60 protein-coding genes, 1 pseudogene and 3 riboswitches (2 of these 64 cut by a window edge) are annotated in these 57671 nt (G+C 42.6%); of the genes and pseudogenes, 13 read left to right on the top strand and 48 right to left on the bottom strand.

Annotated features, from left to right (window positions below; translation table 11 throughout):
• The 10 genes from ACXAFV_RS20635 to ACXAFV_RS20590 all read left to right on the top strand — a co-directional run.
• Window positions 1-499, top strand: the 3' portion of a protein-coding gene (locus tag ACXAFV_RS20635; RefSeq protein ID WP_475129237.1) for an ABC transporter ATP-binding protein. Its footprint begins 479 nt before the window's first position; only the last 499 of its 978 coding nucleotides appear in the window; its start codon lies beyond the left edge, outside the window; the stop codon is at window positions 497-499.
• On the top strand, window positions 496-1155 hold the full coding sequence (locus ACXAFV_RS20630; protein ID WP_475129236.1) for an ABC transporter permease: 660 nt from the start codon (window positions 496-498) through the stop codon (window positions 1153-1155). The genes ACXAFV_RS20635 and ACXAFV_RS20630 overlap by 4 nt, the downstream gene beginning before the upstream one ends.
• 23 nt (window positions 1156-1178) lie before the next feature.
• Window positions 1179-2078 carry a glycine betaine ABC transporter substrate-binding protein gene (locus tag ACXAFV_RS20625; protein ID WP_475129235.1) on the top strand — a complete coding sequence of 300 codons (900 nt, stop codon included), beginning with the start codon at window positions 1179-1181 and terminating at the stop codon, window positions 2076-2078.
• A gap of 153 nt (window positions 2079-2231) precedes the next feature.
• Window positions 2232-2642 (top strand): CoA-binding protein, encoded by a 411-nt coding sequence (locus tag ACXAFV_RS20620; RefSeq protein WP_475129233.1) that lies wholly within the window; start codon window positions 2232-2234, stop codon window positions 2640-2642.
• 317 nt (window positions 2643-2959) lie between these two features.
• On the top strand, window positions 2960-4909 hold the full coding sequence (gene parE / locus ACXAFV_RS20615; protein WP_475129256.1) for a DNA topoisomerase IV subunit B: 1950 nt from the start codon (window positions 2960-2962) through the stop codon (window positions 4907-4909).
• A 3-nt stretch (window positions 4910-4912) separates the two neighbouring features.
• The gene (gene parC, locus ACXAFV_RS20610) at window positions 4913-7345 is read left to right on the top strand and encodes a DNA topoisomerase IV subunit A (RefSeq protein ID WP_475129232.1); all 2433 of its coding nucleotides are present in this window, start codon (window positions 4913-4915) and stop codon (window positions 7343-7345) included.
• A 315-nt stretch (window positions 7346-7660) separates the two neighbouring features.
• The gene (locus ACXAFV_RS20605) at window positions 7661-9088 is read left to right on the top strand and encodes an alanine/glycine:cation symporter family protein (protein ID WP_475129231.1); all 1428 of its coding nucleotides are present in this window, start codon (window positions 7661-7663) and stop codon (window positions 9086-9088) included.
• Between the two features lie 99 nt (window positions 9089-9187).
• On the top strand, window positions 9188-9973 hold the full coding sequence (locus ACXAFV_RS20600; RefSeq protein WP_475129229.1) for a hypothetical protein: 786 nt from the start codon (window positions 9188-9190) through the stop codon (window positions 9971-9973).
• A gap of 48 nt (window positions 9974-10021) precedes the next feature.
• The gene (locus tag ACXAFV_RS20595; protein WP_475129228.1) at window positions 10022-10480 is read left to right on the top strand and encodes a staygreen family protein; all 459 of its coding nucleotides are present in this window, start codon (window positions 10022-10024) and stop codon (window positions 10478-10480) included.
• 95 nt (window positions 10481-10575) lie between these two features.
• Entirely contained in the window at window positions 10576-11028 is a 453-nt protein-coding gene (locus tag ACXAFV_RS20590; protein WP_475129227.1) for a PH domain-containing protein, read from the top strand.
• Between the two features lie 393 nt (window positions 11029-11421).
• Here the strand turns inward: ACXAFV_RS20590 and ACXAFV_RS20585 are convergent, their stop codons facing one another.
• Window positions 11422-12189 carry an LAGLIDADG family homing endonuclease gene (locus tag ACXAFV_RS20585; RefSeq protein ID WP_475129225.1) on the bottom strand — a complete coding sequence of 256 codons (768 nt, stop codon included), beginning with the start codon at window positions 12187-12189 and terminating at the stop codon, window positions 11422-11424.
• 195 nt (window positions 12190-12384) lie between these two features.
• On the opposite strand from ACXAFV_RS20585, the gene ACXAFV_RS20580 reads away from it, so the two are divergent.
• The gene (locus ACXAFV_RS20580; protein ID WP_475129223.1) at window positions 12385-12567 is read left to right on the top strand and encodes a CsbD family protein; all 183 of its coding nucleotides are present in this window, start codon (window positions 12385-12387) and stop codon (window positions 12565-12567) included.
• A gap of 147 nt (window positions 12568-12714) precedes the next feature.
• On the opposite strand, the gene ACXAFV_RS20575 is transcribed toward ACXAFV_RS20580, so the two are convergent.
• The 37 genes and pseudogenes from ACXAFV_RS20575 to ACXAFV_RS20395 all read right to left on the bottom strand — a co-directional run bounded on the left by ACXAFV_RS20575 (window position 12715) and on the right by ACXAFV_RS20395 (window position 46913).
• Window positions 12715-13518 (bottom strand): serine hydrolase, encoded by an 804-nt coding sequence (locus tag ACXAFV_RS20575; RefSeq protein ID WP_475129222.1) that lies wholly within the window; start codon window positions 13516-13518, stop codon window positions 12715-12717.
• On the bottom strand, window positions 13518-14522 hold the full coding sequence (locus ACXAFV_RS20570) for an ABC transporter ATP-binding protein (protein ID WP_475129220.1): 1005 nt from the start codon (window positions 14520-14522) through the stop codon (window positions 13518-13520). The genes ACXAFV_RS20575 and ACXAFV_RS20570 overlap by 1 nt, the downstream gene beginning before the upstream one ends.
• Entirely contained in the window at window positions 14519-15445 is a 927-nt protein-coding gene (locus ACXAFV_RS20565) for a C40 family peptidase (protein ID WP_475129219.1), read from the bottom strand. The genes ACXAFV_RS20570 and ACXAFV_RS20565 overlap by 4 nt, the downstream gene beginning before the upstream one ends.
• A gap of 19 nt (window positions 15446-15464) precedes the next feature.
• Window positions 15465-16547 (bottom strand): dipeptide epimerase, encoded by a 1083-nt coding sequence (locus tag ACXAFV_RS20560; protein ID WP_475129218.1) that lies wholly within the window; start codon window positions 16545-16547, stop codon window positions 15465-15467.
• Window positions 16544-17488, bottom strand: coding sequence for a S66 peptidase family protein (locus ACXAFV_RS20555; protein WP_475129216.1), 945 nt, complete (start codon window positions 17486-17488; stop codon window positions 16544-16546). The genes ACXAFV_RS20560 and ACXAFV_RS20555 overlap by 4 nt, the downstream gene beginning before the upstream one ends.
• A 74-nt stretch (window positions 17489-17562) precedes the next feature.
• Complete coding sequence (locus ACXAFV_RS20550; RefSeq protein WP_475129215.1) at window positions 17563-19185, bottom strand: ABC transporter substrate-binding protein; 1623 nt, start codon at window positions 19183-19185, stop codon at window positions 17563-17565.
• Between the two features lie 34 nt (window positions 19186-19219).
• Window positions 19220-20233, bottom strand: coding sequence for an ABC transporter ATP-binding protein (locus ACXAFV_RS20545; protein ID WP_475129214.1), 1014 nt, complete (start codon window positions 20231-20233; stop codon window positions 19220-19222).
• A gap of 6 nt (window positions 20234-20239) precedes the next feature.
• Window positions 20240-21193 (bottom strand): ABC transporter permease, encoded by a 954-nt coding sequence (locus tag ACXAFV_RS20540; RefSeq protein WP_475129212.1) that lies wholly within the window; start codon window positions 21191-21193, stop codon window positions 20240-20242.
• Window positions 21193-22125, bottom strand: a complete 933-nt coding sequence (locus ACXAFV_RS20535) for an ABC transporter permease (RefSeq protein WP_475129211.1) — start codon at window positions 22123-22125, stop codon at window positions 21193-21195. The genes ACXAFV_RS20540 and ACXAFV_RS20535 overlap by 1 nt, the downstream gene beginning before the upstream one ends.
• A gap of 15 nt (window positions 22126-22140) precedes the next feature.
• Window positions 22141-22965 carry a M55 family metallopeptidase gene (locus ACXAFV_RS20530; RefSeq protein ID WP_475129209.1) on the bottom strand — a complete coding sequence of 275 codons (825 nt, stop codon included), beginning with the start codon at window positions 22963-22965 and terminating at the stop codon, window positions 22141-22143.
• Between the two features lie 357 nt (window positions 22966-23322).
• Window positions 23323-24612, bottom strand: coding sequence for a nucleobase:cation symporter-2 family protein (locus ACXAFV_RS20525; protein WP_475129208.1), 1290 nt, complete (start codon window positions 24610-24612; stop codon window positions 23323-23325).
• A complete protein-coding gene (locus ACXAFV_RS20520; RefSeq protein WP_475129206.1) occupies window positions 24609-25208 on the bottom strand; it encodes a xanthine phosphoribosyltransferase in 600 nt (199 codons plus the stop codon). Before ACXAFV_RS20520 ends, ACXAFV_RS20525 begins: the two co-directional genes overlap by 4 nt.
• 139 nt (window positions 25209-25347) lie before the next feature.
• A riboswitch (purine riboswitch) is annotated at window positions 25348-25448 on the bottom strand.
• A 101-nt stretch (window positions 25449-25549) separates the two neighbouring features.
• Window positions 25550-26680 (bottom strand): annotated as a pseudogene (locus ACXAFV_RS20515) (MBL fold metallo-hydrolase).
• Window positions 26681-26881: 201 nt separating this feature from the next.
• Window positions 26882-27433, bottom strand: coding sequence for a precorrin-2 dehydrogenase/sirohydrochlorin ferrochelatase family protein (locus tag ACXAFV_RS20510; RefSeq protein WP_475129205.1), 552 nt, complete (start codon window positions 27431-27433; stop codon window positions 26882-26884).
• Window positions 27414-28163: a sirohydrochlorin chelatase gene (locus ACXAFV_RS20505; protein WP_475129203.1), complete on the bottom strand. Its 750-nt coding sequence runs from the start codon at window positions 28161-28163 to the stop codon at window positions 27414-27416. The genes ACXAFV_RS20510 and ACXAFV_RS20505 overlap by 20 nt, the downstream gene beginning before the upstream one ends.
• Window positions 28164-28937 (bottom strand): uroporphyrinogen-III C-methyltransferase, encoded by a 774-nt coding sequence (gene cobA / locus ACXAFV_RS20500; RefSeq protein ID WP_475129254.1) that lies wholly within the window; start codon window positions 28935-28937, stop codon window positions 28164-28166.
• Entirely contained in the window at window positions 28937-29176 is a 240-nt protein-coding gene (locus ACXAFV_RS20495; protein WP_475129202.1) for a DUF3906 family protein, read from the bottom strand. Before ACXAFV_RS20495 ends, cobA begins: the two co-directional genes overlap by 1 nt.
• A gap of 14 nt (window positions 29177-29190) precedes the next feature.
• Window positions 29191-30801, bottom strand: coding sequence for a nitrite/sulfite reductase (locus ACXAFV_RS20490; RefSeq protein ID WP_475129201.1), 1611 nt, complete (start codon window positions 30799-30801; stop codon window positions 29191-29193).
• A 12-nt stretch (window positions 30802-30813) separates the two neighbouring features.
• Window positions 30814-31416 carry an adenylyl-sulfate kinase gene (gene cysC, locus ACXAFV_RS20485; RefSeq protein WP_475129200.1) on the bottom strand — a complete coding sequence of 201 codons (603 nt, stop codon included), beginning with the start codon at window positions 31414-31416 and terminating at the stop codon, window positions 30814-30816.
• Between the two features lie 19 nt (window positions 31417-31435).
• Entirely contained in the window at window positions 31436-32566 is a 1131-nt protein-coding gene (gene sat, locus ACXAFV_RS20480; protein WP_475129198.1) for a sulfate adenylyltransferase, read from the bottom strand.
• 41 nt (window positions 32567-32607) lie between these two features.
• Entirely contained in the window at window positions 32608-33630 is a 1023-nt protein-coding gene (locus ACXAFV_RS20475) for an inorganic phosphate transporter (protein WP_475129253.1), read from the bottom strand.
• 57 nt (window positions 33631-33687) lie between these two features.
• Window positions 33688-34386, bottom strand: a complete 699-nt coding sequence (locus ACXAFV_RS20470; RefSeq protein ID WP_475129196.1) for a phosphoadenylyl-sulfate reductase — start codon at window positions 34384-34386, stop codon at window positions 33688-33690.
• Window positions 34387-34494: 108 nt separating this feature from the next.
• Window positions 34495-34647 (bottom strand): YezD family protein, encoded by a 153-nt coding sequence (locus ACXAFV_RS20465; protein ID WP_475129194.1) that lies wholly within the window; start codon window positions 34645-34647, stop codon window positions 34495-34497.
• 86 nt (window positions 34648-34733) lie between these two features.
• Window positions 34734-34843, bottom strand: a riboswitch (SAM riboswitch).
• Between the two features lie 162 nt (window positions 34844-35005).
• Entirely contained in the window at window positions 35006-36388 is a 1383-nt protein-coding gene (locus tag ACXAFV_RS20460; RefSeq protein WP_475129192.1) for an L-cystine transporter, read from the bottom strand.
• Between the two features lie 142 nt (window positions 36389-36530).
• The gene (locus ACXAFV_RS20455) at window positions 36531-37550 is read right to left on the bottom strand and encodes a MoeB/ThiF family adenylyltransferase (RefSeq protein WP_475129191.1); all 1020 of its coding nucleotides are present in this window, start codon (window positions 37548-37550) and stop codon (window positions 36531-36533) included.
• Window positions 37550-38314 (bottom strand): thiazole synthase, encoded by a 765-nt coding sequence (locus ACXAFV_RS20450; RefSeq protein ID WP_475129189.1) that lies wholly within the window; start codon window positions 38312-38314, stop codon window positions 37550-37552. The genes ACXAFV_RS20455 and ACXAFV_RS20450 overlap by 1 nt, the downstream gene beginning before the upstream one ends.
• Window position 38315: 1 nt before the next feature.
• Window positions 38316-38519, bottom strand: coding sequence for a sulfur carrier protein ThiS (gene thiS / locus ACXAFV_RS20445; protein WP_475129187.1), 204 nt, complete (start codon window positions 38517-38519; stop codon window positions 38316-38318).
• On the bottom strand, window positions 38503-39624 hold the full coding sequence (gene thiO / locus ACXAFV_RS20440; protein ID WP_475129186.1) for a glycine oxidase ThiO: 1122 nt from the start codon (window positions 39622-39624) through the stop codon (window positions 38503-38505). Before thiO ends, thiS begins: the two co-directional genes overlap by 17 nt.
• Complete coding sequence (locus ACXAFV_RS20435; protein ID WP_475129184.1) at window positions 39608-40234, bottom strand: thiamine phosphate synthase; 627 nt, start codon at window positions 40232-40234, stop codon at window positions 39608-39610. The genes thiO and ACXAFV_RS20435 overlap by 17 nt, the downstream gene beginning before the upstream one ends.
• 11 nt (window positions 40235-40245) lie before the next feature.
• Complete coding sequence (locus ACXAFV_RS20430) at window positions 40246-41049, bottom strand: energy-coupling factor transporter transmembrane component T family protein (RefSeq protein ID WP_475129182.1); 804 nt, start codon at window positions 41047-41049, stop codon at window positions 40246-40248.
• Window positions 41046-42491: an ABC transporter ATP-binding protein gene (locus ACXAFV_RS20425; RefSeq protein ID WP_475129181.1), complete on the bottom strand. Its 1446-nt coding sequence runs from the start codon at window positions 42489-42491 to the stop codon at window positions 41046-41048. Before ACXAFV_RS20425 ends, ACXAFV_RS20430 begins: the two co-directional genes overlap by 4 nt.
• 6 nt (window positions 42492-42497) lie before the next feature.
• The gene (locus tag ACXAFV_RS20420; protein WP_475129179.1) at window positions 42498-43076 is read right to left on the bottom strand and encodes an ECF transporter S component; all 579 of its coding nucleotides are present in this window, start codon (window positions 43074-43076) and stop codon (window positions 42498-42500) included.
• Complete coding sequence (tenA, locus tag ACXAFV_RS20415; RefSeq protein ID WP_475129177.1) at window positions 43076-43777, bottom strand: thiaminase II; 702 nt, start codon at window positions 43775-43777, stop codon at window positions 43076-43078. Before tenA ends, ACXAFV_RS20420 begins: the two co-directional genes overlap by 1 nt.
• A gap of 117 nt (window positions 43778-43894) precedes the next feature.
• Window positions 43895-44003: riboswitch (TPP riboswitch) on the bottom strand.
• A 163-nt stretch (window positions 44004-44166) separates the two neighbouring features.
• A complete protein-coding gene (locus ACXAFV_RS20410) occupies window positions 44167-44766 on the bottom strand; it encodes a response regulator (RefSeq protein WP_475129175.1) in 600 nt (199 codons plus the stop codon).
• A 1-nt stretch (window position 44767) separates the two neighbouring features.
• Window positions 44768-45901, bottom strand: a complete 1134-nt coding sequence (locus ACXAFV_RS20405) for a sensor histidine kinase (protein ID WP_475129173.1) — start codon at window positions 45899-45901, stop codon at window positions 44768-44770.
• Between the two features lie 127 nt (window positions 45902-46028).
• Entirely contained in the window at window positions 46029-46226 is a 198-nt protein-coding gene (locus ACXAFV_RS20400) for a hypothetical protein (protein ID WP_475129171.1), read from the bottom strand.
• A 402-nt stretch (window positions 46227-46628) separates the two neighbouring features.
• Window positions 46629-46913, bottom strand: coding sequence for a DUF6509 family protein (locus tag ACXAFV_RS20395; protein ID WP_475129169.1), 285 nt, complete (start codon window positions 46911-46913; stop codon window positions 46629-46631).
• A 155-nt stretch (window positions 46914-47068) separates the two neighbouring features.
• Between ACXAFV_RS20395 and ACXAFV_RS20390 the strand changes: the two genes are divergently transcribed.
• Window positions 47069-47368, top strand: a complete 300-nt coding sequence (locus ACXAFV_RS20390) for a hypothetical protein (protein ID WP_475129168.1) — start codon at window positions 47069-47071, stop codon at window positions 47366-47368.
• 45 nt (window positions 47369-47413) lie between these two features.
• Here ACXAFV_RS20390 and ACXAFV_RS20385 read toward each other — a convergent pair whose 3' ends face one another.
• The 8 genes from ACXAFV_RS20385 to speD form a co-directional block, all read right to left on the bottom strand.
• Window positions 47414-47878 carry a branched-chain amino acid aminotransferase gene (locus ACXAFV_RS20385; RefSeq protein WP_475129166.1) on the bottom strand — a complete coding sequence of 155 codons (465 nt, stop codon included), beginning with the start codon at window positions 47876-47878 and terminating at the stop codon, window positions 47414-47416.
• A gap of 16 nt (window positions 47879-47894) precedes the next feature.
• On the bottom strand, window positions 47895-48665 hold the full coding sequence (locus ACXAFV_RS20380; protein WP_475129163.1) for an exodeoxyribonuclease III: 771 nt from the start codon (window positions 48663-48665) through the stop codon (window positions 47895-47897).
• 181 nt (window positions 48666-48846) lie between these two features.
• On the bottom strand, window positions 48847-50244 hold the full coding sequence (locus ACXAFV_RS20375; RefSeq protein ID WP_475129161.1) for a DEAD/DEAH box helicase: 1398 nt from the start codon (window positions 50242-50244) through the stop codon (window positions 48847-48849).
• Between the two features lie 430 nt (window positions 50245-50674).
• Window positions 50675-51070: a DsrE/DsrF/DrsH-like family protein gene (locus ACXAFV_RS20370; RefSeq protein WP_475129160.1), complete on the bottom strand. Its 396-nt coding sequence runs from the start codon at window positions 51068-51070 to the stop codon at window positions 50675-50677.
• A gap of 182 nt (window positions 51071-51252) precedes the next feature.
• Window positions 51253-51546 carry a rhodanese-like domain-containing protein gene (locus ACXAFV_RS20365; protein WP_475129158.1) on the bottom strand — a complete coding sequence of 98 codons (294 nt, stop codon included), beginning with the start codon at window positions 51544-51546 and terminating at the stop codon, window positions 51253-51255.
• Window positions 51547-51674: 128 nt separating this feature from the next.
• Entirely contained in the window at window positions 51675-52772 is a 1098-nt protein-coding gene (locus ACXAFV_RS20360; protein WP_475129157.1) for a PRK06851 family protein, read from the bottom strand.
• Window positions 52773-53322: 550 nt separating this feature from the next.
• Window positions 53323-54120, bottom strand: a complete 798-nt coding sequence (locus tag ACXAFV_RS20355) for a TIGR00266 family protein (RefSeq protein WP_475129155.1) — start codon at window positions 54118-54120, stop codon at window positions 53323-53325.
• A 121-nt stretch (window positions 54121-54241) separates the two neighbouring features.
• The gene (gene speD, locus ACXAFV_RS20350; protein WP_475129154.1) at window positions 54242-55057 is read right to left on the bottom strand and encodes an adenosylmethionine decarboxylase; all 816 of its coding nucleotides are present in this window, start codon (window positions 55055-55057) and stop codon (window positions 54242-54244) included.
• A 196-nt stretch (window positions 55058-55253) separates the two neighbouring features.
• On the opposite strand from speD, the gene ACXAFV_RS20345 reads away from it, so the two are divergent.
• The gene (locus ACXAFV_RS20345) at window positions 55254-56384 is read left to right on the top strand and encodes a CAP domain-containing protein (protein WP_475129153.1); all 1131 of its coding nucleotides are present in this window, start codon (window positions 55254-55256) and stop codon (window positions 56382-56384) included.
• A gap of 52 nt (window positions 56385-56436) precedes the next feature.
• Here ACXAFV_RS20345 and ACXAFV_RS20340 read toward each other — a convergent pair whose 3' ends face one another.
• Window positions 56437-57153, bottom strand: a complete 717-nt coding sequence (locus tag ACXAFV_RS20340) for a DsbA family oxidoreductase (protein ID WP_475129151.1) — start codon at window positions 57151-57153, stop codon at window positions 56437-56439.
• Between the two features lie 75 nt (window positions 57154-57228).
• Window positions 57229-57671: the 3' portion of a DEAD/DEAH box helicase gene (locus ACXAFV_RS20335; RefSeq protein WP_475129150.1), read on the bottom strand. Its footprint extends 2137 nt past the window's final position; only the last 443 of its 2580 coding nucleotides appear in the window; the start codon falls outside the window, past its right edge — the gene reads right to left on this strand; it ends in the stop codon at window positions 57229-57231.

Below are 57671 nucleotides of genomic sequence, written 5' to 3'. Positions count from 1 at the left end.
GGATGAACCATTCAGTGCCCTGGACCCCATCAGCAGGGAGCAGCTGCAGGATGAACTGAAGAATATTCAAAATTCAATACATAAAACAATCGTCTTTGTCACTCATGATATAGACGAAGCGTTAAAAATCGCTGATGAAATTGCCGTCATGAGGGACGGAAGAATTGAACAAATCGCAACACCCCAGGAATTGATTTCTTCACCCGCCAATGACTTTGTACGTTCATTTATCGGAGAGCATCGATTGGATGAAGGCAAAAAGGGAGTATTGGTGGGGGATATCCTCGATGAAAATCCGATTTTCCTCGAGTATGAAGAATCTGAATATGAAACGATTCCCCACGACGCGTCACTTTCAGAAGCCGCCGGTATATTTGTTACCAAAGAGCCTCATACACTGATCGTCACCAAAGACGGAAAGCGCATAGGAAGTGTATCCAGAAGTGATATCCTGAAAGCTGTCGCATCAGAACATAGAAGGGAGGATCCGTCACAATGATGCATACCCTTTCGCTATCATTTATTAATACGCTCACGACCCGTTCTGATGATATCATGACCGGACTGGTTGAACATCTTTATCTATCCTTCATCTCGATATTCATTGCGATTGTAATTTCCTTACCTCTTGGAATCTATATATCCAGGAAGAAGCAGATAGCAGAATTCTATATCGGGATAACTGCGGTCTTTCAAACGATACCCAGCCTGGCTTTATTCGGATTTTTGATCCCTCTGCTAGGTACGGGAAGTACAACGGCGATCATTGCGCTGACTGTCTATGCGCTGCTTCCGATTCTCAGGAACACATTTACCGGGATTGCGGGAGTGGATGAAGGTGTCATAGAAGCGGGAAAAGGAATGGGAATGACCAATTCACAGCTCTTATTCAAGATTGAGCTGCCGCTGGCCCTGCCTTTCATCATGGCGGGGATACGCACGGCCACAGTTTTAACGGTCGGTGTTGCCACGCTTGCGACATTCGTGGGAGCAGGGGGACTCGGTGATTTGATTTACCGGGGTCTATCTACTTGGAATAATTCACTTGTCCTTGCCGGGGCAATCCCGGCTGCACTCTTGGCATTATTCTTTGATTTTCTGTTAAGACTTTTGGAAAAGGCAACAACACCTAAAGGGTTGAAAGCCCGAAAATAATCCAAACAAAAAGGAGCATACATATGAAAAAGTTACTTACCCCTTTCATTATCCTGCTGGCAGCCTCGATCATCATTGCAGGCTGCGGCAATAACGGAGGGAAGGATACGATTACGGTATCCGGGAAAATGTGGACAGAACAATTTATCCTGACTCATATCATGGCTGAGTTACTTAAGGAAAAGACAGACCTTGATGTGAAGGTTGAAGAAGGTTTAGGGGAGGTATCGATCCTGACTCCGGCTCTTGAAAAAGGGGATATCGATGTATATGTTGAGTATACAGGTACCGGACTGGAAGCAGTACTTAAAGAACAGGCAGCGGAAGGAGCTTCCGGTGACGAAATACTGGATCAGGTTCGAAAAGGATATGAAGAAAAATTCAATGTAACATGGCTTAAGCCTCTTGGTTTTGAAAATACGTACACTCTTGCGTACACAGAGGATCAGGATTTTGATGCGAAAACATTTTCTGACTTAGTACCTCTTTCAAAGGACCTGAGCTTCGGTGCCCCGCACCAGTTCTATGAACGCGAGGGAGACGGCTACGATGCTTTTTCAATAGAATACGGCTTCGAATTCAAGAAAAAAGAGAGCTATGATCCAAATATTATGTATGAGGCTGTGAAAAATGGCGATGTAGATATCATCCCGGCCTTTACGACCGATGGAAGAATCGAACGATATAATCTAAAGTCAACGAAGGATGATAAAGGCTTCTTCCCGCCATATGATGCAGCACCGATCATCCGTCAGGAAGTACTGAAAGAGCATCCTGAGGTGGAAGATGCATTAAATGAATTAGCAGGTCAGATTTCTGAAAAAGAAATGAGTGAAATGAATGCAAAAGTGGATATCGATAAAAAAGAACCAAAAGATGTAGCACGTGAATTCCTCATTTCAAAAGGATTAATAAAAGAATAAGCAAAGATAGAGTGAATCCTTTTCTCCAGGGTTCACTTTATCTTTCGGAGAGCATATTCATAAAATTTTGAAAAATAAAGGAAATTATGCTATAAAAATAGAATAGGACTTTAGAACGTATACAACAGATATTCAAAAGGACGGTGCATTCTCATGATCGAAAATCCAACCCGTGAAGAAATGGGTCAACTATTGAAAAACTCCAAGCGTATTGCAGTCGTTGGGTTAAGTGACAATCCGGAACGTACATCTCATTCAGTGTCTAAGGCGATGCAGGATCAAGGCTATGAAATTATCCCGGTAAACCCTACCATCGATTCAGCCCTTGGGATAAAAGCGGTTTCTTCATTGGAGGAAATCGAAGGAACCGTAGATATTGTCAATGTTTTCAGGCGTTCGGAATTCCTTCCCGATATTGCAAAAGAATTTGATAAAATAGATGCTAAGGTATTCTGGGCCCAGCTCGGTGTCATGAATGATGAAGCTTACTCTTTCCTCAAAGAACGCGGGTATACAGTGATTATGGATCGGTGTATTAAGGTTGAACATGCTTTAACCAAATAGTTCTCACTAGGTGCAAGCGGCGTCTACCGCTTGTTTTTTTTCGGATAATTGATTTAATCGCTTTCACAGCGGATGATTGAAGCTTTAAAACAGGGGGATACCCCCCTGGAGTCCCGCAGTAATCAGAAAATTAATTTGCGAAAATGAAATAAAACGCTACAATATAGCATAGTGGTTTACTTAAAATGAGGAAAAACAGGTAAACGAACAAATGTTCTTATGTTATAGTAATTGTAGAACATAGAATCCGTATTGAAGTTCAGATACGGGCAGTGAAGTTTGAAAGGGGAATGTTCGTGGCCGACAAGAAACAGTCCATGGCTTATAATGATGATGCAATTCAGGTTTTAGAAGGCTTGGAAGCCGTTCGAAAAAGACCTGGTATGTACATTGGCTCTACTGACTCCAGAGGGCTGCATCATTTAGTATATGAAATTGTAGATAATGCAGTAGATGAAGCACTAGCAGGCTTCGGTAATGAAATCAACGTCACCATACATAAAGATAACAGTATTTCCGTACAGGATAGAGGGCGAGGGATGCCAACAGGGATGCATAAAATGGGGAAACCGACCCCTGAGATCATCCTGACCGTCCTTCATGCCGGCGGGAAGTTCGGTCAGGGCGGCTACAAGACAAGCGGCGGTCTACATGGAGTCGGGGCTTCAGTCGTTAATGCGCTGTCGGAATGGCTCGTCGTTACAATCGAGAGAGACGGCATCAAGTATGAACAGCGCTTTGAAAAAGGCGGAAAACCCGAAACAACTTTAGAAAAAATCGGTAAAACCAAAAAGTCGGGTACGCTTATACATTTTAAACCCGATCCTGAAATTTTCAGTTCAACAACATATAATTACGACACACTATGTGAACGTTTAAGAGAATCCGCCTTCCTTTTGAAAGGCTTGAAAATTGAAATTATAGATGAACGTCATGATCAAAAAGAAGTGTTTCACTATGAAAGCGGCATTCAGGCCTTCGTCCAATACTTAAACGAAGAAAAAGACAGCCTTCACAATGTTGCGTTCTTTGAAGGCGCGAATCATAACATTGAAGTGGAATTTGCGTTTCAGTTCAATGACGGATTTTCTGAAAATATCCTGTCCTTCGTCAACAACGTACGTACAAAAGACGGCGGCACTCATGAAGCAGGTGCCAAGACTGCCATGACAAGGGTGTTCAATGAGTATGCACGTAAAGCAGGAATCCTTAAAGACCGTGATAAGAATCTGGAAGGGACGGATATCAGGGAAGGCCTTGCAGCGATTGTATCTGTCCGCATCCCGGAAGAACTCCTGCAATTCGAAGGACAGACAAAAGGAAAGCTAGGTACAAGTGAAGCCCGCTCAGCGGTGGATTCCGTCGTTTCAGAGCACCTGCTGTATTTTCTGGAAGAGAACCCGGATACAAGCTCGCTCTTGATCAAAAAATCGATCAAAGCGGCTCAAGCGCGTGAAGCTGCACGAAAAGCCCGTGAAGATGCACGTAACGGAAAAAAACGAAAACGTTCTGAAACGGTGCTGTCAGGAAAGCTGACGCCTGCCCAATCGAGAAATCCGCAGCGGAATGAACTGTACCTGGTAGAGGGTGATTCTGCAGGAGGTTCTGCAAAACAAGGGCGTGACCGGAAGTTTCAGGCGATCCTGCCTCTCCGTGGTAAAGTCATCAACACAGAAAAGGCTAAATTACAGGATATTTTCAAAAATGAAGAAATCAATACCATCATCCACGCCATCGGCGGAGGAGTAGGACCTGAATTCAACGTCGAAGACATCAACTACGATAAGATTGTGATCATGACCGATGCCGATACGGATGGGGCACATATCCAGGTATTACTGCTTACCTTCTTCTACCGCTACATGAAACCGCTGGTTGAAGCCGGGAAAATTTACATCGCCCTGCCTCCGCTTTATAAAGTGAGCAAAGGAACAGGAAAGAAAGAAAAAATTGAATATGCTTGGACAGATGAAGAGCTTCAAGGTGCGATGAAAAAAATCGGTAAAGGGTATATGATCCAACGATATAAGGGTCTTGGTGAAATGAATGCAGATCAACTATGGGAAACGACCATGGATCCGGAGACAAGAGCACTGATCAGAGTAAGAATCGATGATGCTGCACGTGCTGAACGCCGTGTCACGACGCTGATGGGCGACAAAGTCGAACCACGCCGTAAATGGATCGAAAGCAACGTAGCATTTGGCTTGGAAGAAGACGGAAGCATCTTGGAAAATGAAAACATCACGGTCGCAGAGGAGGGGTAATACATGACAACAGTAGAAAGATATCAAGATTTGCCTCTTGAAGAGGTACTTGGCGACCGATTCGGACGATACAGTAAATATATTATTCAAGAACGTGCACTACCCGATGCACGTGACGGACTAAAACCCGTTCAGCGACGGATTCTTTATGCCATGTATGTTGACGGTAATACCCAGGAAAAAGGCTTCCGTAAATCAGCGAAAACCGTCGGTAACGTTATCGGTAATTATCACCCTCATGGTGATACTTCCGTATACGATGCCATGGTACGGATGAGTCAAACCTGGAAAGTACGGAACTACCTTGTAGAAATGCATGGTAATAACGGAAGCATAGATGGCGATCCCCCAGCCGCAATGCGTTATACAGAAGCAAGACTTTCTGCCATCTCAATGGAATTATTGCGTGATATCGATAAGAGTACAGTAGAGTTCATTCCAAACTTCGATGATACGTCAAGTGAACCTACCGTACTTCCTTCCAGATTTCCCAACCTGTTAGTGAATGGATCGACGGGAATATCTGCAGGTTATGCAACGGACATCCCGCCTCACCATTTAGGTGAAGTGATTGATGCCACAATCATGCGCATGGAAAAGCCAGCGAGTTCGGTCGATGATTTAATGACTGTCATCAAGGGGCCGGATTTCCCTACCGGAGGAATCATCCAAGGCGTTGACGGCATCAAAAAAGCCTATGAAACCGGGAAAGGAAAAGTCGTTGTCCGTGGAAAAGCTGAAGTTGAAAATATCCGCGGAAGTAAGCAGCAAATCGTCATCACAGAAATTCCATACGAAGTGAACAAGGCGAATCTCGTGAAAAAGATGGATGAATTCAGAGTGGACCGCAAAGTAGAAGGCATCGCAGAGGTCCGGGATGAGACAGACCGTGAAGGATTGCGCATTGTTATCGAACTGAAAAAAGATGCAGATGCAAACGGCGTGCTGAATTACTTATACAAGAATAGCGATCTTCAGATTTCATATAACTTTAATATGGTGGCCATACATAATAGACGTCCTAAGCTCATGGGTCTGAAAGGCTTGCTGGACGCCTATATCGAACACCAAAAAGAAGTGGTCACGAATCGTACCAAGCATGATTTAAAGAAAGCAAGCGACCGTCAGCACATCGTTGAAGGTTTAATGAAAGCATTATCCATCCTTGACGAAGTGATTGCTACGATCCGTGCATCGAAAGATAAAAAAGATGCGAAGAATAACCTGATTGATCAGTATCAATTCACTGAAGCTCAATCCGAAGCAATCGTCAGCCTTCAATTATACCGTCTGACGAACACAGACATCACTGCACTGCGTAATGAAGCAGAAGAACTTCAGAAACTGATTGCGGAATTAACCGCGATCCTCGAAAGTGAGAGTAAGTTATATAGTGTCATCAAGAAAGAATTAAAAGCGATCAAGAAGCAATTTGCAGATGCAAGAAGAACACAAATTGAAGATAAAATTGAAGAAATCAAGATCAACCTTGAAGTATTGATTGCAAGTGAGGACGTTATGGTGACAGTCACCCGTGACGGGTACATTAAACGCACGAGTCTTCGTTCATACGGAGCATCAAATGGGCAGGATCTTGCTATGAAAGAAACGGACAGGCTGCTTGCTCAGTATGAAATGAATACCACTGATGTACTCCTGGTGTTCACCAATAAAGGCAACTACATATACTGCCCGGTCCATGAGCTGCCTGACATCCGCTGGAAGGACCTCGGCCAGCATGTAGGTAACATCGTTCCGATCGATCGCGATGAACAGGTATTAAAGGCGATGCCTATTAAAGAGTTCAAAGAGGACCAATACCTTCTGTTCATTACGAGGAACGGTATGACGAAGAAATCTGAGCTTTCTCAATATAAAGCTCAACGATATTCGCGGCCTCTTGTCGCCATCAACCTTAAGGGTGATGATTCATTAGTTGACGTTCATCTGACGGATGGAAAACAGGATCTGTTCCTGGCCACTAACCTAAGCTACGGTTTATGGTTTGCAGAAGAAGATGTAAGTATCGTCGGCCCGAGGGCTGCAGGTGTAAAAGGAATCAATCTGAAAGAAGACGACTTTGTCGTTTCAGGTAGTGTCATCACTGACCCTCTTAAAGAGTATGTATTCCTGGTCACTCATCGCGGAGCAGTGAAAAAGATGAAGCTCTCAGAGTTCGAAAAGACAACCCGTGCCAAACGAGGTGTCATCATGCTCCGGGAATTGAAATCGAATCCCCATCGAGTAGTTCGAATCGAAGTTGTCAAAGATACAGATACGGTTGAACTAATTACGAAAAAAGGCAAGTGTGAAAATGTAAAAATAACGGATCTTCGGGCAAATGATCGATACTCCAATGGATCATTCGTCATTGATGAAGCTGAAAGCGGTCCGGTTGTAGATACTTGGGTGAAACCAGACGAAAATAATGAATAAACAAAAAAACGGCTAAGGATTCCTTAGTCGTTTTTTTGTGGTTTGATTTACTGAATGGATATAAACGCCGAATTGCTGTACAGATACAACACGTGTAGGTATGGGTGATGCTGTGCAAAACGCTGTAGATATCGCAACTTATCACACAAAGAAACTGAAAGAGCTATCATAAAAACATAAAATATTTTTGCAACAGTATATAAATAACATTGATTGAAAAACTTTTATTTGATAGATTAAGGAAGTGTCACTAAGGGTATACATACATAGGTTCGCACATTTTACATTATATTACATCAGGGAGGGAATACATGTATGGAATTATTCAATACCATACTCGGTACGTTAAATGAGTTTATGTGGTCCTATATTCTCATTGCAGCTCTTGTAGGACTGGGACTTTATTTCTCACTGCGTTCAAAGTTTGTTCAGTTTCGCTACATTGCTGAAATGGGTCGGCTGCTGACAGATAAAACAACGATCTCAGCAGAAGGAAAAAGAGGTATCTCTTCTTTCCAGGCCTTCACAATCAGTACAGCATCCCGTGTGGGTACGGGTAATCTGGCAGGTGTAGCCACAGCCATTGCAGGGGGTGGACCCGGAGCGGTATTCTGGATGTGGTTGATTGCACTGCTCGGAGGGGCTACCAGCTTCATTGAGAGTACGCTGGCTCAGATTTATAAAGTGAAAGATGGAAAAGATGGATTCCGAGGCGGTCCAGCATATTATATGGAAAAAGGGCTGAACGCCCGCTGGATGGGGATTCTTTTTGCTGTCATTATCACTTTCTGTTTTGGATTAGTGTTTAATTCAGTACAATCCAATACCATTTCGCTGGCAATGGAGGGTGCATATTCCTTTGACCGTTTAACCACTGGGATTATTCTATCCGTATTGACAGCTGTCGTTATCTTTGGGGGGATCAAGCGGATCGCTCACGTGACCCAGATACTGGTCCCTGTAATGGCCATACTTTATATTATTCTTGCACTATATATTTTAATCACCAATATCACACTGCTTCCCGATATGTTCGTCATTATCTTTGAAAGTGCATTCGGCTTCAGGGAAGTTGTGAGCGGTGGAGTTGGAGCAGCGATCATGATGGGGATCAAGCGAGGGCTGTTCTCCAATGAAGCCGGTATGGGTAGTGCTCCGAATGCCGCTGCAACTGCCGGGGTCACACACCCTGTAAAACAAGGATTGATACAGACTCTCGGTGTATTTATGGATACATTGATCATTTGTACCGCGACCGCCTTCATGATCATCCTGTCAGATCAATATACAGCGGGTATCGACGGTATTCAATTAACACAAGCTGCATTGAGTTTCCATGTCGGTGAATGGGCAAATACATTTGTAGCGGTTGCCATCTTCCTATTTGCCTTCAGTTCTGTTATCGGTAACTACTATTATGGTGAAACGAATATCGAATTCATCAAGTACAGTCCTGCTGCTCTGTTCATCTACAGACTTGCAGTGATCGGTATGGTTATCTTCGGTGCAGTCGTGAAGCTTGATGTCGTCTGGGGGCTCGCAGACTTATTCATGGGTCTCATGGCCATCATCAACCTCATTGCCATCACCTTGCTGACCAGGATTGCTCTTGCAGCTCTAAAAGACTACCGTGCACAGAAAAAACAAGGGAAAGATCCTGTATTCTACTCCAACTCCATTGAAGGGTTAAAGGGAATTGAATGCTGGGATGAAAAACCGGGAACTAAATCCCAGAATCATTGATTATGAAAAACCAACTCATGAATTGAGTTGGTTTTTTTACATACTTTTTCCTTAATTGGTGATGATAATAGAGAATTATCTTACCGAGGAGAGGACACTATGCGTAAAGAGTTATTGTTTGCTTTTGGTGCTTTTTTCATTTTATCTCTACATGCAATTGCCGGGAATTTTACGGATGTAACGAATGAACAAACTAAGGTCGATCAAATGACACTCAAGTCTTACTCTAAAGATGTCACAGGAGATGGGAAAAAGGATAAAATCGACCTGAAGGCCATTCCGTTTTCACCTGATGCATTATTTTTAAAAGAGGTATGGGCAGAGATCACAACATCCAAAGGCAGTGAAATCCGAATCGATTATGAAGGTGGTTATGAGCCTAAGATAGAGTTTGTAGATTTAAATCATGACAAGATAAAGGATATGCTGTATTCTGCTGCAACAGGAGGGAGCGGCGGACTATATAACATGGATCTGCACACACTCGCAGATAATAAATTACTTGATCTGGGGCTGCCTGAAGGACTGACAATCCAGGCTCAGTTTCAGGACGACTATAAAGCTGTTATTTCATTCACTGACACAAACCAATCCTATACGGTTGATTTAAGCGACCGGAAAGATGAATATGAACGACTTGGTATCTTTACCGACGGGAAATTGAATGAGCCGATGGAATTGATGGTTCTTCATACTGCCTTTTACGAACCTGCAAAGATAAAAGGAAAGCCCGGGAATGGGTTAAAAGGATACCAGCAGATCAGCGGTGCATATAAAGCTGATGGAATCGGCACAGCTGTTTCTTATTGGTACTACGAAAAAGGTAAATGGAACTTGATTGAAATAAATTGGCAGGAGGACTCGAGGCAGAAGCACAGAAGATAGGCGATTGACATACACTATTATAAGCCCAATTCTGAAGGAGGCTTATAGATGAGTGATTTCAATCCTGAAAAGTTATCTGTTACGTATTTGCCGCCTGCATCAATCTTTAATCCGATTGATAACAGAAAGTACACACTGACTCACTCTGATGCAACCGGGGATTTATTCTTAAGTGTCGGCTGTCATTATGATCTGAAGAAAATAAACACACAAATGAGAGATGAAGTTCTCGGGGAGTGGCGCCGCGAACAAGGACAATACACATTGTGCGGGAAGGTATATGTGAGTGGAGGAGAATTTGATGCTAAGCTATCCGAAGTCCGGTTCATGATATTCAAAAAGGAGCTTCCACTTGCATTGGCAGCAATCGTAAATGGGGATCAGGGATTTTTCACGTATTATCCGTGGCTTCTTGATGCTCCTGTTTACATTTATTTTGAATCGGTATTTGATGAATTTAATCAGGTAATTTTTTTCGGCACTCCGAGACAGTACTTAAAAAAGTGAATCATGCATAGAGAGCGGTGGCTCTTTATGCTTTTTTAATGAATGAAACCATTTCAGGACCATATACGTATTAAGAGTTGATAGGAGGGACTTATATGCGGTTTTATTCTAAAAAGGGGACAGTGCTGTTCCCCATACTTATACTTGTATTGATACTAATGGCAGGTTCATCACTGGCTTCATTCCTGGAATGGGATTTCATTCAGCGTATTCCCGGGATGGATGAATCCGAACCTATTTCTTTGTTTGTTACTGTACCTTTAATGGCCTTGATCATATGGTTGATTACGGCAACTTATTACGAAATAAATGGGGAAGTGCTTAAAGTCGCAGCGGGACCGATCCGATTCAACATTCATATTCATACAATCTGTGCTATTGAAGCGTCAAACAATCCGTTATCAAGCCCGGCGTTATCATTGGACCGTCTTAAAATCACATACAACCAGCGCAATACTGTGCTGATTTCACCGAAACATAAGCAGGAGTTTATAAATGAGCTATTGAAAATTAATCCGAATATCAGGATTGATTTGAAGAAGCAGTAAACGAACGGTAATTATGTAAACTAGAATCAATATGGATGAGAAGCTGGAATTAAGGAATCCAGTGAAATCGTTCAAATTGATTTTTAATTGGAACAATAAAACGATGATGAAATAATTATGAAATAAATTAAAATAAAATGAAAATAACTAACTTAAATTGGATTGATGAAAAATTTATGGAGTGATGATCAAATTTTTATCGGATGAATCGATAAATGCCAAACAATAGATTAAACGAATTTTTTTATTTTGTCTCAATATTAATAGTATACTTATGATACGAGACGAGATTATTCATTATTGTTTAGGTTCCTAGAATATATATTATGTAAAGTAGAAAAATAATATATAATTACATCTCCTCTTTTTACCTAATTAAAAAACAGGCTTTCATTAACTCTTTAAAGCCTGTTTCTCTAAGAATCTTTTATATTTTTCAACCAGATACAGATCTTTGTATTGATATATCCAATTAGCAAATAAAGAAATATTATCAAGACCTGTAATATAAATTCGGTAATACGTTTCAAAATCTTTTAACCAAGGTTTTAGATTATGTGACTTAAATATTTCATACAAAGATATACTAAAATCTCTAGATCCACTCACTATACAAACACAGTTCCGGCTTTTATAAATGCTTCCATCTCCATCAAAATAACCTCTTATGAAGTGGCTTAAGTAAGGTTCTGGTATTGTTGGGAGTTGAATACTCAATGATTTATTCGGTTGAATTCCATGGAGTATCATAAGATCCTCTTTAAGTATTTTGCTATGAATTCCTAAGGTGTATACTCCTGTATTAGGGTTTTGAACAAATGGATGGTTAGACTGCAGTTCTATCTTTATTTGTTCAAGTATCTCTATGTTTTTTTGAGAAAAGCTAATTGATGAAAAATCTTTATTAACACATCCATCTGCAGCAAAAAAACCCAAGATATAAGCCATATTATTCGACCATGTCTTAAAATAATGCTCATTCACTTCATATTTACGCTTCCAGCTTCCTTTGGGTCTTCTCTTTACATTGTTTTTACGCAATACCCGGTTTACATAACGCACCGAAACGTTTGCAATCTCTGCAATTTCCACTGTCCTCGTGCCTTCTTCGTATAATTTGACCATTTGTTCCGCTTCTAAGGTGCATTTCTTCTTTGCCATAATCAGCACCACCTTATTTATCATTAATTCCATTATACGAACATTTGTTCTTAACTGCAATTTTAAGCACTTTCAGTGAAAATTTTTACGATTTAACATAAATTGCTATCACTCTTTTCACGGCTTTAAGTTTATTCATTATGCTGTCTGGTTATTGATTAATGAACATCATTTTATAGAAATGAGGGATTTAATATGCGGGAAAATAAAGATCAAATAAAAGGAAAACGTAAGCAAACCGAGGGAGATTTAAAGAAAACTTGGGGCAAACTTACGATGGATGATCAAAAAGTCGGGGAAGGCGAACGCGACAAGGATAAAGGTAAAGTTCAAGAAAAGTTCGGCGATGTGAAGGAATCCATCAAGAAAAGTTGGTAGCTGCAGTATGGTGCTTGACCTTATAAGCGTGGAAGCAACACCTCACATACTCTAAAAAGGAGGATTCACCTGTTTACAAAAAAACAGGTGAATCCTCCTTTTGATAATTTCATTTATTAATTTATGGAGCTTTTTAAGATCTCAGACCTACCCAGTAAACCCTTCCATCAGGTATTCATACAAATACTCCCCTATCCTCGCCAGCACTTCACTCCCTCTTCCATTATTCTTCAGTCCATCAATCAAAACCGCAGCATAGATCGTATGTTCCTTATGCCGTAAAATCGCGCAGTCATGCTCAATGCCCGGCAACTCACCGGTTTTATTAGCTACATAGATATGATCACGGTTAATCTTTGCCGGTAGCTTTTGATTAAATTGCTGGTTATGAAGCATCTTCAGCATCGATTCACGGCTGTTTGCGTGAAACATTTCATCTTGATCAATAGCCTTTAAGCAGGTAAGCGCATCGAAAGCAGACATACGATTATCAATCCCTGACTGCATAGCATCAAAATCCATCAGTTTACGATTTAATTGTGTTTCTTTCAGTCCGATTCGTTTACTCATTTCATTGACTGCAGTCATCCCTATACGGTCGATTAAAAGATTGGTTGCCGTGTTATCAGAAACAATGATCATCAACGTGAGCAAATCGTGAATCGTCACTTTCGAATGCTGTGATAAATGGCTAAGAACCCCTGCTCCTCCCACTTTATCCGCTTGGGTAACAGGAAGGATCTCATATGGATGAAGTTTACCATCCTGAATCTGACGGAACCCTTCAAGTAAAATCGGAAGTTTGATTAAGCTGGCTGCTGAATATTGTACTTCACCATTATGCTTTATGGAGTATTCCGGAAGTTCGATGGCCAAGCTCAGGCGGCCTTGTCCTTCATCAATCACTCTTTGAATCTTTTCCTCCAATACTTTAGCTTTGATAGCATTCATTATTTCGTTGCAGCCACTTCATCATGATCTTTTCGTATCGCTTTGTCATACAGATGGCATGCTACATAGTGATTTTCCTCCACCTCATGCCATTTCGGCACAACCGACTCACAGGCTACCATTGCAGCAGGACACCGGGTGCGGAACACACAGCCGCTCGGGGGATTTATGGCACTTGGGATCTCTCCCTTCAGGATCATTCTTTCCCTTTGATCCTCTACATCCGGATCTGGAATCGGAATCGCTGAAAGCAAGGCTTGCGAATAAGGATGAAGAGGCTTTTTATATAATTCATTGCTGTCAGTCAACTCGACGATATGACCGAGATACATAACGCCTATCCTGTCGCTGATATGCTTAACCATGGAGAGGTCATGAGCGATGAAAAGGAAAGTCAATCCCTTTTCATCCTGAAGCTTTTTCAACAAATTGACGATTTGTGCCTGTACGGATACGTCGAGTGCTGAAATCGGTTCATCTGCAATGATGAATTCCGGGTCCAGAGCAAGAGCACGGGCAATCCCTATCCGCTGTCTCTGTCCGCCGCTGAACTCATGAGGATACCGGTTCGCATGATCACGATTCAGTCCCACATCTTCAAGAAGCTGATAGATTCTCTCCATCCGTTCTTTTTTATCCTTGTATAACCCATGGGCTTCCATTGGTTCCGCGATGATTTCACGTACAGTCGACCGGGGATTCAGTGAAGCGTAAGGATCTTGAAAGATCATCTGCATCTTGCTGTAAAAAGAACGCTTTTCCTTTTCCGTCAAAGTGTGGACATTCTTCCCGCTATACGATACTTCTCCCTCTGTTGTGTTATAGAGTCCGATGATCGTCCGGCCTGTAGTGGACTTTCCGCACCCTGATTCCCCGACCAGCCCAAATGTTTCACCTCTATAAATTTCAAATGAAACGTTGTCCACTGCCTTTAGCACTTTCCCTTTCTCAAGGGTGAAATACTTCTTCAGATTTTTGACTTCCAAAAGTTTTTGATTTTTCACGATGCATCCCCCGTCTCCTGCCAGTAACGTCTTGCTGCACATAGTTCTTTTTCATAATAGGTGCCTTCGAGTGTGATGATTTCAATCGTCTTACCTGTATTAGGTGAATGGATCATCATTCCGTCACCGTAATAAATGCCAACATGGTGAATGCTTCCTTTTCCTTCTTCATAAGCAAAAAATAGGAGGTCACCTGGATTTAAATCATCCAGTGGAACTTTTATCCCTTTCTTTGCCTGGTCGCCAGCATCCCGGGGGATGACATATCCATTGGCTTTACACATTGAATAACTGAAGCCTGAGCAATCAAACCCATAACTGCTCATGCCTCCCCACAAGTAAGGCAGGTCAAGGAATGCTTCTCCTGATTTCACGATATCGAATCCATCCCCTTTTCGATCTTTGACAGCTTCAGTTGAAATATAAACATTCTCCCGCTTTACATATTTTATTCCCGATGGAGTGCGTACCGCTAGCAAGTCACCATCTTCCCTTTCAATAGATAAAGAAGTTAGAAAACTTAACTCTAGTTCTTTTTCGCCTTCTTCTGTTAATAAATCAGCGAATTCACTTGTTATAATGGCAAACAGACCCGATTCCGATTGAGCAGCAGGCTTGCTCAGCTGCACGGAAGGAACCCAGCCCGGGTAGCCCCGCTCGTCTTTTGAGGAGGGCTGGTCTAGGACTATCACAAGTGACCAGTCTTCTTTTTCTTCGAGTACCAATACCTCTTGACCAAATAATGCTTGCGACTGGATACGGTTCTCATCACAGAGGGCAAGTCTTGTTTCGTGTGTTAACGAGTCGAGCCATTCCTTGATGTTTACAGGATTGGATACTGCGGATGCATCAAGTGCGCGTGCTGAATCAGGTGAAGTCCAAACCGTTGCTACCGGTACATTGACTGCGGCTTTTTTACTCATATGTATTCCTCCATTTACTTTAATGAATTTGTACTGACTTGACCCCGAGGCCAGGAGAGTCGGGGAAGGTGATCGTTCTGCCGTTATATTGAATACCGCCTGCTACGATGTCGTCAGAAAGCATCAATGGTGCATCGAAGTCAAACCTTGTGATGTTCTTCTTGCTTGCTGCAAAATGGGCTGCAGCCGTTATACCAAGGCGGGTTTCGATCATACTGCCAACCATGCATTCCACTCCGCAAACCTCAGCAAGATCGTTGATTTTCTGCGCCTGATAAATACCGCCAGCCTTCATCAGCTTTATGTTGATGAGGTCGGCACTTCGCGTTTTCAAGACCTGAAATGCCTGCTGCGGTGAAAACACACTTTCATCAGCCATGATGAGCGTATCGACATTGTCCGTTACTTTCTTCAAGCCTTCCAGGTCATGTGCTGGGACAGGCTGCTCCACCAACTCGATATTCAGGTCCATGTCTTCCATTTTTCGAATCGCTCTCACAGCCGCTTTTGCTTCCCACCCCTGGTTTGCATCGAGACGGATCTGTATCGAGTCTCCGATAACCTGTCGGATTGCCTGGATGCGTTTGATGTCAGTTTGGATTTCATCTTTTCCTACCTTAATCTTCAGGATATTAAAACCGCGCATGCTGTATATCAAGGCATCTTCCGCCATCTCTGCAGGACTGTTCACACTGACGGTATAGTCGGTTTCCAAGGTGTTCCTGTATCCACCCAAATATTGAAAGAGCGGGAGTCTGCTATGCTGGGAGAGGCAGTCATAGATGGCCATGTCGACAGCGGCCTTTGCACTTTGATTGCCTACCAGGAGCTTATGCACTTTCTGGAATATAGATTCATGGTTTAATAGGCATCTTCCAACAAGGGCAGGTTTCAGGATGTCAATGATGGCCGATTCAATACTTTTTAGGCTGTCACCAGTAATGACCAATGTTGGAGGGGCTTCTCCCCAGCCTGTGATCCCGTTATCGCAAACCATCCTGACTCCGATTGCTTCAGCAGTATGCACTGTTCGAAGAGCCGTCTTGAATGGCGTATGAAGTGGAACTGATACACGAAATGTCTCTAGCTGAACGATATTCATGATTCGTTAACCTCCTCCTTTATGCCGCTTTCGACAATAAGTGTTTTTTCTTTTGTATTCATTCTGCCGACTGAGCCGACCGGAATGGCGAGACATGGGGACGAGTGACCGATGAGAAACCCTTTCATTGCCGGTTTATTCGCAGGCTTAATATACTCATCGAACAATTGATCCAAGGTGAGAGACTCTTTTCTCTTATCGGGTCCGCAGTTTTTGAAGTCCCCGATGATGATCCCTTCTGCATCCTGGAATTTCCCCGCCATCTTCAACTGGTTCAGCATGCGGTCAACTTTATAGGGCTCCTCATCGATATCTTCTATGAAGAAGATCTTCCCTCTTGTGTCCACTTCATAATCAGTCCCCAGTGTACTCACTAATAGGGTCAGATTTCCTCCTATTACGGGACCGCTTGCCTTACCCTCAACTATAGTGTCAAGAAGAGCGGTTTTATGAGTAAACTCAACCCTCTTTTTTTCGAAAAGCTGCCCAAAAGACTGCTTGGTTAACTCATGAACATCCGGTAAACCAATATCAGAGCTCAGCATCGGTCCATGAAATGTCACCAGCCCCGTTTTTTGGTGAATGGCTGTATGTAGAAATGTAATATCACTGTATCCCCAGAAAATTTTGGGGTTTCCTGCAATCAGATCATAGTCCAATTTTGAAACCAGACGCCCTGTGCCGTATCCGCCGCAAGCGCATATAATCGCCTTAATTTCAGGATCCATAAACATCGTATGTATATCTTCTGCCCGCTCTTCATCCGTTCCTGCCAAATAGCCATATTTGTGATGGACAGACGAACCAACCTTCACACCCAAGCCCAATTTTTCCAGAAACGAAATAGCCTTTCCCAGCGCTTCTTTTTTGGGTGGACTTGCGGGAGCAATAATCCCGACTGTATCACCTTGTTTCAGCTTCGGAGCTTTTATAGCCACCATGCATTCCTCCTTTACTAGAAAAAGAGGGAGGAGACTCTTTGGTGAGAGTCTTCTCCACTCCGTTTTTATCCATCTTATTTTTTATCTGCCCATTTTAATTCCATGTATCCTACAGGATGACGGACAATTCCTGATACATCCTCGTTTTGTAAGTAAACGTAGTTATAGAAGTGAATAGGGATGATCGGCATATCTTCCATCAGGATCTTTTCTGCTTTATACATCAATTCAAAGCGCTTTGCTTCATCTGCTTCATTTTTGGCCTGCTTGATCAAATTATCGTACTCTTCATTGCTCCATGCCGTTCTGTTCATCGAATGCCCAGTTTGGAAGTTTTCAAGGAAGTTGATTGGATCCCCGTAGTCAGCAAGGAAAGAGCTTCGTGATAACTGGAACTTCAGCGCTTTTTGCTCATCCTGGAACACATTCCATTCCATATTTGCCAATTTCACATCAACATCAAGATTTTCCTTGAACATTTGCTGAAGTGCTTCAGCGATTTTTTGATGAGTATCACTTGTGCTGTACGTTAGAGTAACTTCAGGAAGTTTGTCGTACCCTTCTTCTTCCATTCCTTTTTCAAGCAGTGCTTTTGCTTCGTCGATATTTGTTTTTACAAGGTCACCGCTTGTTTCGCGGAAGTCATTTCCGGATGAATCATTGAATCCGCTTGATACAAAACCATATGCCGGCTTTTCTTTATTCTTCGTGACGAAATCAACCATTTGCTGCTGATCTACAGCCATCGCAAAAGCTTTACGGATGTTTTTGTTCTGGAACGGTTCTTTTTCTAAGTTGAAACGGTAGAAATAGGTTCCCGCCTGATCTTCAACGTTCACTTTACCTTCTTCGAACAGCTGTTTACTCAAGTCGGCAGGTACATCAGCCGTATCCAGTTCACCTGTTTTATAAAGCTGATAGTCGGTGTTTGAGTCATTTACCATTGCCCAGTTCACTTTGTCCAATTTAACGGAATCTGCATCCCAATACTGATCATTCTTTTCCATTACAAAGTGGCTGTCATGCTCCCACTCCGTTAATTTGAATGGCCCATTAGCAACGAATGTATCCGCTTCTGCAAACCACTCAGGGTTTTCCTTAGCAACCTTTTCATTGATCGGGAAGAAAGCGGGATTAGAAATGACACTTAAGAAGTATGCTTGAGGGCTTGTAAGCGTCACTTCAAACGTTTTATCATCCACAGCCGTAACCTTCACTTCATCTGCTGAGCCTTCACCATTATTGAAAGCTTCTCCGCCTTCAATGAAATAACCAAGGAAGGCAGCCGGCGAACCTGTTTCAGGGTCTAATAATCTTTTCCAAGCAAATACAAAATCACCGGCTGTTACATCATCGCCGTTAGACCATTTGGCATTGTCACGGATATGGAATGTGTATACCTTCCCATCTTCAGAAACATCCCATTTCTCTGCCATGGCGCCTTCAGGTTCATGATTTGCGTTTAAGCGTGTCAGACCTTCCATCAAATTGTTTAAGGCTGTCCATGAATATGAATCAAAACCGATTGGCGGGTCAAAGGATGTAGGTTCGGCACCATTATTCAGGTACAGCACCTTTTCCCCGTTGTCCTTACTGTCTTTGCTGCCCTCTTCTTTCCCGGCATCTTGTGTCGCAGTACATGCAGCCAATACAAATAAAAGCAAACCAATTAAACATAACGATACTACCTTTTTCATTTTTCTCCCCCTCTTTGTTTTTTCTATCATTCTATCAGCGTATGTTTAAGCTGATAGTTGAAAGCATCACTTTCGCCCGCGGATCCTGGAGCCAGCAATCAACGTGGTGGTCATTGGAAAGCTTTGTCTTAACCGGATAGACCCGGTCACAGACTTCCATGGCCATATCGCAACGGGCGGAGAACGGGCACCCGGCCGGAGGCGAAAATAAATCCGGCGGTGATCCCGATATCGGTGTCAGCGCCGCCCCATCAAGATCGAGACGCGGCACCGATTTCAGCAGTCCTTGAGTATAAGGGTGCTGAGGCTTATAAAAAATCTCTCTTCTTGTTCCTTCTTCAACAATCTTCCCTGCATACATGACCGCAATCCGGTCTGCAACCTGCGCCACCACACCCAAATCATGTGTGATCAGTATGATGGAAACGCCCGTTTTACGCTGGACTTCTTTGAAAAGCTCCAGAATTTGGGCTTGAATCGTAACGTCCAGCGCAGTTGTCGGTTCATCGGCTATCAGAACATCAGGCTGACAGACGAGGGCCATTGCAATCACGATACGCTGTCTCATCCCTCCGCTGAACTGGTGGGGATACTGCTTCAGTCGTTCCTCGGGATACGGTATTCCTACAAGGTTGAGCATTTCAACCGCTTTCCTGGATGCTTCTCTCTTTGAAATGTTTTCATGCTGCAAAATACCCTCCATGATTTGTTCCCCAATCGTAAGAGTAGGATTCAGGGCCGTCATGGGATCCTGAAAAATCATGGAGATGTCTTTTCCGCGAACATTTCTCATTTCTTTTTCTGATAACTTCAGCAAGTCCTTTCCTTTAAATAAAATGGATCCATCTGTTATCCTTCCTGGAGGATTCGGAATGAGTCTCATGATGCATTGTGAGGTAACGCTTTTACCACAGCCGGATTCACCGACGATTGCGAGTGTTTCCCCCTTGTTCAATTGAACATTCACTCCGCGGACTGCTTTTACTTCCCCTCCGTATGTAGCAAAGGATACATGTAGATCATGAACGGATAGTACACTGTCATTCATAGATGATTACCTCCTCAGCTTAGGATCTAGAGCATCCTGAAGCCCGTCTCCTAACACGTTAAACGAAAACATCGTCAGTGATATAAATAATGCCGGGAAGAATAAACGCCACCAGTAGCCTGATAGAATAGTAGATAGACCATCATTAGCCATGACGCCCCAGCTTGCGTATGGTGCCTGGATGCCGAGACCAAGAAAGCTTAAGAATGCTTCCGCAAAAATGGCACTCGGTACCGTCAGTGTCATCTGGACGATGATCGGCCCCATCGTATTAGGCAGCAGGTTTTTCCGGATGATCCTGGCCGTTTTCGTTCCAAACGTTTTTGAAGCCAGGATGAATTCATAATTCTTGATTTGAAGCACTTGCCCGCGTACAATCCTCGCCATTCCGATCCAGCCTGTGACGGTCAATGCCACAATGATTGTCGACAGGCCCGGGCCCATGACGACCATTAATAAAATGACTACCAGTAAGTATGGAAGTCCGTAAAGAATTTCGACGATGCGCATCATCACATTATCTGTTTTTCCACCTTTGTATCCGGCAATCCCCCCGTAAATGATGCCGATGACAAAATCAATCAGGGCTGCCATGAAGCCTACAAATAGTGAAATACGTGCACCGTACCAAGTCCTCGTAAAGACATCCCGGCCCAAATCATCCGTCCCGAACCAATGCTGGCTCGAAGGCGGAAGGTTCTGGCTGGCCAGTGTCTGCTTCGTAACATCGTGGGGGGAGATGATGGGACCAATGACAGCCATGACGATTAACAGAGTCAAGAAGACAAATCCGAGCATCGCCAGTTTATTTTTCAAAAGGCGGATCCATGCATCCTGCCAGTAGGAAAGGCTCGGCCTTACAACAGCTTCAGCTTCCTCCTTATTTTTCTCTTTAGGAATGAACCATTCGTCCAATGCTTCATTTCGCATCTTTGAATGTTGATGTTGAGGTACACCCATTATTTAGCCTCCTTCTTATGCAGCTTAATGCGCGGGTCCAGGAAGCCGTATGCTAGATCTACCAGGAACAGCATGACAATCAAGAATGCACTGTAGAAGACGGTCGTTCCCATAATGACCGGGTAATCTCGCTGGTTGATACTCTCTACAAAATATTTCCCCATCCCCGGGATAGCAAAGATTTGTTCGATGACGAACGTCCCTGTCAGAATGCCGGCCGCCAGTGTGCCCAGGACGGTCACGACGGGAAGCAGTGCATTACGCAGTGCGTGCTTGATGACAATCTTGAAAGGGGACAAACCTTTAGCTCTAGCAGTACGGATATAGTCCTGGGTCAGAACCTCAAGCATGCTTGAACGGGTCAAGCGCGCAATGATCGCCATCGGACCGGTGGCTAATGCAAGCGTCGGAAGAATCATATGTTTCCAGCTTGTCCATGTGGCAACGGGGAGGATTTGCCAGTTTACAGCCACCTGTTGGATTAACATCGTTGCCATGACAAAGTTAGGAATCGAAATTCCCAATACTGCAAACGTCATTGCCATGTAATCGATCATACGGTTGTGCCGGAGGGCAGCTAATATGCCAAGTAAGACCCCTGACAGTACAGCAATGATTAGGGTGATCATCCCTAATTCGAAGGAGATCGGGAATCCTCTGCCCAATAAATCATTAACGGTTTGAGAAGGCTTTGTAATCGAAGGACCGAAATCCAATGTAACAAGTGATTTTAAATAAAGAGCGTATTGAACCAATAATGGTTCATCAAGATGATAATGCGCTTCCAGGTTTTTCTGAACCATTTCACTTGTGTTTCTCTCCTCATTGAATGGCGAACCCGGAATGGCATGCATCAGGAAAAAGGTAAGAGTGACAATCAGCCACAATGTGATGACCATGGCCATAAGCCTTTTTAATAAATATGTACCCATCAATTTTCACACTTTCTAACAGAATGTAGTTTTCATCGCCAGTTCGGTCATGACGACCATCGCCCGGTAAGCTTCTAATATATCCTTTGCCTGGAAGCGGACAGTTGTAGTCCCTGGCTCAAGGACAGTACCGGGCATGATGCTCGCCCATTCTGCCTGTCCATAATTGGCAAACTCGATCCGGAGCACTGGGTTATGAGGTGGTACGAGCGGCTTTACATTCTTGCGGTTTAAAAGCGCTTCTTTCGTTTTTTCTTTTAATAATTTATGTGCTTTAGCAGGGGTTAAGCTTGCTGCAACAGAACGGGAAATGGTTTCCTTTACTACAGCAGTCGTCACGTTCGGTATGAGGCTCTCCGCTTCAAGGGCCGCTTGATCGTCACCAGCCACAAGCAATACAGGAACGCCATAATGCCCTGCAACATATGCATTGAACCCCATTTCACCTATGGGTGTATCATTTATGTACATATGCCTGACACCGAATATCATCGAATGCGACATGACCCCTTTCATGGAGGCCCTAGCATGATAGCCAACAAAAAAAGCACCTTGGAAACTCTCATCCAGCCCTTGTACCATAGAGAATGGTTTTACCCCACCGGATATCAACTTCGTTTCAGGGTGCAGCTTTTCAATTAACAGATTGTTCATTTGAGAATGGCTGTCATTGACCAACACATTGCTGCAGCCGCTGTCAAAAGCAGCATGGATGACAGCATTGGCTTCTTCTGTCATGATGATTCTTCCGCGTTCGTAATTATGCTTGGTCGAATCCACATGAGTATGATCAACCAAACCTGTGATTCCCTCCATATCCACTGACATGTAGATATTCATATTCTTCTCACCTCCTTTATAGGAAATATTATTTAAATTTTCTTAATATTATAGATATTATTTCAGAATATTTCAATAACATTTCAATTAAAAAGGAATATATTCCTATTTTTATATATAATAGGAAATTAGACTTACTGTATTTGCCGCTCACGATTCAGTTTGGGTTAATTTGGACTATACTTTAGTTGAATGCCCCTCTAAATTAAGCTGGTGTCCATTGATCTTTAAACTTTTGAATCCTTATCCTTATTCGGCATTCTTTTTACACAATAGCGAGAAGCACCTTCTTTATTCCTATAATACAAAAACAGCCAAAGCAGAATCACCCATGCTTTGGCTGTTTCATTCAATTTTTTATGAAGCCTTTTGCTCACTTAATACCATTTGTGACTCTTTTTTTCCTTCAGCATTAAAAAATACATTCAACACAATCGCTGTGAGACTCCCTGCCACAATTCCATTATCCGTCAGGATCCTGATGCCAGATGGCATTTGGGCAAATAGTTCTGGAACTGCTGTGACACCTAGTCCCATTCCCACTGAGCAAGCAATGATCAAAAGATTTTCCTGAGAAGAGAAATCTACTTGACTGAGCATCTTGATTCCATACGCGATGACCATCCCGAACATGGCAACCATTGCACCGCCAAGAACGGGTGCGGGTATGATAGTGGTCAGTGCGCCTATTTTCGGAACCAATCCGAGGATAACAAGGAAGAATCCTGTTAGATAAATGATGTGATTCTTTTTGACTCCCGATAGTTGGATCAATCCTACATTTTGAGAATAGGTGGTATAAGGAAATGCATTGAATATTCCACCGAGGACAATGGCCAATCCTTCTGCTCGGTAGCCTCTTGCCAAATCTTTTTCAGCTACATCTTTTTTACATATATCCGCTAATGCAAAATACACACCAGTCGATTCTACCAGGCTTACCATAGCTACCAAGATCATTGTCAATATCGCTGAAAGCTCAAATGTCGGCATGCCGAAGTAAAAAGGTTGAGCCATATGAAACCAAGCAGCGTTTCCTACTTCATCGAAGTCAACCATCCCCAAAAACGATGCAGCGACAGTACCGATAACCAAACCTGCCAAAATCGAAATCGAGCGGATGAATCCAGTGAAGAACTTGTAAAGAACTAAAATGATCAACAGTGTACCGAATGCCAATGACAAATTGGTCAAGGAACCGAATTCTGCGCTGCCCTGACCGCCAGCCATATTGTTCATGGCTACGGGAATCAGGGTGATCCCAATGATGGTCACAACCGATCCCGTAACGACAGGGGGAAAGAATCTGACCAACTTTCCAAAGTAATTACTGATAAGGACCACAAACACACCTGATACAAGAATTGAGCCGTAAATAGCAGATATTCCATACTGTCCGCCGATCGCAATCATCGGCCCCACGGCTGTGAATGTACAGCCCAGCACAACAGGAAGCCCGATACCAAAGAATCGATTTTTCCATACTTGGAGAATCGTTGCTACCCCGCACATCAATATATCAATTGAAACAAGATAAGTGAGCTCTTTACCCGATAAACCCAATGCCCCGCCAACTATTAATGGAACAATGACCGCTCCGGCATACATGGCCAATACATGCTGAATACCCAAGGATACATTTTTCATGAAAGATTCGCCTCCGCTGCCTGTTGTTCTTTAAATGCAATACGGCCAGCTTCCAGTGACTCGATTTCTGCCAATGATTCAACCCGGAAGCCTTTCTGCCGGAGGATAGCCCCTCCATCCTGAAAGGATTTTTCGATGACTATCCCAATGCCGGCAACATCAGCCCCGGCTTTTTCTGCAAGATCGATAAGACCGAAAGCGGCCTGTCCATTTGCTAAAAAATCATCAATGATAAGGACTCTATCACCTCTTTGAATATATTTTCCTGATACAGAAATCGTATTTTCTTCCCGCTTCGTGTAGGAATACACCTTCGAAGTGATCAAACCTTCAGATTGTGTAAGGGATTGCCGTTTACGTGCAAAAATCAGAGGAACTGTAAGTTTTAGTGCAGCCATCAACCCCGGAGCGATACCCGAAGATTCAATGGTCAGTACCTTTGTAATACCTTGATCCCTGAATCTTTCAGCGAATTCTTCGCCAATTGCATCCATTAATTGAGGATCTACCCCGTGGTTTAGAAACGAATCCACTTTCAAGACAGAATCAGAAAGAACGACTCCCTCTTCACTAATTTTTTTCTTTAATAAATGCATACTTAACTGCTCCCTTCAGCCATTTTCCAAAACAATCAATAAAAAATAAAAAACCTAAAGACCATCACACTCGTTGACTGAGTGAACAATGACCTTTAGGTATATTTGTAAAAGGTAAAGAAAGCAAGTAATTCGTACATGCAATCCATCGCTCACCCATAGTCGGACAATTTACGGTCATCCGGTAGAAACTTGCAGGCCAATCCCCGCGATTATATGAGTGAATGTTTATTTGATTACCGTAAGTATAAAGGGTTAGAAAGTAGTTGTAAAGATAAATCACATACATTTTAATAGATTATTTATTTTTCGTTCGTGTTTAAGGATGGTTTTACTGCTATCTATTTAATTGCGCATCGATTAGGTCCGATTTCCATTTCACGCTGCTTGTCATCATCAGGGGTTATCTTACCCATATTGGTTTCCCTGATTTCCTGATATGCATTCGGCTGAGGGGGAAGGTCCTCACTGACTGCTTTCCTGAACTCACTTTCATCCTCGATGTTCAAACCATGATTTTCTTTGTACAAAACCCCCAGCTTCTCAGCGACACTGCCATCTTCATTCATTTCATTGATCGTCATGAAATGGGCCGGGAGTACGGTTAAGTCATCTTCTAAAGGCTTGTATTTCTCATACAATGTGTGACGAAGATCATCAGCCCAGTCACCGGCTTTACCAGCAAGATCAGGACGTCCGATCGAGTCGATAAACAAAATGTCACCCGTTAATAAATAAGAGTCATCAATGATCAGGGAGGTACTGCCGATGGTGTGGCCAGGTGAATATAATGGATGGATGGTAATCACTGAATCGCCAATTTTGATGTCATTCCCTTCTTCCAACGGGGTGAAGCCAAATGTCACTTCCTCTGCATCCTTAGGGGGAAGAAAATACTCAGCCCCGGAAGATACGGCCAGTTTTCTTCCTCCAGAAATATGATCAGCATGCAGATGGGTATCAATCAACGCTATGATTTTCACCCCTTTTTCCTTTGCAAAGTTTTCAAAGACTTCCGTCATTCTGGTTGTATCCACTACAGCCGCTTCACCATTTGATTCTATGAAGTAGGACAGGCAGCCTTTGCCGATTCGGACAAATTGGTAAAGAGTGCCTCCATTCTGTAAATCCCCAACCTTGATCGGCTCTAGATGTTCACTCCAAGCTTGCATGCCGCCCTCGATGGAATAAACATTGTCATAACCGTGTCCGGCAATTTGTTCAGCAGCCTTTTTTGACGAGTTTCCTTTTGAACAAATCACATAAATCGGTTCATCTTTTGGTAAATGATCGACGATAGGATCAATACCGTCCATCAATTCAGTAAAGGGGGTATTAAGAACTTCGATTGATTACCCTTCAACCTTCCAATCATCAAAATCTCCCTTTTTTCTTACATCAAGTATGAACGCTTTTTCATGCCGTATTACTTTTTGTGCTATTTCTTTTACTGATATTGTTTTTACAGACAATGGAAATACCTCCTCAATAATAAAGATACTTGGATCCTTAGTTTGGTGTCGGCACCAGTAACTTACTAGGTCAATATAAATTTTGGGTTAAAAAAGGAATGCATACAAATAGTAGCATTCCCTTGATTCACACCATTATTTAATTTATTCCAACTCCTACTATTCTTTAGCGATAATGACAAAAAGGTATAGATATTTCATCTATACCTCATCCGCCATGTCCTTTAGTAACTTGAGCTTTTCTTCTCTGCTAAGGGCAGATTGGTTGATTTCCTTTCTTTTCTTAGCCAAGTACGATAGTGATTCTATAAATGAGTCATCATATTGTTCCATGAACTGCCTGCATAATTTTTTTGCTAAATAAGGGCTGGCACCGCTCGTTGATACAGAGATTGTTAAATGGCCCTTTTGCTTAAATGAGGTCATTTGAAAATCACTATGCTCTCCTTGATCTACTAAGCATACAAGTTGATATGGGGATGCCTGACCTTTTATCCATTCATTTATCTTTCTCTGATCAGTTGCTGCAATAATGAAATAGGCATCCTCCAAATCGGCATTTTCGACTGTTTTTTGTTTCCACTGTATTTCTTTTCTGACGGCAAGCTCCCTGATTCCTTCAACTGCTTGCGGGCTTACCACTGTCACATCTGCTCCATGTTCCAAAAATACAAGAAGCTTTCTTAACGCGATTCTCCCTCCGCCTGCCACGGTTACTCTTCTCCCTTTCATCTCAACCATAAGAGGCAGCATTGTGTTCTCCCGCTTTCATCGTTTCTTTAACCCGGTCCAAAAACGCTTCTGCAACCATAGAATCTTTACCTAAGTAACCACCGAGCAATAAACGGTTGTTTTCATCATTCAGGTCTTTTTCTATTCCTTTCATCAATAAGCCGGTAAACAGCAGATAAGGAATGAAGATAACGTTTTTTCCTGTGTGCTTTGCTTTTTGAAGCGTGTCTTTAAAGCTCGGTGCAGCGGCAGTCAGAAAACAGATCCAGACAGATTCCAAACCCGTTTTTCCCTGGACAATTTCAGCAATTTTGGCCAGATCTCTTTTCACGTCAGGGTCCGAGCTTCCTCTTCCGATCAGAACAGCAATGGAAGAAGAATCCATTACCTTGCATTCATTGATCCTGTTAATCACTGAGTCAGCCATTTTTTCGTGTACTCCTATTGGCTTTCCGTAATTGATAGAAATGGATGGATGTTTAGCTTTACATGCTTTCAGCACGTCAGGTATATCCTTTTTAGAATGGGCCGCAGTCAATAATAAAAGAGGAACAACGGAAATTTGTTCAGCCCCTTTCTTCACACAATCATCAAAGCCCTCTTCAATGGAAGGGGATGCAAGCTCAAGGAAACAGATTTCCTGTAAGTCTGCATGTATATGAGGCTTGCATTCATTAATAAAACTGACTGCTTCATCCCGTGCCTCCCTAAGCCTGCTTCCATGACATACATATAAAACGGCATGTGCCATCTACAACGCCTCACTCATCTGACGCTTTTCAACCATCTCTTCAAACCACTGGATTTTCTCACGATAACGGACAACTTCCCCGACAATGATCATACTGGGATTTGAAATCTTTGCTTCCTTCACAATATCTACGATGGTCTCAAGCGTACCTGTGACGGTTCTTTGCACTTCGGTTGTACCCCAGTGCACGAGGGCTACCGGGGTATCTTTGCTCTTTCCATATTTCATCAGTTTCCCTTTAATATATGGGAGATTACTGACCCCCATATAAATGGCCAAAGTATCAATCCCTTTCGAAAGACCTTCCCATTTTTCTTCCTCTAAATGGTTATTCTGGCGATGACCCGTCACGAAAGCGACAGACGAACTCGCGTCCCTGTGCGTGACCGGTATCCCTGCATAGGAAGCTGCGGCAATTCCAGACGTGATTCCCGGAATGACTTCAAACGGAATGTTTTTGCCTGCGAGGGCTTCGGCTTCCTCCCCGCCCCTTCCGAATACGAAAGGATCGCCTCCTTTCAACCTGACGACTTCTTTTCCACCGGAAGCGTACCTCACTAGAAAATGATTGATGGTTTCCTGTTTCATTGTGTGATAGTTTGGCAGTTTTCCACAGTAGATCAAATCCGCCCCTTTCCTGGCATATGTCAGAAGTTCTTTATTTACGAGACGGTCATATAGAATCACATCTGCTTTTTCTATCGCCTTCAGTGCCTTAAGCGTAATCAATTCTGGATCTCCCGGACCCGCTCCAACCAAGTATACCTTTCCCATCATCGACTTCCCCCCAAAGAGTGTGTACTTGTTTCCAGTTCGTGAAGTACATATCCTGCACCGTTTCCTCTGATTCTTCGTTTCTCATATAGAGAGATGTCCTGGATTACTGGTTTTTTCAAGAAATACTTTTCCAGCTCTATTTCTACAAGGTCGAATGCTTTTTCATCTTGTTCTGCAGCAACGATGACACTTATGACAGATGCAGGCGTCGTTACTTCAAACCGGTACAGATTCATGCAGTTCCCTCCCTTTATGCTTCCTGAAGCATCTCATCCAGTGACTGCTGCAGAGAAGAACTCCCTTTACGTTTGATATAATCAAAGAATGATTCGCCAGGCTTTTTTGTATCCCTAAAGTGGACCAATAATTCTTTTACCACAGAGGTCAAATTCTCTGCGTTCACTTTCCCCTTCAGTTTTTCATTCAGCTTTCCTCCGCCTTCCAGGGTTCCGCCAACATATATCTCAAATGCTTCAATCATTTTCTTGTCTTTTGTCCTCATTTTGATTCCCTGCAATCCTATATCTGCGATCTGCCGCTGACCGCATGAATTCGGACATCCGACCATATGGATGCGGACCGGAACGTCGAGTGACAAGTCTCTGTCGAGTTCGTTTGCAATCACTCTCATCCGCTCCTTTGTTTCAACCAGTGCCAGATTGCAGTATTCAATCCCCGTGCACGAAACCGAGTAGCCGATAAAGGAAAGTGGGCTTGTAGATATACGGTCGAAGATCTTCTCTTCGAGTAAAGCATCGACATGTTCATCCGGTATATTGGGAATGATGAGATTTTGAGAATTGCAGTTTCTAAGTTCACCATTTCCATATTCTTTTGATATTCTGGCAAGCTCAAATACTTCATCTGAATTCAGACGCCCAACCGGAACATTCAGCCCGACATAATTCAGTCCTTGCTGTTTTTGTTTATGCACTCCGTAAAAGTAGCCGGCATTCCATCCAGATACCGCATCATCACCTGCCGGTAAAAGGTCGACATACTCTGCCAGTTTCTCACGGAATTTTTCCGGTCCCCAATCTGCCATCAGAAACTTCAGACGTGCCAAGTGGCGCTTTTCACGGTAACCGAAGTCACGGAAGATCGTCGTAACAGCTGCAGCTGTATCTTTCACCTGGTGAGGGAGGACAAAAACATCGATCTCCTCCGCAAGAAATGGACGAGCAGACAAGCCGCCGCCGATCTTCAAATGGAAGCCGGCTTCCTCTTTACCTTGAATCACTTTTTTTGCAGGGATGAAAGAAACGCAATTGATCTCTGCATTCGCAGCATTTTTGACATTGGAACTGATTGACATTTTGTATTTCCTTGGAAGGTTCGAAAAATCTTCATTATGCTGGAAAAAGTCGTATACTTCTTTGACGATACTTCTTGTGTCAAATAATTCATCAGGGTCAATACCTGCCAGGGGGTTGCCGACGATATTCCGCGTAATATCACCGCATGCCCCTGCAGAAGAAAGTCCCGCTTTCTCTAACCGATCAAAGATATCAGGAATTTGTTCGATCTTTAGCCAGTGGAATTGAATCGCCTGTCTCGTGGTAATGTCATAGACGTCCCGGCCGTACTCTTTGGCAATCGAAGCAAGTTCCCTTGCTTGTTCATAAGTTAGTACACCGGAAGGGACGTTGACCCTCATCATGAAATATCCATCTTCTTTAGGACGCTGCAAATATAGTCCCGCCCACTTGAATTTATCCCATTCCTCTTTCGGAATAGATGAAAAACCGTGCTCCGCATAATAGGGGATATCCTCGAAAATGGCCAACCCGTCTCTTTCCAGCTTCCATTTCTCCGTTTTATTCAGCTTTTCATTTTCAGACCATGATTTTACATAAGCCATATCATTCACTCCTTAAATAAGACGATTTTGCTTTAATTCATTCAGGATTTTCTCCACGCATACATCAATCGAGTCCTTTTCGGTATCCAACACGATTTCGGGGTTTGATGGTTCTTCATAGGGTGCGCTGATTCCAGTGAAATGTGGGATTTCATTTCTTCTGGCTTTTTGATAAAGCCCCTTTGGATCTCGTTTCTCACATTCTTCAAGGGAGCATCTCACATACACTTCGATAAATTCACCCCTATCCACCAATCCCCTGACCAAACCGCGGTCATCCCTGTAAGGTGAAATGAAGGCGGTAAGGACGATTTGTCCGCTCTCGACTAATAATTTGGATACTTCTCCGATCCTTCTGATGTTTTCTTTGCGATCCGCTTCTTTAAAACCCAAATCGCTGTTTAATCCATGGCGAATATTGTCGCCGTCCAGTACCACTGCCTGCTTTCCGCTTTCGAAAAGGGAATGCGCCAGCTTATTGGCGATTGAAGACTTTCCGGATGCCGACAATCCTGTGAACCATAATATGAAGCTTCCGTGACCATTCTTCATCCGCCTTGCATCCTTTTTTACAGCCGCCTCATGCCAGACGATGTTCTCTGTCCCTTTACTCATCTTTAATCCTCCTTACCATTTAGCCGATCTCCTGTGCCAATCCGTTGATTAATACATCAATCACTTCCCGCCTGCTGAAAGTGGAAGGCGGCACTTCGCCGTTTCGCAGCATTCCTCTCACTTTCGTACCGGATAGGATGAGGTGATGTTCCGATTCATGCGGGCACGTTTTGGCAGTCGCCATCCCTTCACATCTTTCGCAATAGAAACTATGTTCGAACCGTAATGGAATAATGCCGATTTCATCCGGGCTGAACAAATCAAATATTTTTTGAGCATCATACGTGCCGTAATAATCCCCTACTCCTGCATGATCACGTCCTACAATAAAATGGGTGCATCCGTAATTCTTCCGTACCAGCGCATGAAAGACCGCTTCCCTTGGACCTGCATACCTCATGGCAGCCGGAAAGACGCCAAGCGTCACTTTGTCCTCGGGATAATAGTTCTTCAACAGCACTTCATAGCTCTCCATTCTGATGTGGGCCGGAATGTCATCCTTTTTGGTTTCTCCCACCAAAGGATTCAGGAATAATCCATCGACTGTTTCCAGGGCTGTTTTCTGAATGTATTCATGTGCCCGGTGAACAGGGTTTCGCGTTTGAAAACCGACGATCGTCTTCCATTCTTTTTCTTGAAACTTCCTGCGCGTCTCCAAAGGATCGAACGAATAGGAAGAGAATGGTTTCGATAACCTCCTATGAAGAGTGATACTGCCTCCAGCATAGATATCACCACGATCGAACAACTTCTTCACACCTGGATGATTCAAATCCGTCGTGCCATAAACATAAAGTGCTTCCTTTTCTTTATCAGGCTGATATATGTCGGTTACATCAATTGTTCCGTACGTAACACCCTTATAGACCAGCTTACTCTTCTCTCCCTTTTTCAATTGATCCCTCTCATTAAGCGGAAGGGTAATAGGGATGCTCCATACGGTGCCATCTTTGAGGCGCAAGTTTTCCACTACACTGTTATAATCCTCTTCGGTTAAAAACCCCCCGATCGGACTATATGCACCAATCGCAATCAGTTCCAAGTCGCTCAATGCAATTTCGTCCAATTCAATTTCCTTTGTTATTCCATCCAGGTTTGCTCCTTCATGGAAAGCCTGAATCAATGTTCCTCCATGTGGTTGTAAACTCATTTCCATCCTCCTTATATCTATCGTTTTAGTTGGTTTTGAACTCAGATGCCTCCACCTTCTTCATGAACAGATCTTTTTTCTTCATTTATGATCTTCATTAAAGAAAGAGCACCTATGGTTGCAATTATCACGCTGACAGGTACGACAATTGAATACAAATCTGATTGAATCAGAAGCTTGATCATAAAATAGGACATACTGAGCGAAATAAGAGGTGATACCACCCAGATCTTGATGATTTTCGATACGATTTTCTTCTTCAGCATCACCTTTCCCCTTTTCGCAGCCCCGAGACCAATGATGGAGGATGACGTTACCTGAGTAAGCGGCATCGGCATTCCATATAGGGAGCTGATCATCACAAGAACAGCTCCTGTACTCGATATGACGATGCCTTCCATTTTTGTAAACTGAACAATTTTCTTTCCGTTGGTTTCAACTACCCTGCCCCCTAATAAAACGACACCGAGAGCTACGAAAAAGCCGCCCAGCCAAATGCCTTTCCCAACAGACAACATCCCTGCTCCAACAAGTGGTCCGACAGCATTGGCTACATTATTCATGCCTGCAGAAAAAGCTTCTAAGAACCCTGCTGCTACCAGCACAACACCCATCCACTTTTTCCTGAATAGATACCCTTTCTTCTCCAGCAGGTACAAGCTTTTTCCGGTCAACCAGGTGATAAGGAAGGCTGCCAGTGGCACAACAATCCAAAACATCATGATTACGAGCAGAGATTTTATAAATAGAACCTTATATGCGACACCCGCTCCAACAACTGCCCCGACCGTTACCTCACTGGTCGACAGCGGAATGCCCATCAGGTTGGCCAGAAACAGCGATAGAGTAGCAGAAAGCAGGATAATAACCACGATCTCAATAGTAAGGATGCCTGGCGGGATAATTCCTGAACTGATCGTTTTCACCACTTCCCCGCCTCCCAGCACAGCGCCGAGAAACACCCCGGCAGAGCATATCAATAAGGCTGTTCTCATGTTTTTCACCGCACCTGCACCATAAGCCACACCCATCGATGCAGCCGCTCCACTCGCACCGATGTTCATCGCAAAAAATAGACATACAAGAAGTGCAGTCACTTCAAGCAACGATCTTCCCCCTCCTTAATGAAGACCGCATTCTGTCTTACCTGAGCCTTTCCATCTGCCTGAGCGTAAGTCGTCCATGTTATAGGCAGGTGCCGTACAGTGGGAACACCCAATACTGGGATAGCCTTTATCATGGAGTGTGTTGTAAGGAAGTTGGTGTTTGTGGACATACCTCCACACTTCTTTCCACGTCCAATGGATGAGCGGGCAAATTTTTATCGATTTAAACTTTTCATCCTTATTAATGAAATTCACATTGCTCCTGCTTTCTGACTGTTCTCTCCGCAATCCTGAGATCCAGGCATGCCCTTCTGATAATGCTTCTTCCAGCGGAATGAGTTTTCTTAAGCGGCAGCATTGATTGGGATCGTTCTCCCACAATTTTTCACCATATTTCACAGCCTGTTCATCTAATGACAATGTTGATTTCTTGAACGTAATGATTAAGTCGGGATACCTGTTTCTGACTTTTTCAATCGTTTCGTACGTTTCTTCGAAATGTACGTCTGTATCCAGAAAGATAATTTTTGCCGAAGGTTTGACCTTGGAGATCAAATCAACCAGTACAATTCCCTCAATTCCGAAACTGCACGCATACACGATATCATCTCCGAAATGTTCATAAGACCACTGGAGAACATTCAAGGCACCTTTATAGGTTTCATCAACGCGGAAAGAAAAGTTTGGGTACTTCCAATTTTGATAGGTTAACAATATACAACCCCCTTTACTGAGCTGAAAAAAGAAAAAGAGACGTCAAACACAGAAAGGGATTCCCTCAGAGTGTTAAACGCCTCTAGTTTGTCTAGTCAGCATTTCAGTTTATTTAAGTCTAACCTTTTCATTTTTCTCCAGCTGTACAACTTTTCCATCCTGGACCACGACTGTAATCGACCCGTATTTCATCGTCTTTAACATCGACTTCACATTTTCAACAACTTCATCAAATGCTTCTTGATTGTCTTGATTTGCCACAAGATTCCCCCAAACTTCGTCTTATCCAGTCATAGTCTGAAAGAAAAAACAGCCTTCCATTCTGGAAGGCTGTTCAGGTATAGGTTACCTTATCTTCCAAAATGACTCCACATTTTGCTGGAATTAGCACCTTACTAGATAAAAGTAGGTTGCCGGGTTTCAATGGGCCAGGTCCCTCCACCGCTCTGGATAAGAAATATTTAATTTAATATTCTAAATAATATCACGTTTCCGAAAGATGTCAACCCGAGTTTTTCGATAAGATTTATAAACTTTAATAAAAGTTCAATAAATCTCATTTTCTTGATTTCACTTAATATATTATTCATTCAATTATTTAGTGGTATACAAATAGTGGTTACTCTTCTGCCACCTGCCCCTCATTATAAACTTCGGAAGCCAATTCTCCGGTCACTTTACTTGTAATCACGCCTGAAGTCATAGCCCCGCTGACATTAACTGCAGTCCTCCCCATGTCAATCAGCGGTTCTACAGATATCAAAAGACCGGCAAGTGCGATCGGCAGGTCCATCGCAGATAGCACGAGGATAGCGGCAAATGTGGCTCCTCCACCGACCCCTGCGACTCCAAAAGAGGAAATGGCAACGATCAGGATGAGCGTCAAAATGAAAGAAGGAGTCAATGGATTGATCCCCACAGTCGGCGCAATCATGACGGCAAGCATGGCAGGATATACTCCTGCACATCCATTTTGACCAATAGAAAGCCCGAATGATCCAGAAAAGTTAGCGATCCCTTCTGAAACGCCCAGCTTTCTCGTCTGGGTATGGATATTCAACGGGAGTGTTCCTGCACTGGACCTCGAAGTGAAAGCAAACGTTAAAACAGGTAATACTTTTCTCACATACGTTACAGGGTTTAATCCTGCAAGTGTCAACATAATGAGATGAATGACAAACATGATGAGCAAAGCAATATATGAAGCAACTACAAATTCACCAAGTTTGGTGATGGCATCGAAGTCACTTAAAGCGACCGTCTTTGCCATGATCGCCAACACGCCATATGGAGTAAGTCTCAATACCAATGTGACGATTCTCATAATGACCGAATAAACGGAATCCACCATTCTCTTAAAAAACGAAGCTGCTTCCGGATCTTTTCTTTGAGCTCCAAGATATGCTACCCCAATAAATGCAGCGAAGATGACGACAGCAATCGTTGATGTCGCACGCTGACCTGTAAAGTCATAGAACGGATTGGCCGGGAGCAGCTCGAGGATTTTTTGCGGATAGCTCTGGCCTTCCATGGCCGCTGCACGCTCTTCAAGCTGTGCCCCTCTCGCCGCTTCTGCATCACCTTGTTCAATCTGTATAGCTTCCAGATCAAATGCTGCGGTCGTCGCGATTCCTACAGCTGCTGCAACAGCCGTCGTTCCAACTAACAGGCCGAGTATCAACACAGAAATTTTGCCCAGATTGTGGGATTGTTTCAGTTTAGTAAAAGCAGAAATGATCGACACAAACACAAGCGGCATGACAATCATTTGCAGAAGCTTGATATAGCCGCTGCCGACGATATTATACCACTCGATCGACTGAAGTAGATTTTCATCACCGGGATCATACAACCACTGCAGGACAAAGCCAAATACGATGCCGAGACCAAGAGCTGTGAACACCCTCTTTGAAAAAGAAACCTTCCTTTTTTGCAAATAAATTAAAACACCAATAAGAACAATAAACATCAGAAGATTCAACAACACGACCCAAACATTCATCATAAAACCTCCTTTTTCCGGGTTGTAATGACTTGCTGGCCAAAGGCTTAATGTAGTTTATGATGCATATGAACAAGATATGATGGAAAAGGCCCGCCCCTCTAACGCGTTAATGCATCGAGGGACGGGCCTTCTTCATCATTCAGCTGAAATATCGATGATAGAGTGATTTTGCTTCCGTAATATCTTTTGTTCCATGGATGAGCGCACGGCCGTCCCGAAATAGGACAATCCGATGTTTTCCATTTTTACAGGCAATAAGGTATGGATTCTTCTCGACACGTTCCATATGATATTCCATCTGTTCTGCCATGCGATCAAGGTCCACGGCTCCCGGTCGTGCAGGACGGATCTGGACAGCATCCCTTCCGCATAACACCGCCGATTTAAGCTGGTTTTCATATTTAAGATAGGGGTAGCGGGGGTTCTCTCCGCAAGAAGGGCAGTTCGGCTTCTTCAGCGCCCGCACATTAACAGAGCTGTATTCATTTCTCCAGACATCAAATGATGTAAGGGTTTGACGGACTGCATTCAAATCTCCCGCCAATATTTTCAATGCTTCAGAGACTTGATAGGAGACCACCATTGATACAGCAGGTGAAATAATCCCTGATGTATCACACGTCATACTATGAGAAGGAATGGTTTCCATCATACAAGTCAGGCAAGGAGTCATACCCGGAATGAATGTATGGGTAATACCGTAGCTGCCTGCACATCCGCCATATATCCAGGGGATCTTTTTCTGAAAAGATACATCATTGATCATCAGTCTGGTATCAAAATTATCTGTGGCGTCAATGATGAGATCCGCGTCTTTAGCAAGTCTTATTATGTCATTAGGACCGACATCCATGATATGTGCTTCGATTTCAACTTCTGAATTGATTTCCTTCAAGTGTTTCTTTGCAGCTGCGGCTTTAGGCATCCTATTTGCTGCATCCTTCTCGGTATAAAGCTGCTGCCTTTGAAGATTGCTCCATTCCACGTAGTCACGGTCAGCAATCGTAATTTTACCGACTCCTGCCCTGACAAGTGCTTCCGCGTTTCCTGCACCAAGTGCTCCCGCCCCGACCACAAGAACATGCTTGGAAGAAATGCTTATCTGGCCAGTTTCTCCAATCGGGGCAAATAACTGTTGTCTGGAATACCGTTCATACATCAGCTGACGATACCCTCCATCGGACTGCTAGCTGAAGCATAAGCCTTCTTTCTGATCCTGCCTGCTTCAAACCCCATTCGCCCTGCTTCAACAGCAAGCTTCATCGCACCCGCCATTTTCACTGGGTCTCCTGCTGCGGATACTGCGGTGTTCAGAAGGACACCATCTGCACCGAGCTCCATAGCATATGCTGCGTCCGCAGGGGAACCGATGCCTGCATCCACAATCACAGGCACAGTTGACTGCTCTATGATGAATCGTAAATTGACTGGATTCATGATACCCTGCCCAGAGCCGATCGGAGAAGCTCCGGGCATGATTGAGTGAGCTCCCGCTTCTTCCAATCTTCTTGCAAGCACAACATCATCAGACGTGTATGGAAGAACCGTAAATCCTTCTTTTACTAGCTCTTCCGTCGCTTTTAATGTTTCGATGGGATCGGGCAGTAGTGTCTTCCCGCACCCGATGACCTCTACCTTGATCATGTCACACAATCCCGAAGCCCTTGCAAGTTTTGCATGTCTTACCGCTTCTTGTGCCGTTTTCGCACCCGCTGTGTTAGGAAGGAGTGAATACTTATCTAAATCCAGCCGTTCCAATAGGTTGGGCTGATTTTCTTCAAATATATTCATCCTTCTTACAGTAAACGTCAGAATTTCCGTTCCTGATTCCTCTACAGCTTTTTTCTGTGTGTCAAAATCAGGATATTTACCTGTTCCTAGTAATAAACGTGATTGAAACTCATATTTACCTATATTCAACATATCAACCGCCTCCTACGAAATGAACGAATTCAATAGAATCCAATTCTTTGATAGTCGTTGTGTCATATTTTTCTTTCTCTGTGATATCACCATTCACTTCGACAATGAGGATTCGATCACTTAAAGAAAAGTGATTCATCATGTCTGTGATTGTCGACAAAGTATCGGGGATTTCCACAAATTGACCGTTAATTCTTACTTTCACTATTCAACATCCTTTCATCCTTATCACCCAGTCTGAAGATGGGGTCGTTATCTTTTCTTTCGATTAATTCAGCCATCAAGATTCCTGTTAGAGGCGCGAGTAAAATTCCATTACGGTAATGACCCGAAGCGACCGATAGACCTTCACAGCCTGGAACTCTACCAATCAGGGGACGAGAACGTTCCGTTTTCGGCCTTACACCTGCCCAAGCTTTCTCCCAATGTCCAAATGCAAGGTACGGAAGAAGTGCAATGGCTTTATTCATTAATCTATTGATTCCCCCCACCGTAATCGATTCATCAAACGTATAAGGGTGTTCAGTGGCACCAACCAAAAGGCGATTTCCTGGTTTCGGAACAAGATAGCAACCATCTGTGAAAATTGTCCTTTTTATTTGCGGGCTATCCAGCACGACAGAGAAGCATTCTCCTTTGACTGGATATCCGCTGATAGCAACCCCTGCAGTATTCAATATCTCGCGGCTCCAGGCGCCGCCTGCGACAATGACTTCACTAGAGTTATAGGTTCCATTCTGTGTCCTGACCCCATTGCATTTGCCGTTATCGTGAAGGAAACCAAGCACCGGTGAGAATTCCTTTATTTCTGCACCGAGCCGCACTGCGGAACTCGCCAGTGCAAGTGTGAGCTTTCGTGCAGACACATTACCGTCTTTGTCCGCATAGATGCCCCCCATATTCCTTTTTGATAATCCGGGTTCAAGCCTTGACACTTCTTCTTCAGGAAGCCATTCTACATCTTTACTTACGGCTGTCAGCCTTCGTAAAGCCCTTTGTTCCGATTCAGTGAATGCAAGCTTGATCATCCCATTTTGATTGAATTCAACGTCTATTCCGCTTATTTCTCTTAATTCTTGCGAAAGAGCAGGGAACATATCCCGGCTTTTAATGGCAGCCCTCAACTGTTCTTCATCACCATCGAACTCAGTATGGACACCCAGCATCCCGGCTGCAGCCGAAGAAGCTTTTCCACCGATCTTGTCCTTTTCGAGTATCAATACCTTTTTCTTTCTTTTTACTAACTGATAAGCGATTGAACATCCGATCACCCCGGCTCCCACAATGATGACGTCATAATCTTTGTTCAAAATTCTCACCTCTATCAAGCTGTACTCGATATTCTTTTGCGGAGCTTACCGGATCCTTCGTAAGAAAAATCCCGGATAGGACGGCTATACCTGCAGCACCTGATGCTATGATATCCTGCACATTTCCTGGTTTGATGCCACCAATAGAAATGACAGGGACATTGACTGCATCCACAAGCTCCATTACTTTCCTCGTTCCCACCCCGGGCTTGCCAGCTTTGGAAGGTGTGATGAATATGTTTCCGTAAAAAAGATAATCCGCTCCTTCCTCCTGCAAGGAGACCCCTTCATCTATCGAGTGAATGGACGCTCCGATTTTCATTGAAGGAAATATCCTTTTAACCGCTGACACTCTTAAACTATGATGAGCAAGGTGCGCAGCTCCAGCACCGGCTGCAGCTGCAACATCCACCCTGTCATTGACGATTATCCTATCCGGAGGAAAGCCCCCTCTGACTAATTTCCTGAAAGCCATATCTATTTCGCGTGCTGTCCAACTCTTTTCCCTGATATGGAGAAAATCGATGAATGGCTTAATGGCCAGGGAAATACGGACCATTTCTTCTATTCCTTGTTGACCAGTTGTAACAGCATGAAGCTGTCTCTTCATTAAATCGCCTCCTATCCCTGATAACGTACATCCCCAACAGGGAAAATCGGATATGTACCCGAAGCATAGTAACTGATCATCACCATGGCGATGATCACGACTAAAAACAGTCCGTCTGATTTCGAAAAACCGATGTGATAAAAATATGTCCTCTTCCCGCTGCCGGAGAAACGTTTAGCCTCCATGGCAACAGCAATCCGATGCGCCCGCCTTATACTTTGTGCAAGAAGCGGGAGAGCGTAGGACCGGAAAGTGAAAAACAATCCGGCAACACCTTTTCTACGTTTTACCACCCGTACTTTCATCGCATTGCGGATGGTCACGAATTCTTCAGCAATAATCGGCAGCAGTCTGAACCCCGCCATAAAGCTGTATGCGTATTTAGGTTTCAGCTTCAGTTGCTGCATCATTGAATAGAACAGCTTGACCGGACGGGTGGAAAGCGTGAATAATAATCCCAGCAGGGCGAAAATAAAGGCCCTGAAACCTATGTGGATGCCTCGATAAAAGCTTTCTTCTGAAATCTGGATGAGTCCCCATTTCACCCATATGACATCTCCTTTTCCAAATAAAATCATCGAAGATGCCGTAGAGGTAAAAACAAGGATGAAAGGCAGCAAAAGCAGGGATTTGACTTTCACAGTATGACCAGAGTACAACCAGAATAATAGAAAGGAAAAAGCAGTTAAATAAACAAGCATATTCAATCGATGGATCAGCAGAATCACGATAAACAGAATGACCATGATGATGAGTTTGAAGCTCGGGTTGATTCGATGCAGCCAAGTCTCCTTGAAGACGAAATCGATATTCACAAGACTCCCTCCTTCACTTCATATGATTTATAACACGGTTCATCCTTCACCAATTCACCTTCTTCGATTGTCCATATCCTGTTCGAAACGGACCTAGCAATATCCTCATCATGCGTCACCATGAGTATGGTTGAACCTTGAAGCTGCAACTCCTTCAACATTTCCAGCAATTGAAAGGTATTTGCCGCATCTTGGCCGAAAGTGGGTTCATCCAAAAGAATGATATCCTGACTGATTAAGATCGATGCGGCAACACTCAGCCGCCTCTTTTGTCCCATGGATAACTGATATGGATGCTGATGACGATGTTCTTCCAGGTTGAACCTTTTCAGAATGACCTTCACTTTATCCTCCAGCACTTTCCCGCTGCTAGTTTTCTGCTTTAGGCTAAATGCAATTTCGTCAAAAACGGAGTTAGCGACAAATTGAAACTCAGGATTCTGAAAAACGAATGTACAATGTTCGGGAGTTTTCTGTTTGTTTACTTCATGGCCAAAAAGTTCGTATCTTCCTGTCGTTTTGATAAATTGCATCAAACTATGTAGAAAGGTGGATTTACCTGCCCCATTACTTCCAAGGATCGAAATCCATTCCCCTTTTCTGACAGAGCCGCGGCCGATCGTTATTTTCGGATGCTTATTCAGATACCCTTTAAAATTCTCAACTTCCATAGCCATTCCACCTAGAAGTTCGTCTGTTTTCGGAAAGGGACTTGACCTTATATACTCATCCCATGCTCCCGGATACCATACTCCATCTTCCTTGATGACTTCTTTGTACTCTGTTAAAACTTCTTCTGCATTTCCATCTGCAAGTATCTCTCCAATCTTGTTAAAGAGGATGATGCGGTCGACTAAGTCGACTACGTAATCCAACTTATGTTCCACGATCACTACCGTTTTATCGCTGCTGATATGTTTGATCGTCTCCCAGATATCCTTTGTTCCTGCCTCATCCACTAACGCGGTCGGTTCATCTAAAAATAACGTGTCCGGCTCCAGCGCAAGTACTGCAGCAATGGCAAGCCGTTGTTTCATTCCCCCTGACAATTCGGAAATCCTAGTATGGGGATCTGGCAGATCTAATCCCACTTTCTTCAATAACGCATGGATCTTATCCTCCATCTGTTCTCTTGGTACATTCAGATTTTCAAGTACAAATGCAATTTCCTCATCCACATAAGGCATGCAAAACTGTGCCTCGGGATCTTGAAATACATACCCCCAGGAAACAGGATAAGAAATGGAGGATACTTTCATCGGTACCTCATAAGAATGCGGGATCAATCCGGCACATACATTGAGCAATGTTGATTTCCCACAGCCGGAAGGACCAAGCAGCAGGACCTTTTCCCCCTTACCGATGGAAAGTGATAAATCTTTAAATATGAATTTATTTCCACCAGGAAACTTCAACCTCAGTTTTTCAATCTTCAAAAACATTCACACCTATCTGTCAAGAGCTTCGTAGTCTTCCTTCTCAGTTGGTCTGACAAGGCTTGTTACACCAGTTTGCTCTAGAGATTTTACAAGATAGAAAGCTCCGATTCCTGCAATAAGTACAGAACCAAGCAATCTTGCTCCCAAAAACAAAAGTAGATTCCAAGTAGCAAGATCTCCGATATATCCTTTATACATATCCATCAAAATCGATCCGAATGCAGACATCACGGCAGCCAGGCTTATGATGGTGAGATTGTTAAGTTTGTATCTTGTAACGAAGAAAACGGCTTCAGCAAACAGCCCTTGCACGATACCGAACAGCAGCACCTCAAGCCCCCATTCAGACCCCATGAGAAATTCCCCGGACGAAGCTGCGATTTCAGCGAGCAGTGCTACTCCAGGCTTACGGATGATTAGGAAAGCGACTGTCGCAGCCATGAACCACATCCCATAAATAAGCTGATCAGCATGCAGACCGAACGGCTTAATCATGTTGTATAACGGTCCCCAAATTTTATAAATGACACCAAATCCAATAGAGATGACAACCGTAACGAGAATATCCGTTAATCGTAACTTCGCCATTACTTCACCAGCTTTCCAGAATGTACTAGAAGATGATGTTCAAACGGCCATTTCTCCATGGAGTATGCCATTTCCCAGAATTGAAGCTCGTAAATACTGCTGATCATGAACAGCTCTTTCATACGGGATTTTTCTTCATCTGAAGCTTTTTCAGCCAACTCGTCCAGACGGTTGATTTGCTCTTTCACCAGTTCACCAAACCACTCCCCGCCGTAAGCGGCAATCCATTCCCGATAAATGGGTTCATCCGGTGAACACAGCTTCAGGCGCTCACCGACTTCATGATAAAGCCAGTAACACGGTAGGATCGCAGCGAGGATATCAGCAAGCCCCCCAAATTGTGCCGCCCTGTACATATGGGAGGTATACGCATATGCGGTAGGAGCGGGCTTGAATTGTTTCCTTTCTTCTTCTGTGATACCCAATTGAACGGAAAACGTCTCATGCAGGGACAATTCCGCTTCATTCGTGCCCTGGGCATGGGCTGCCATTCTTGAGGTGGTATGTAAATCCGGTGCTTTAGCGGCTCCCAACGCCTGAACCCTGGAAAAATGAGATAGATAATAGGCATCCTGCAGCACATAATAGCGGAATTTCCCAAGTGGAAGTGTGCCGTCACCTATCCCTCTTACAAAAGGGTGATTGAAGCTTGCTTCCCATATCTCATTCACTTCTTCTCTTAATTCATTTGAAAATGTCATCACTGACTCTCCTTTTCTATGACGACCCATCACCAAGGAAACAAAAAAGCCACTTTCCATTACGCAAATAGCGAACAGAAAGTGGCTTGAATAGGCAGTACATCAGACAAATTATGTAACCTTCAAACACCACTTCCCTACGCTGGTCTCAACCAGATCAGGTTCAAAGGGTCTTAAAGTTACACTTTAATCTCAGCCTTCTTGAAAGGCACCCCTAGTGGATCGTCATATGTAATTTTGAATTCGATGTAATCGTACCATGTAATTTTTTCTTGTCAATCTTTTTTACATCTCCTAATACCCCGCACCGTTAAAAGAAGCTAGGAATTCAGGGTATCCAGAACCTAAATTTTTTTCTTCAGATTTTCTTAAGATGTATACATTCTGTTTTATTTAAACCAGCCTTTTTCTTTAGAATGAGTTATGGCTTCGATCCGATTTTTCACTTCAAGTTTATCGAGGATCGTTGAAATATAGTTTCGTACAGTACCTGTTTTCAGCTTAAGCTCTTCAGCGATTTCTTTTGTATTTTTTCCGTCTGCCACAAGTTCAAGGACTTCTTTTTCCCGATCTGTTAATGGATTTTCTTCACTGTACATATCATCCATCAGTTCAGGAGCATAGATCCTTTTACCTTCCATGACAAGGCGAATTGAGCTTGCAAGTTCCTCACTCGGACTGTCTTTTAATAGATACCCTTTGACTCCGGCCTTTATCGCACGCTGAAAATAGCCAGAGCGTGCAAAAGTAGTCAGGATGATGACTTTGCAGCCTTCCCCTTTTAATTCTTCCGCTGCCTCAAGTCCGGTCTTCTCCGGCATTTCGATATCCATCATGCAAATATCAGGCTTCAGGCGGCGGACCAGGGATACGGCTTCTTCACCATTGCCCGCCTTCCCCACAACCTCTAAATCATCCTCTAAATTAAGCAAAGAACCTAATGCACCCAGCATCATCCGCTGGTCTTCAGCAATTACAATGCGAATCATCTCATTCCCTCCCTATCTGTTTGATCACTTTAGGAACTCTCATAATCAATGTCGTCCCATTATCAGAAATGATTTCGAGCGTCCCGTTCACAAAATCAAGCCGCTCTTCCATCCCTCTTAATCCGCTTCCTTTTGATAGGTCTTTATCCTTGTGCAAACCAATGCCATTGTCCTTTACCTTTATAGTTAATTCATTATCGTATTCATCGATTGTTATTTCACATGTATCAGCCTTACTGTGCTTTACGACATTTGTGACTGCTTCTTTTAAACACATGCTTAATATATTTTCAAGAAAGAGTGAAGTATCCGGGAAGCTGGATTCCTCGTCTATTATCAATTCAATATCAGCAGCTTTAAGGATTTGCTTGATCCTTACCATTTCGTCTTCCAAACGGATTCCACGCATTTGGGATACCATCGTGCGTACCTCTGTCAATGCGGTCCTGGCTGTTTGTTGTACGTCCTTCAATTCCTCTTTTGCCTGCTCGGGATCTTTGTATACCAATTTTCTGGCCAAGTCACTTTTCAAGCCTATTAGGGATAGCTTCTGTCCTAATGTATCATGCAGATCACGTGCAATACGCTGCCTTTCTTCTTGTTTGACAAGTTCCGAAATGCGTTTATTCGCATCCTCAAGTTTTTCTTCGAGCCACCCTTGTTTATTGCGATTGTAGATATTGAATGGAAGCAGAATCACACTGATCCAAATGATCAGGATAAACGGTATTTGAGAGAGGAATAAGTCTTCCTGCTCTACAAACTTAAAATTAATGGAAGCGGTTGTAAGAACTAAATGAATGATATACAGCGTCAAGAAAGCAATCCGGTTTTTTATATTCCCGTTATAGTAAGCAATATAAAATGCAAAATAAATAAAATTAAACTGTATGGTCATCGTTATGGAAATCGCGATTAAAAAGGATGTCCATAAATAAACCGGCCACTCCTTTGAAAGGAAGGCGAGCCTTAAAAAGATGAAAAATAAAATCGTCAATGTGATTCCTACAATGATTTCAACCGTTGAAGATGATTGAAAAATAAAATAAAAAGGTAAAATGCTGATGATACTCCATATGTAAGGCGAAATACCTGAGCTTTTCTGAATTCTAATTAATTTATCGGGGAGCTGCACGATCGATACCTCATTTGTATGAATGTTTGTTGTTATCTTACCATATTCCTAGTCAAACATATGAATAAAAAGCGTATACAAATCCTTTTTGGAATCGTATACGCTGTAATATTGTATCCTGTCTTCATCAATATTTCCTGTTTTGAATCGCGATCTGTTTCAACATGAGTTCGTGAGATTTTTTGATGATATCTGTCAAAACATCACCTTTATATATTCTGCCAATCTTCGTCTTTTCCTGATAATATTCTACAATTTCATCTAATTGCTGAGCGGTTTCTTTCTCGATTCTGACATTTAACTGAATTCTATTAGTGGTACTCATATACTGTTAAACCCTCCAAAATCCGTAGTGCTATGATGTGCTAGCATCATTCTATCAACATTATAGCATACTCTATCAGTGTGATATAGCCCTTTTCGACAAGGTTTTCTTATCTGAAATTCCCTGCCTGTAAAATCAGTGTGGGCTTTTAATGCCGCTATTGATTTCCGTGCAAGACTTCGCTTTCCGCGGGTAGCCCGTGAGCCTCCTCGGAGCTGTGCTCCTGCGGGGTCTCACATTAGCTACTTTTCCCGCAGGAGTCTTCGTCATGCACTCCAATCAACCGCTGGAAAAAACTATACGCATATGTAAGCAAAACAAAAGAATCCGAACTATTTTGAATACAAAATAGTTCGGATTTTCTTCGATTAAAACACTATTGTCCCAGCCTCTTCAAAAAATTCAGCTTAGAATAGCTTCATTACAATACTGAAGGATTTGGGCTTCTTCATCCTCTTCCAATTCAAAGTCGAGAATCGATTCAGTATTTCTTTCAATAATTTGATACTGTGCAATTCGTGAAACGTCACCGTCTTGAACGAAAATTGCTTTAATATATAAGCCGTTCTCTGAATAAAGTTCATCGTCTTCTGGCACTTCGATCGAGAGCATTAACTCATAACGGTTGCCGCTTAGAATACCAGTAGGATCTTTAAGTTCTTCCATTGTATGATCAGTTATAATCATTTAAAAGATAACTTCCTTTCGCTTTACATATCCCTTAATTATACACCGGTTCAATGAAAATGAAAACCTTCATGTCATCTGAGTATTTTTTGATAGGATTTGACTTCATCGTTCGATATAATGATAGTCGACAGAACCTTTAAGGAGCGACTGAAATGAATAATAAAGAGATTGAAGACAAGATCATATCTAATTATCAAAAAGATGAAAATATGATGATTCTTGTTTTTGCACAATGGTGTGTAAATAACGGCCTTGATCCAGCTGAAATTTATAAAAAGGCATATCCACAACAAGCGGCAAATCCCGCTCTACAGCAAGGGATCGAGTTGACTGTATCCAAGGAAGAATCAGAAGAAATCCCCGACTCCACCTTGCTCGGTGTACTTTCCTTATTCGGCAATACAGACCTTGCCATTGTGGTATCTGAAGAAATAAACAACAGAAAGCGCTGACTCAAATTCAAAAGCACCTCGATAAATACACGAGGTGCTTTCCACTTATTTTCTTTCTGTTATTTCCGCTATCATCTCAAAGAGATATACGTAAATGATTTCGATAGCATCCATAAGAGTCATCCCCTCGTTATATAAAGGCAGGTCGTTGATGGATATATTCACATCCCACAAGCCGTCCTCGCCATTGAAAAGAAGGTCATATCCTTTTTCTCCTTGCAGCGTACGGTCTAGAATTGCCTCGATTTCACTCCGGTATTTCTTTTGCAGTTTCAAGCCGAACATTGCCTCATAGTTGCCAAACACATCGTCCATCTCTAACGACAAACCGTCAATATTAATGTTATCGAACCAATCTGCCTCAAGGAAAATATATTGATTTTTATAGGATTGCAAATACTCCATTGGCTCCTCTAGAAATGAAGACGGTTCTTTCTTAATCAATTCATCTGTTTCTTTATTGCAACGTTCGATTGTTAGTTCCTCGACATTCAATTTTTCTCTTAACATACAAGGGCCTCCTGTTTTATGTTGTAAAGCTGTTTTTATCCAATTCCAAGTATACCGGACAATGATCGCTTCCCAAAATACTGCAATGGATATCCGCTTCTTTAATGCACGAAGCCATCCGCTTGGAGAGAATAAAATAATCGATTCTCCACCCGATGTTTCTTTCCCGTACTTTACTCATATAAGACCACCATGTATAGGATTCATCTTTATCAGGATATACATACCTGAATGAGTCGACAAAACCTGATTCCAAGAAAAGAGTCATTTTCCCTCTCTCTACATCTGTAAATCCGGAATTACCGCGGTTTGAGCGGTCATTCTTAAGATCTATTTCTTTGTGCGCCACATTCAAGTCCCCGCAAAGGATCACCGGCTTTCTTCGATCAAGGTCAATGAGATATTCTCTAAGCTTATCTTCCCATTGCAGCCTATCAGCGAGCCTTGATAAATCCCTTTTTGAATTTGGCGTATAGACATTTACAAGAAAGAAGTCATCATATTCCAGTGTGATGATCCTGCCTTCAGGTTCCGATTCCCCATCTTGAAAACCATAGGAAACAGCGAGGGGCTTTATCTTAGTGAAAACCGCTGTTCCTGAATACCCTTTTCGTTCAGCGTAATTCCAATATTGTTCATATTCTTGAAAATCCAAATCGATTTGACCTTCTTGCAGTTTCGTTTCCTGAATACAAAATATGTCTGCATCTACCTCATTAAAATAATCCAGGAATCCTTTTTTTACACATGCTCTTATTCCGTTTACATTCCAAGAAACCAATTTCATTGTAGTCTGAAAATCTCCTTTAGCTATTAAAATCCCTTTTAATATAGTAACATAACAGAATAAAAATCTAATATTATACTGATATAGTATAGGGGAAATAAGTTATTATCTTAGAATAATACCCTGCATTCTTGTAATAAAAGAAGACATGCAGAGGGCTTTCCTCTGCATGTCTTCCCATCTATCTATTGGATTTTTTTGAACGGTATACCTTCTTTTTACCTGAGTTTGTTGATTTGGTATCCCCTTTTTTCATCTCTTTGCCCGCTGTTTGTGTCTGTCCTATAGATTCGTTTGATGTCTTTTGTTTGCTATTCTTTCCTGGCCGTTTGCTGTAAAAACCTTCCTCTTTTATTTTATGTTGCTCATCCCGTTTATTCTTTGAGTTTTTTTGAGCAGAAGAAGATCCTTTTCTTTTATTTTTTTTCTTTCTGGAAGACGAGCTGACTTTATCTTTTAGAGAAATGGTGTTCCCTAAATTTTGTTTTTGGATTCTCGTTTTTAAATCACTTTCAATTTTGTCGAGTAAAGGTCTGTCTTCCGATGTATATAGAGTATAGGATAAACCTTCAGCTCCTGCTCTCCCTGTTCTCCCTATTCGGTGAGTATATGTTTCCGTGTTTTCTGGAATATCATAATTGAAGACATGGGAAACTCCTTCTATATCCAGTCCCCGTGAAGCTACATCGGTTGCAATCAGCAGCGGCAATTCTCCTTTTCGAAATGCCTCCATCACTTCCTCACGTTTTTCTTGAGGAACATCCCCATGTAGTTCACCGACATTGATGCCTTTTGATTTAAAAACCTGAAAAAGCTTCGTCACCCTTCTCTTGGTGCGGCAGAAAATGACCGCTTTTTCCGGTTTGAAGGCTTCAGCTAATTGAAGAATCGTTTCCTGCTTTGCTTTATCTACTGTGAAAATGGCAAATTGATTGATCGAGCTAGGGGCTGCATTCTCCTCGATTTCGATTGTCTTTGCATTTTTCATGTATTTATTTGCGAGTTTCTTAACAGGTGCAGGAATTGTAGCGGAAAACAGCATCATTTGCCTGGAAGAAGGGGTCGCCCTGATGATTTCCTCTACCTTGTTCAGAAAACCGATTTGCAGCATCTGATCTGCTTCATCTAAAACAAAAAATTTAACATGCGATAGGTCAAGATTCCCTCGTTTGATTTGATCCAAAATTCTGCCGGGTGTCCCGACAAGATATCGCGGGTTTTTCTTGAGTTCTTCAATTTCCTGATCATGACTTTGTCCGCCGTACATGGCCAGGACTTCAGCATTCTTTTGTTTCTTCGTTAACTGTTTCAAAACACCTGCGATTTGGATGCTCAATTCTCTTGTCGGAGTGACAATGATTCCTTGAATATGCCTGCTGATCTTTTGACTTCTTTCAAGTATCGGCAACGCAAAAGCATACGTTTTTCCTGAACCGGTTTGGGCTTTTGCCATTACATCGCTGCCTTTTAGTAAAACAGGTATCACTTTTTCCTGTATCGGGGTCGGGGACGATATTCCCATCTTCGACAGAATATGTCCCATATCTTCTGAAATCCCTAAGGATATAAATTTACTCAAATGTAGTTCCTACTTTCTATTTCTATTAATCGTTCGTTTATTAATATTGAAGGTTTAACCGCTAAAAAGCAATAGGGCAAAAAAAAGAAGAAGCCCATTTGTCTCCTTCTAGAAAATCTTTTGCAATAGTAAAATGACTCCTGCCAGGAGCCACAGCCACATTCCAGGTCATATAGGTGGTATATAACGCTTGCGGCTTTTTTTTGACGATATGTCTAAAGTTCCGTTTCCACAATTAGATTTCTTCCAATTCAAATTTATCATCCCTACCCTTAAGAGATTAAAAAGTGGACAACTAATTTTTTCAGAACACTTTCATTCGGTATCCAACTTGCAACTACATACAAATGAGAAAACAACAGTCTTTGACAAAACTTTTAATAAAAGAGCTACCGGAAAACCCAATAGCTCGCTTTTTCTTAGTATCTCATTAGAATGTCAAAGTAACATCTGCATCTTTTGCAAATTCCAGGAATGTTACTGCGCCTCCTACTTCAATTCCATCTACAAACGCTTCTTTATCTAACCCCATAACGTCCATTGTCATTTGACAGCCGATAAATCGCACACCCATTTCTTTCGCCATTTCCACCAACTCAGGAATGCCTGGTACGTTTGCTTTAGAGAAGCCTTCTTGGAAATGCTCTTTTCCTTCTGGCATTGGAAGCTGATGGTGAGCTTCTTTATGGATTAAATTCAAACCTTCAAAAGTGAAGAAAATCGCTACCTCTTGATCTGTTGCTGCTGCAGCAGTTGCAATATTATAAACTTTATATGCATCAAATAATCCACCATTACTCGCGATGATTGCTACTTTTTTACTCATATCATATTTCCTCCTAGTGCTTGATTATTGTCATTTTTTCAGGTCGAACCTGCTATCTATTGGCTACTCACATTACTCCCATTTGAGCTGTCAAGCCACGGGAAGCCGTATTATACTCTGTTTTAGAATCGTTCGTTCTAAACTAATAAATACCCAATAAGGTATATTATTTCTTAAAAAAATTATTCAACTTCGCCTTCCCAAGCTAACATTCCTCCGGCCATATTGATGACATTATATCCTTGGCTTTCGAGGAATTGAACTGCTCGTCCGCTTCTTCCCCCCGAACGGCAAACAATGATATATTCCTTCGACTTATCCAGTTCATTCCTCCGTGTTTCAATGGAGCCAAGTGGAATATGCTTGGCTGTAGGAATTCTACCCGCAGCCACTTCATCATCTTCACGAACATCGATTATGTTTGGTTTTTCATTTTTTAATAATTCCTGTACTTCTTTTGTTGATAGTTCTTTCATCGGTAAATTCCTCCTATAGATCAATATATAAATTGTTCTTGAATTAAATATTATACCTATATGGGTATTTTGTCAATGATTTAACATAGAAAGAATCACGAGGAAGGAGCCCGCGTGATTCTCTCATTTCATATTGATTCAACAATGGAATTTAACTCATTGAATATTTCTTCTTTTATCTTGTTTACCTCGTTAAAATTCATCGCGTCTATATAAATGGCCTCAAGATTTTCACGCAGAGTCTTTGCTTCACTCAAATAAGAAATTGCCTCTTTCATTTTATCTTTATATCCCTTTGTGGTCCTGGCGATTTCTTCTTCAAATTTCTCATCCGTTCCCGGAGTGATGCAACGTTCATACATATCGATAATTTCATCACTTTCGCGGTCCGGGAAGTATTCATGCGGGGCTGTACTGTCAAATATGGCAATACCCTGTTCACGGATGATGACCATATCTAAACTATTCGGATCGAATCCGCAATGGTAGACCTCGACATCAAACCCTTTTTCTTCTCCTGCTGCAGCAATCTTCTTCAGCATAGTCGACTTACCTGATCCTGCACGTCCCTTTATGAAATACCTTTTCTCTACATCCTGGGTTAAATTTTGTATATAGTCGACAGCCCCATTCGGCGTTGCGGCACCTAAGAAGCGGTGAACCACTTTTGCGTGTTTATCAAGAGATGTATCCTGATAAAATAATGCAATCAATTCTTCTGTTAATTGATTCGCTTCGTCAAAGTCCATATTTGAAATGTAGATATCCTCAATGTCATCATGTGCATCAAGTGCGTCAGCAAAGGTGTCGTACGCCTCTTGGAATTTATTAGATATTTGTTCATTCAACTCCATAATTTCTATTCTATGCTTTACCAATTCATCCGAATTCCACGCAGCACCTAAATTTACATACTCTTCGATCACTCCAGGTGCTTTCGGTTCGATGATATGCGGTGCAGTCCCATCTACAATTCCGATACCCCATTGAGGCAGTAACATCCCATCAATCGATTGGTTATCTGAAGCGCAATGTAAGTACTCTACTTCGAATTCCTTTTCTTCAAATCTTTTTCCAATATCTTTCATTAACGAGGACTTACCCGTCCCCGGTCCACCCTTTAAAATAAACAACCGGTTCAATCCATCCAGCACCGAATCATATAAGCTATAAAAGCCTTTCGCCGTATTGCCTCCTGCATAATAATGCCGTACGATCCCTGACATAAAACCACCCTTTCCATTCCATCTACTAAAACATATGACGGAATGAATAAATGGGTGAATGACCAAGAAATGCGAAGGCGGCTCGCTCAGAGGCGACAAGCATAAGACGAAAACACCGGAAAGGCGTTTTTTGCCTTTTTGGTGTTTTTGACTTATGACCTCGAGCCTCTAGCCGCCGCAGCTGGACAAAAGAAAAGCGGAAGGGCTTTGCTCAGAGGCGGGTGGCATAAGCCGAACCGACCATGAAGGCGCTTTTTGCCTTCTTGGTTGGTTTGGCTTATGACATGTGCCTCTAAGCCCTGCAGCTGGACAAACGAAAAGCGGAGGCGGCTCGGTCAGAGGCGACAAGCATAAGATGAGCATACCGGAAAGGCGTTTTTTGCCTTTTTGGAATGCTTGGCTTATGACCTCGAGCCTCTAGCCGCCGGGGCTGGACAAACGAAAAGCGGAGGCGGCTCGCTCAAAGGCGGCCCTCCAAGGACAAAAATACATCAAACTAACATAAAAACTCAAAAAAACAGACAGCAGAAAATACTGCTGTCTCATCCATTTAATCATCACCGTTTAAAAGATCACCGATTCCGCCTAACAGACTTCCTTCTCCAGTGGATTTCCCTCCACCAGGCGCATTTGCATAAATCCTTTCAGCAAGGCGGCTGAAAGGAAGTGATTGAATCCATACCGTGCCGGGGCCGCGCACAGTTGCAAAGAACAGTCCTTCTCCTCCAAGGAAAGCCGACTTGATTTTACCTACATACTCAATGTTATAGTCTACGTCTTTCGTCATCGCAACAAGGCAGCCTGTATCGACTCTCAGCAATTCTCCCGGCTGTAATTCTTTTTTATGTATGGTACCTCCTGCATGTAAAAATGCCAGTCCGTCCCCTTCAAGCTTTTGCATGATAAAGCCCTCTCCACCGAAGAATCCCGTTCCTAATTTCTTTTGAAAATCAATGCCTACAGCAACGCCTTTTGCAGCACATAAGAATGCATCCTTCTGGCAGATGACTTTCCCGCTCAATTCGCTTAAATCAACAGGGATGATCTTACCTGGATATGGAGCAGCAAAAGAGACATGTTTTTTACCGCTTCCCTCATTTGTAAATACAGTCATAAATAAGCTCTCTCCTGTTAATAGCCGTTTTCCGGCACCGACAAGTTTTCCAAGAAATCCGCTTCCCTTTCCGTTTTGTGCCCCGTCTCCGAAGATTGTTTCCATGGTGATGCCATCATCCATCATCATCATGCCACCCGCTTCGGCTACGGCACTCTCTCCCGGATCAAGTTCTATTTCTACAAATTGCATATCATCCCCATGCAATTTAAAATCAATTTCATGTGAGTTCATGGATAATCCTCCCTATAATTGGCTTCTAAAATCATTATACAGATTGTATTCGTCAAATGGGGATATTATCCTTCATAAAACGAAAAAATACTCCATTGGAATGAACCAACAGAGTATCAGCCTAGTATGGATTGTGAATATTTTTCCCGTAAAAAATCTCATCCATTTCCATTTTTAATTTCTTTGTTATCTCTTTCGCTTCTTCCTTATCAAGTTTCTCCTTCGAATATCCAAACAGATAGTTATTTAGATCAAAATCTTTTAATTTACATTTTGTGTGAAAGATATTTTGAGGGTAAACATTGACGTCAATCATATCGTACTCATCTTTAATCTCTTCAGGTATATAGTTTTGTATGGAATTAATATCATGATCAATGAATAATTTGCGTCCGTTGATATCACGGGTAAATCCCCGTACGCGGTAATCCATCGTCATGATATCGGTATCAAAAGAATGAATCAGATAATTCAATGCTTTCAACGGTGAAATCTCACCGCATGTAGATACATCAATATCAGCACGGAATGTACTTATACCTTCATGCGGGTGGTATTCCGGATAAGTGTGTACAGTAATATGACTTTTATCCAGATGCATGGTGACGGATGACGGCAGAGGACCTGGCGATTCATCAAAATGTTCAGTCGGCACTTCTACAATCGGACCTTCTGATACCAGGATCGTCACGCTGGCACCTTGTGGTACGTAATCCTGTTTTGCCACATTTAATACATGCGCACCTATGATATCGGAAACATGTGTCAATATCTTTGTCAGACGTTCAGCATTATATTGTTCATCAATATATTCTATGTAAGCTTCCCGCTCTTCTCTCGTTTTCGTGTAGCAGATATCATACATATTGAAACTTAATGATTTCGTCAGGTTATTGAATTCATGCAGCTGGATTCTTTCCTCGTGTGTTAGTTTCATACCCTATTTCCCCTTTATATTTATTTCCCAGACTGGAATGCATCTATTTTTTATGTTACCCAGACAAAACTATACTAAAACTGGTAAATTGGATTGAAAGAATATGAAAGTGGGTAAATACAAACGAAAAGTTTCCTTTTCGTTTTTTATCATGAATATTTTTGGGTAAAATGAAGGATAGATTGGAGTGTTAATCATGAAGCGATTATTGATGCTTATCGTTGTCATAGGTATTGCATACGGCACAAAGCCGGTTTGGGAAGATAAAGTACAGGCTGCCGGTTTAGACTCTATGCTGACTAAAATAGAAGAAATGAAAAACAGCCCTAAAGTACAGGACGCATTTGATCAGTTATACAATGAAGTGAATCTGTTTTTGATCAAACTTGATGAGTCATTCAGAGATTTAGAAAATACAGAAAACAACCCTGGGGTAAAAGACATCGATAAACCTTCCTTATCTGCTCCTGATAATGAGGTCTTTTCCATACATAATCTTGAACTTGGAGATACCCGGGCTGCCGTTGAAAAAGAACTGGGAGCACCTAAAAGAACATCACTCAATGAATATGGTGCCAACTGGCATGCCTATCATGAAGAGTATCAAAATTTCTTCATGGTTTCGTATGATGAAGAACAAAAGGTAAATGGTTTATATACCAATCAGGACTTACTGACCTCATCAACGGGTATAAAAATTGACAGTCCGAAAAAGAATGTGCATGAACAATTGGGTGAACCGTTGGAAAAAATCCGAAAAGGCTTGACGGTGTACCAGCTGCAAAACAATGGTGAACATGAAGTATTCCAAGTCGATGACAGCTTTGTCACCGTTTTTTACGATAAACATGAAAAAGACACGGTGACCGCAGTACAAATCATTGCTGATCATCTCGAGCAAAACAAGCAAGGATTTTATACGGACCCGAATCCAAAGCTTAAAGAAGGATTTGAGCTTCAGTTATTCGACCTTACCAACGCAACCAGGGTCATTCATGGCTTGACTCCACTTATTTGGGATGATCAGGTCAGAGAGACTGCCCGCAAGCATAGTTTGGACATGGCAAATCAAAATTACTTCAGTCATACCAACCAGGAAGGTGAATCTCCCTTCGACCGTATGGAAGAAGATCAGGTTGCATTCAGGACAGCCGGGGAAAATCTGGCATATGGTCAGATGAGTTCCATCTTTGCTCATGAAGGGTTAATGAATTCAAAGGGTCACAGGGACAATATCCTTCAGACGCATTATGAATATCTAGGGATAGGGGTTGCCTTTAATGGAGATTCACAACCTTACTATACCGAAAATTTCTTTAGCCGTTAAAGAGAAAAAGCAAGTGGGAAAATGGAATCCCACTTGCTTTTTTTATCGTATCTCATTTTTCAACATTCGGAACTTGGCATCCATTGTCATCACACTGCATGTCGACCTCTCCCGTCACCGATTGTAGCGGCGAATGACTGTTTTCTTCTTCCCAGACCTTTTCCAATGTACTTTCAAATACCTCTGCAGGCTGAGCACCCGAAATTGCATATTTACGATTAATGACAAAGAAAGGGACTCCCTGAACACCTAGCTGCCGTGCCTCACTTTCATCAAACCGTACTTCCTCTGAAAAATGTGAACCATTCAATACATCCTTCACTTCCTGTTGATCCAATCCGACACTTTCAGCGATGGAAAGGAGAATTTCTTTATCACCAATATGTCTGCCTTCAACGAAATGTGCCTTAAACAATTTCTCCGTCAAAGGCACTTCCAATCCTTTAGCAGCTGCAAACTTTGCTAATCTATGGGCATCGAACGTATTGGTCGGGATACTTTCGTCAAAGTTAAAATCAATCCCAACCTGCGCACCATGCTCCTTGACTCCCTTGGACATGTTTTTGGCTTGTTCGATGGATGTGCCATATTTTTTGGAAAGAAGTTCATACACATTCATATCCATTTCAACCTCAGCGGAGGGATCAAGTTCAAAACTTCTGAACTCCACCTCTACGTGATGTTTAAATGTATCCAGTGCTGCTTCCAGCCTGCGCTTCCCAACATAACAGAAAGGACACACAAAGTCAGACCATACCTCTATTTTCATATTCGTCACCTCAAATAAACAATCTATTGCTTATCTTAACAAACATTCATTAAGTAAGCTTTTATTTTGCCCATGTTACTTACTTTCTCTTCGTCTTTCTCTTCTCTTACGATTCAACGCATGACAGCGGTCACAAATAGGGAAGCCAAAGTTTGGCGGAAGCTTCTTACCGCAATGCTTACATTTTTTTGAAATACTTTTTACTTCCGTTCTTAAACTCTCATGTACACCATCGGCGATTTCTTCTCTCGTTCGTTCCCAGTAATAGGCTTCGGTCTGTCTCCCTAACCGGTAAAGCAGCAATAAGTGCAGTCCCACTGCTTTATATGAAACTTCCTTCTGTTCAAGGTTCTTATTGTTTATGTCAGGCTCCGGAAGGTCTTCACCGTGGACAATCGCATGCATGGAATCCAGCCATTGCTGGGTCAGCCTGTTTTCTTTCTTTGAAAAGGGAAGATGCAAAAATCCGTATAAATCATTAAGAGAAAGTTTGGCTTCTATCTGGGTACCCCGGACGA

Source organism: Rossellomorea sp. ABR4_012 (genome assembly GCF_056159545.1).
Note: the sequence above shows the minus strand (reverse complement) of the source record. Positions and strands in the feature narration are given on the sequence as shown.

What these genes read in the sequence shown, in the direction of transcription:
- ACXAFV_RS20630 (WP_475129236.1), top strand. Translation starts at nt 496, where the DNA reads ATGATGCATACCCTTTCGCTATCATTTATTAATACGCTCACGACCCGT.
- ACXAFV_RS20625 (WP_475129235.1), top strand. Translation starts at nt 1,179, where the DNA reads ATGAAAAAGTTACTTACCCCTTTCATTATCCTGCTGGCAGCCTCGATC.
- ACXAFV_RS20620 (WP_475129233.1), top strand. Translation starts at nt 2,232, where the DNA reads ATGATCGAAAATCCAACCCGTGAAGAAATGGGTCAACTATTGAAAAAC.
- parE (WP_475129256.1), top strand. Translation starts at nt 2,960, where the DNA reads ATGGCTTATAATGATGATGCAATTCAGGTTTTAGAAGGCTTGGAAGCC.
- parC (WP_475129232.1), top strand. Translation starts at nt 4,913, where the DNA reads ATGACAACAGTAGAAAGATATCAAGATTTGCCTCTTGAAGAGGTACTT.
- ACXAFV_RS20605 (WP_475129231.1), top strand. Translation starts at nt 7,661, where the DNA reads ATGGAATTATTCAATACCATACTCGGTACGTTAAATGAGTTTATGTGG.
- ACXAFV_RS20600 (WP_475129229.1), top strand. Translation starts at nt 9,188, where the DNA reads ATGCGTAAAGAGTTATTGTTTGCTTTTGGTGCTTTTTTCATTTTATCT.
- ACXAFV_RS20595 (WP_475129228.1), top strand. Translation starts at nt 10,022, where the DNA reads ATGAGTGATTTCAATCCTGAAAAGTTATCTGTTACGTATTTGCCGCCT.
- ACXAFV_RS20590 (WP_475129227.1), top strand. Translation starts at nt 10,576, where the DNA reads ATGCGGTTTTATTCTAAAAAGGGGACAGTGCTGTTCCCCATACTTATA.
- ACXAFV_RS20585 (WP_475129225.1), bottom strand. Translation starts at nt 12,189, where the DNA reads ATGGCAAAGAAGAAATGCACCTTAGAAGCGGAACAAATGGTCAAATTA.
- ACXAFV_RS20580 (WP_475129223.1), top strand. Translation starts at nt 12,385, where the DNA reads ATGCGGGAAAATAAAGATCAAATAAAAGGAAAACGTAAGCAAACCGAG.
- ACXAFV_RS20575 (WP_475129222.1), bottom strand. Translation starts at nt 13,518, where the DNA reads ATGAATGCTATCAAAGCTAAAGTATTGGAGGAAAAGATTCAAAGAGTG.
- ACXAFV_RS20565 (WP_475129219.1), bottom strand. Translation starts at nt 15,445, where the DNA reads ATGAGTAAAAAAGCCGCAGTCAATGTACCGGTAGCAACGGTTTGGACT.
- ACXAFV_RS20560 (WP_475129218.1), bottom strand. Translation starts at nt 16,547, where the DNA reads ATGAATATCGTTCAGCTAGAGACATTTCGTGTATCAGTTCCACTTCAT.
- ACXAFV_RS20555 (WP_475129216.1), bottom strand. Translation starts at nt 17,488, where the DNA reads ATGGTGGCTATAAAAGCTCCGAAGCTGAAACAAGGTGATACAGTCGGG.
- ACXAFV_RS20550 (WP_475129215.1), bottom strand. Translation starts at nt 19,185, where the DNA reads ATGAAAAAGGTAGTATCGTTATGTTTAATTGGTTTGCTTTTATTTGTA.
- ACXAFV_RS20545 (WP_475129214.1), bottom strand. Translation starts at nt 20,233, where the DNA reads ATGAATGACAGTGTACTATCCGTTCATGATCTACATGTATCCTTTGCT.
- ACXAFV_RS20540 (WP_475129212.1), bottom strand. Translation starts at nt 21,193, where the DNA reads ATGGGTGTACCTCAACATCAACATTCAAAGATGCGAAATGAAGCATTG.
- ACXAFV_RS20535 (WP_475129211.1), bottom strand. Translation starts at nt 22,125, where the DNA reads ATGGGTACATATTTATTAAAAAGGCTTATGGCCATGGTCATCACATTG.
- ACXAFV_RS20530 (WP_475129209.1), bottom strand. Translation starts at nt 22,965, where the DNA reads ATGAATATCTACATGTCAGTGGATATGGAGGGAATCACAGGTTTGGTT.
- ACXAFV_RS20525 (WP_475129208.1), bottom strand. Translation starts at nt 24,612, where the DNA reads ATGAAAAATGTATCCTTGGGTATTCAGCATGTATTGGCCATGTATGCC.
- ACXAFV_RS20520 (WP_475129206.1), bottom strand. Translation starts at nt 25,208, where the DNA reads ATGCATTTATTAAAGAAAAAAATTAGTGAAGAGGGAGTCGTTCTTTCT.
- ACXAFV_RS20510 (WP_475129205.1), bottom strand. Translation starts at nt 27,433, where the DNA reads ATGCTGCCTCTTATGGTTGAGATGAAAGGGAGAAGAGTAACCGTGGCA.
- ACXAFV_RS20505 (WP_475129203.1), bottom strand. Translation starts at nt 28,163, where the DNA reads ATGGCACATGCCGTTTTATATGTATGTCATGGAAGCAGGCTTAGGGAG.
- cobA (WP_475129254.1), bottom strand. Translation starts at nt 28,937, where the DNA reads ATGGGAAAGGTATACTTGGTTGGAGCGGGTCCGGGAGATCCAGAATTG.
- ACXAFV_RS20495 (WP_475129202.1), bottom strand. Translation starts at nt 29,176, where the DNA reads ATGAATCTGTACCGGTTTGAAGTAACGACGCCTGCATCTGTCATAAGT.
- ACXAFV_RS20490 (WP_475129201.1), bottom strand. Translation starts at nt 30,801, where the DNA reads ATGGCTTATGTAAAATCATGGTCTGAAAATGAAAAGCTGAATAAAACG.
- cysC (WP_475129200.1), bottom strand. Translation starts at nt 31,416, where the DNA reads ATGAGTAAAGGGACAGAGAACATCGTCTGGCATGAGGCGGCTGTAAAA.
- sat (WP_475129198.1), bottom strand. Translation starts at nt 32,566, where the DNA reads ATGAGTTTACAACCACATGGAGGAACATTGATTCAGGCTTTCCATGAA.
- ACXAFV_RS20475 (WP_475129253.1), bottom strand. Translation starts at nt 33,630, where the DNA reads ATGAACATCGGTGCGAGTGGAGCGGCTGCATCGATGGGTGTGGCTTAT.
- ACXAFV_RS20460 (WP_475129192.1), bottom strand. Translation starts at nt 36,388, where the DNA reads ATGAATGTTTGGGTCGTGTTGTTGAATCTTCTGATGTTTATTGTTCTT.
- ACXAFV_RS20455 (WP_475129191.1), bottom strand. Translation starts at nt 37,550, where the DNA reads ATGTATGAACGGTATTCCAGACAACAGTTATTTGCCCCGATTGGAGAA.
- ACXAFV_RS20450 (WP_475129189.1), bottom strand. Translation starts at nt 38,314, where the DNA reads ATGTTGAATATAGGTAAATATGAGTTTCAATCACGTTTATTACTAGGA.
- ACXAFV_RS20435 (WP_475129184.1), bottom strand. Translation starts at nt 40,234, where the DNA reads ATGAAGAGACAGCTTCATGCTGTTACAACTGGTCAACAAGGAATAGAA.
- ACXAFV_RS20425 (WP_475129181.1), bottom strand. Translation starts at nt 42,491, where the DNA reads ATGTTTTTGAAGATTGAAAAACTGAGGTTGAAGTTTCCTGGTGGAAAT.
- ACXAFV_RS20420 (WP_475129179.1), bottom strand. Translation starts at nt 43,076, where the DNA reads ATGGCGAAGTTACGATTAACGGATATTCTCGTTACGGTTGTCATCTCT.
- tenA (WP_475129177.1), bottom strand. Translation starts at nt 43,777, where the DNA reads ATGACATTTTCAAATGAATTAAGAGAAGAAGTGAATGAGATATGGGAA.
- ACXAFV_RS20410 (WP_475129175.1), bottom strand. Translation starts at nt 44,766, where the DNA reads ATGATTCGCATTGTAATTGCTGAAGACCAGCGGATGATGCTGGGTGCA.
- ACXAFV_RS20400 (WP_475129171.1), bottom strand. Translation starts at nt 46,226, where the DNA reads ATGAGTACCACTAATAGAATTCAGTTAAATGTCAGAATCGAGAAAGAA.
- ACXAFV_RS20395 (WP_475129169.1), bottom strand. Translation starts at nt 46,913, where the DNA reads ATGATTATAACTGATCATACAATGGAAGAACTTAAAGATCCTACTGGT.
- ACXAFV_RS20390 (WP_475129168.1), top strand. Translation starts at nt 47,069, where the DNA reads ATGAATAATAAAGAGATTGAAGACAAGATCATATCTAATTATCAAAAA.
- ACXAFV_RS20385 (WP_475129166.1), bottom strand. Translation starts at nt 47,878, where the DNA reads ATGTTAAGAGAAAAATTGAATGTCGAGGAACTAACAATCGAACGTTGC.
- ACXAFV_RS20380 (WP_475129163.1), bottom strand. Translation starts at nt 48,665, where the DNA reads ATGAAATTGGTTTCTTGGAATGTAAACGGAATAAGAGCATGTGTAAAA.
- ACXAFV_RS20370 (WP_475129160.1), bottom strand. Translation starts at nt 51,070, where the DNA reads ATGAGTAAAAAAGTAGCAATCATCGCGAGTAATGGTGGATTATTTGAT.
- ACXAFV_RS20365 (WP_475129158.1), bottom strand. Translation starts at nt 51,546, where the DNA reads ATGAAAGAACTATCAACAAAAGAAGTACAGGAATTATTAAAAAATGAA.
- ACXAFV_RS20360 (WP_475129157.1), bottom strand. Translation starts at nt 52,772, where the DNA reads ATGTCAGGGATCGTACGGCATTATTATGCAGGAGGCAATACGGCGAAA.
- ACXAFV_RS20355 (WP_475129155.1), bottom strand. Translation starts at nt 54,120, where the DNA reads ATGAACTCACATGAAATTGATTTTAAATTGCATGGGGATGATATGCAA.
- speD (WP_475129154.1), bottom strand. Translation starts at nt 55,057, where the DNA reads ATGAAACTAACACACGAGGAAAGAATCCAGCTGCATGAATTCAATAAC.
- ACXAFV_RS20345 (WP_475129153.1), top strand. Translation starts at nt 55,254, where the DNA reads ATGAAGCGATTATTGATGCTTATCGTTGTCATAGGTATTGCATACGGC.
- ACXAFV_RS20340 (WP_475129151.1), bottom strand. Translation starts at nt 57,153, where the DNA reads ATGAAAATAGAGGTATGGTCTGACTTTGTGTGTCCTTTCTGTTATGTT.